The organism is Cognatundibacterium jejuense (assembly GCF_014284255.1).
GTDB classification, from domain to species: domain Bacteria; phylum Pseudomonadota; class Gammaproteobacteria; order Burkholderiales; family Burkholderiaceae_D; genus Undibacterium; species Undibacterium jejuense.
The window spans coordinates 1-43,030 of the sequence record NZ_JACOFV010000022.1 but is presented as its reverse complement, the minus strand read 5'-3'; the positions used below and the strand labels follow the sequence as shown (position 1 = coordinate 43,030).

Below are 43,030 nucleotides of genomic sequence, written 5' to 3'. Positions count from 1 at the left end.
TCGGCACTGTGTCGCCGACGCCGTCTAGGCGTATTGATTCCATCTTCCATCATGTACAAGTGTCCACTTAATAAGTGGACACGATCATCTACGCTTACGCTCTTAACTTCAAGATGACTTCACCGGGAGCTTACGTGTTACTGGCGCTGTTGGTGCTGTTGGTAGCAGATGTGTCAGTTGCTGATGGGCTTGCCGATGTAGTTGATGTAGTGGACGTCGATGAGCTTGCGCTTAGCGATGCCAATGCCTGACTAAATGCGCTGGCAAATTTACTGATGCCACTTTGGCCGCCACCATCTCCATCACCGTCTTGATCTTGGCGTACGCGTTGAGTGCCGCTTGAAAATTGTGTTTGTGTAACCGCAGTCGATGATCCTAAAGATGAAATTGACATGATCTTTCCTTTGAGTTTGAGGTGTTGAGGGCGCTCCAAACAAACTTTCTAGGAGCTAGACTTATTTATACTGTCTTTATCGGCGCTTTAATTCAAGGAATAGAGGTGCTTTGGCGGCTAAGTTGTATGTACGTGTATCTGCGCATCAAAAAGCGCGATGTTTCGAAACATATAGACGTCAATTGGGCGATGTTGTACGGTAATAGTGTTAATTTAAATAATTTTATTGAATATTAAATATTGAATATTAACCACTAGCCGTGAATGCTTTTTCAATAATTTTTGGATGAGTGTGGATTCTAACTATTTGCAAATGCCTTTGCGGTTGCTCTTTTTGTTGTTGGTATTGCGTGGTTGTTTCTTTGAACTTTAATCTTGCTTTGGAGTGCTATTTTTCAGTAAGTGATGTAGTTATTTCACTCATCAGTTTAAGGCTATCGCATCGGTTTTGCGGTTTTGCGCTAGACTTGCGGGCATTGAATGGAGAAATAAATGACACTCACTGTTGAAGATGTAAAACAAGCCTTGTCGCAGGTCATTGACCCGAATACCAACAAAGACCTCGTGACGAGCAAATCGGCTAAAAATATAAAACTTACCGGTGCAGATATCACTCTTGATGTTGAGTTGGGCTATCCGGCGAGAAGTCAATTTGCATTGATCCGCGATCTGGTTATCGCTGCATTGCAAAGCCTGCCAGGTGTAGCAAAGATCGATGTTCATGTTAGTTCAAAAATTGTCGCGCATGAAGTACAGCGCGGTGTTAAGTTGATGCCTAACGTTAAAAATATTATTGCGGTCGCTTCTGGTAAAGGTGGTGTTGGTAAGTCCACCACGGCTGCCAATCTGGCGCTGGCGCTGGCGGCGGAAGGTGCGGCTGTCGGTATTTTGGATGCCGATATTTATGGCCCGTCACAGCCCATGTTGATGGGTATTTCTGGTCGTCCGGAAACTAACGATGGAAAAACAATGGAGCCATTGGAAAACCACGGCCTGCAAGTTTCTTCTATTGGTTTCATGATTGATCCCGATGAGCCTATGGTGTGGCGCGGCCCGATTGTGACGCAGGCGCTGCAACAGTTGCTGACGCAAACCAATTGGCGTGATCTGGACTATCTGATTGTGGATATGCCGCCAGGTACAGGTGATGTGCAATTGACCTTGTCGCAAAAGGTACCAGTAACAGGTGCGGTGATTGTTACGACGCCACAAGATATCGCTTTGCTGGATGCGCGTAAAGGCTTGAAGATGTTTGAAAAAGTCAGCATTCCTATTCTTGGTATTGTTGAGAATATGAGCACGCATATTTGCTCGAATTGCGGTCATGCTGAAGCCATCTTTGGTGAAGGCGGTGGTGAAAAAATGTGTGAGGATTTTGGTATTGATTTCTTGGGCCGTTTGCCGTTGACGATGGCCATTCGCGAACAGGCTGATGCTGGTAAGCCGACGGTGATTGCGGATCCTGAAGGCGCAATTGCGAAGATTTACAAGGATATTGCTCGCAAAGTCGCAGTGCGCGTCGCTGAAAAAGCCAAAGACATGAGCAGTAAGTTCCCGACGATCACTATCCAAAATACCTGAGCATGACGCAGCCAACAATAGCAAAGGAAAATGACCGCCATTTTATGGAAATGGCGATGGAGATGGCTGCGCACGCAACCATAGAGACTTCGCCCAATCCCAAGGTTGGTTGCGTGATTGTGAAAAATGATGTGGTGATAGGGCGCGGCTGGACGCAGGCAGTCGGGCAAGCGCATGCGGAAGTGCAAGCCTTGCGTGATGCGGCAGCTCAAGGGCACGATGTGCGTGGCGCAACTGCCTACGTCACCCTGGAGCCGTGCAGTCATTATGGACGCACACCGCCATGCGCAAATGCCTTGGTTGATGCCGGTATTGCCAGAGTGGTTGCGGCTATCGAAGATGCGAATCCACAAGTTGCTGGTCGAGGTTTTGCTATCTTATGTGCTGCCGGAATTGAAGTGGCATCAGCCAGCGATTTTGCCTGGGCGGATATGGTACTAACAGCCAGAGAAATGAACGTCGGCTTTTTAAAGCGTATGGAAACCGGCAAGCCGTGGGTTCGGATGAAAGTGGCCGGCAGTCTGGATGGTAAAACGGCATTGCCAAGTGGCCAGAGTCAATGGATTACCAGTTCAGCAGCGCGGCAAGATGGCCATGTATGGCGTGCGCGTGCTGATGCCATTTTAACGGGTATTGGTACTGTGCTTGCTGATAATCCGGCGTTGAATGTGCGCGGCATTGCAACGCCACGTCAACCTAAAAAAATTGTGCTCGACTCGCATTTGCGTATCAGTCCCGATGCGAAATTGTTTGATGATGCAGATGTGCTGATTGTCTGTGCGAAAGAGGATGCTTCAAAGCGAGCGCAGATTGAGGAGCGTGGCGCTGAGGTCTTATGTATTGTGGATAGTAGTGGGCGAGTCGATTTGCATTCGCTGATGCTGGAATTAGGACGCAGGCAATTGAATGAAGTGCATGTAGAGGCTGGTGCGATTTTGAATGGCGCGTTGGTCGATGCGAATTGTGTTGATGAATTACTGGTTTATCTCGCGCCGAAATTGCTCGGGAGTGGGGCTGGGTTATTTGCGCTTTCAGAATTGACGCACGTTGATCAGGCGAAGCAATTGATGTTTCATGATGTGTCCCGTGTTGGCGATGATTTGCGGGTGTTGGCACGGTTCAAAAAATAGGTGAAGTAGTCTTTAGAGCCCCTTATTTACTTACTCACTCACTCGCTTGCGGGTGATGGTATTCGCAGCTGTCTTTCATGCGGCTTGCCGTGCAGGTTGCGCCCGTCCTACATGATATTTTTTGTCTTGAAATGAAAAAAAGGATCGTTGAAAAATCAACGATCCTTTTTTTATTTTGGTCGGAGTACAAGGATTCGAACCTTGGACCCCCTGGTCCCAAACCAGGTGCGCTACCGGACTGCGCCACACTCCGAAAAAACTTTTTTGCAATATCCTGAAAATTTTATAAAAAATTATCTCGGTTATTGTTTTCTACTATAATTTTTCATTGCTTTTAAATGGCAATGATTTCAATTCTGGTCGGAGTACAAGGATTCGAACCTTGGACCCCCTGGTCCCAAACCAGGTGCGCTACCGGACTGCGCCACACTCCGAAGACCAACATCATAGCTCGCAGGGGCGGTGATGTCAATAGATTTGTCGGGTGGTCAATCAAATACGGTGCTGTAATTAACGTCTGAGTTGGCTGAAATCTAGCTCGCGCTGGCTGGTAAATGTACGACTTTCGCCACTAATCGGGTCAGTAAACGTAATTGATTTAGCTAATAACTGCAAAGGTGCAGAAAAATCATCCCCTTTGCATGGTAAGGCTACGGGGTAAAAACTGTCGTTGATGATCGGTGCGCCTAAGCTGGACATGTGTAAGCGTAATTGGTGCTTTTTGCCTGTGACAGGGCTTAATTGGTATAAATTGAAATCACCATAGCACTTTGCGATTTCTATGAACGTCTCTGAATTTGCTTCACCTTGTGTTTCTTGCATGACAAAGAAGCTGGCGCCGTCGACCATGCGGCTGCGATAGGTTAGTGGAAGGTCCTCTGCTGGTAAAGCTGGCGCTAAAGCGTGATAGATTTTGCTGATAGTGCGTTGCTGAAACAGCGATTGATACTTACCCCGCGTTTCTGGATTGTGTGAAAAAAGCATTACGCCAGCGGTTTCGCGGTCCAGTCTGTGTATCGGGCTCAGGTGTTGCAGGCCAGTTTGTTTTTTGAGGCGCACCAGCAGGGTTTCTTGCAAAAAACGACCGCCAGGTATGACTGGTAAAAAATGCGGCTTATCGACGACCAGCAAGTGCTCATCCTGATGCAGGATATGCGCTTCAAACGGGATTGGTGTTTCGTCGTCAATTTCTCGATAGTAAAAAATGCACATGCCGCGTTTGGCCGGGCTATTTTTTTGCAGCACATTGCCGTGAATATCTACCACTTCATTTTTGGCAAGGCGCGCTAGCCAGGTGCTTTCTTCAACATCAGAAAAGTGGCTGGTCAAAAATGTCAGTAAATCTGGCCATTGCCCTTCTGGTAGCCAAAGATAGCTCGGAGAAATACCGTCGCGTATCGGTAGTGGTGGATTCAGCGTGGGGGAGGGGGCAGGCATGTACTCTTTGGTGTTTAACTAAATTTGTGTGCATCTTAATGTGTATCTTACCATGCTCTTTATGTCGCTCTGAGAGTTGGTCGTTGCTAGTGTGCGTTGATCGTGCGGGTGCAATACGTCAAATCACAAGGATGAGAAATCCGCGCGGATTGCACTCGCTCTAATGTAATGCCGAACTTGGCTTCGCTTAAAGCTTAGATACCATCCACGCCTGTAAAACGGTAAAATGCTGGTTTTAACTTTATCCGCATACAGATGTTGCTTGTTTGCTTAGGTTTGGCAAGTGACACGCGGTGCAATTCATCCCATGACAGTCCGTACCCGTTTTGCTCCTAGTCCTACCGGCTATCTTCATGTTGGCGGTGCTCGTACCGCTTTGTTTAGCTGGGCGTTTGCTCGTCATCATGGCGGCACGTTTGTGTTGCGTATTGAAGATACTGATCTGGAACGTTCAACGCCAGAAGCGGTGCAAGCGATTTTGGATGGTATGAATTGGCTGGGCTTGCAGCATGACGAAGGCCCGTTTTATCAGATGCAGCGCATGGAACGTTACCGTGCGGTGTTGGCAGAAATGCTGGCAAATGGCACAGCGTATCATTGCTATTCTTCGCCAGAAGAAGTTGAAGCAATGCGCGAGCGTCAACGTGCTGCAGGCGAGAAACCTCGTTACGACGGTACCTGGCGTCCAGAAACAGGCAAGACTTTGCCAGCAATTCCGGCCGATCGTCAGCCTGTGATTCGTTTCAAAAATCCATTAGAAGGTGATGTGAGCTGGAACGATGTCGTGAAAGGTCAGATCACGATCAATAACCGTGAGTTAGATGATTTGGTGATTGCGCGTCCAGACGGCACGCCGACGTACAATTTCTGCGTTGCAGTGGATGACTGGGATATGCAAATTACCCACGTAATTCGCGGTGATGATCATGTTAATAACACGCCACGTCAAATCAATATCCTCAATGCGTTGGGGGTGACTTTGCCACAATATGGTCATGTGCCTATGATTCTGGGTACCGACGGTCAGAAATTATCCAAGCGTCGCGATGCGGTAAGTGTCATGGATTACTTCGACAAAGGTTATTTGCCTGAAGCGATGTTGAACTATCTGGCGCGTCTCGGTTGGAGTCATGGTGATGACGAGATTTTTAGCATGGAGCAAATGTGCAGTTGGTTTGATCTGACGCATTTATCTGGCTCTGCAGCGCAATTTAATCCTGAGAAATTGGCGTGGATTAATAACCATTACATCAAGGCCGCGGACAATCAACGCCTGGCAGATTTGGTGCGCCCACAAATGCTTAAAGATGGCGCTGAGTTTGCTGGTGCGCCAGATTTGGCTGCTGTGATTGCTTTGTTCAAGGAACGTGCAAATACGGCAGTGGAATTAGGTCAGGCCGCAATGCTGTTCTACCGTCAACCAGCCGCCGAGCAAGCCTTGTTGCAACAACATGTGACCGACGCAGTGTTGCCAGCATTGCGTCAATATGCTGAAGCATGCAAAACCGTAGAGTGGAATAAAGTGGCCTTGTCGGTGGCATTAAAACAAGTGTTAGCTGACCATGGTTTGAAAATGCCACAACTGGCAATGCCTTTGCGTTTGTTGCTGACGGGGCAGTTGCAAACCCCTTCGATTGATGCCGTTGTTGAATTATTTGGCCGTGAAGTTGTACTGCAGCGCTTAAATGTGATCGCTGGCTAAGATTTCACTCTGTTTTACCGCAGGGGAGGCTTTACATTAGAGTGATCATCCCCTATAATCTCGCTTCTGTTCTGCAAGGGGGTATAGCTCAGCTGGGAGAGCGCTTGCATGGCATGCAAGAGGTCAGCGGTTCGATCCCGCTTACCTCCACCACGTAAGTGTGGTTGTATCAGAACAGAAAATACTTGCTGTCCCCATCGTCTAGAGGCCTAGGACATCACCCTTTCACGGTGAGTACAGGGGTTCGAATCCCCTTGGGGACGCCAATAAATTTTTATTGTGGACAGCGAGTAGAGCGTAATACAGGTCAGTAACAAGGACAGAATATGTCCCCATCGTCTAGAGGCCTAGGACATCACCCTTTCACGGTGAGTACAGGGGTTCGAATCCCCTTGGGGACGCCAAGTTTAAACCATTTGTATTTTTTATACGAATGTAGGTCAGTAAAACGGACAGAACATGTCCCCATCGTCTAGAGGCCTAGGACATCACCCTTTCACGGTGAGTACAGGGGTTCGAATCCCCTTGGGGACGCCAGGTAGTAGAAATAAAGCCCGCACTAGCGGGCTTTATTTTTTTCCGGAGCAGAGAGGGGCAAAGAGTTTTGCTCCTCGTGTAGGGGATTCGAAGGGGCGAGCTTGCAAGCGAGCCAGCGGCCTGCGCCCGTGTATCAGAGTAAAACTATTTTTTGCCCTGATAAATCTTGTCAAACTCCGCGCCATCATCAAAGTGCTTTTTCTGCGCCTGTTTCCAGCCTCCAAATACTTCATCAATCGTAAATAAACTCACAGGTTTAAAGTTAGCTACATATTTTTTTGCAGCAGCATCAGAACGTGGACGGAAAAAATGTTTCGCAGCGATATCTTGCCCAACATCTGAATACAAGAATTGCAAATAAGCCGTTGCTACTTTGCGTGTGCCTATCTTATCGACAACCTTATCAACGACAGCAACAGGTGATTCAGCGAGGATAGAGAATTTTGGATAAACAATATCGTAATTATCGCCAAATTCTTGTCTGACTAATTGCACCTCATTTTCGAACGTCACTAAGACGTCACCGATTTGTCTTTGAGTGAAAGTGGTTGTAGCACCGCGGCCACCAGCATCTAACACGGGTACATTTTTGAATAAGCGTCCTACTAAATCTCTTGCCTGTGCTTCGGTGCCGCCACTTTTAATGACTGAGCCCCATGCTGCCAGATAGGTGTAGCGACCGTTGCCCGAGGTTTTTGGATTCGGCACGATGACTTGTACGCCTGGCTTAGCCAGATCATCCCAGTTAACGATGCGCTTAGGATTGCCTTTGCGGACCAAAAATACCATTGTTGAATAAAAAGGGGTGGCGTTGTTCGGAAACGCTTTATCCCAATTTGGCGAAATTAACCCCTTGTCAGCAATCGCATCAATATCATTGGCTTGATTCATTGTCACAACAGATGCATTCAGACCATCAATGACGGAACGCGCTTGCTTGCTGGAGCCGCCGTGGGACTGATTGATAGTGATCGATTCGCCGGTTTTTTTCTTCCAGTCTGCGACAAAGGCTGGATTGACCTCTTTGAATAATTCCCGGGTCACATCGTAAGAAGCGTTCAATAGCGGTTCTGCGGCGCGGGCAGCAGATTGGATGCCGACGTAAGCAATCGCTATCGTGGCAAGCATGCCGATTAGCACACGACGTTTATTTGCGGCGTTTGCCGTTTTGGCTGTAACTTTGGAGTTTGTTTTCATAAGTGATGACTACCCTTGGTTCGATAGTAAGTATCTTCTCTAATTCCTGGTGCAAAACAAAGAACATTATTGTTCTATGCATAGATGATTTGAGTATAAATATCGACGCCTGACATCCGGATTTAGAGGATATATGGATAGATGAAAACATTCTATTTTGTTTGAACTGAAAATTTTCATACGAGAAGATAACTTTGTTACACTGTCCGCTTCACTTTGATTACTGAAGTTTTATGAAAATTATTTCTCCTTTTTCAGTTAAATTATTGGCAGGTTTGGTTGCTGCCGTGCTGGCAACTTCAAGCAGCTTTGCGGCGGAATCCATTGCTCCAGATCCGCATGCGGTGCAACCGGGTGGTATAGAGTGGCGCAGGGATAATAATCTGGATGCAGCATTTGCGTTAGCGAAGTCCAGTAATAAGCCTTTGTTTCTTTACTGGGGAGCAGTGTGGTGCCCACCTTGCAATCAGGTGAAGGCAACGATTTTTAATCGTCAGGAATTCATCGAAAAATCTCGCCATTTCATTCCTGTATATCTGGATGGTGATAGCCCGAGTGCGCAAAAATTTGGTGCACAGTTCAAAGTGCGCGGTTATCCAACCATGATCTTATTAAAGCCAGATGGTACCGAGATTACACGTTTGCCAGGTGAGGTTGACTCTGAGCGGTATTTGCAAGTCTTGAGTCTGGCAATGAACACCTCCACGTCTGTCAATGACACGTACAAAGCTGCATTGGCTGGCGCAAAAACGCTGAAAGCCGAAGACTGGAGTTTGTTGGCAGATTATTCCTGGGATGATCCTGATCAAAAGTTAGTTGCTGCTAAAGAAGTACCTGCCACTCTTTTGCGTCTGGCAGAGATTTGCCCACCAGGAGCAGCGGCAACGCGTCTTTATCTGAAAGGTTTGTTTGCACTCGCTACCGCTGAGCCTGCGAAATCCGCGACGATAGATAAAGCAAAGGCGCTCAGCAAACTTTCTAATGCACTGGCTAGTCCTAAGGTGGCACGTGATAATCTGGATTTAGTTGCGGGTCCGGCGGCAGAGGTGACTGGCTATCTGACGACTGCAAAATCGCCGGAGCGTGTAAGACTGGTGACAGCCTGGAATCAGGCATTGGTGAAGTTATCGGATGATGCGACCATTTCTAAGGCCGATAGATTGGGTGCCGTCATTGCACAAGTTGCACTGGCTAAATTGGATAATGCGGCATTAAGCCCATCCTTACAAAAAGACGTTAAAAAGCGTGTAGCCGCCATTGATCATGCAACGACAGATGCCTACGAGCGACAATCCGTTGTGCATTCTGCGGCGGAGGCTTTGGGCAGTGCCGATTTATTGGATGATTCAGATACCTTGTTGAAAGCCGAATTACAACGTTCGCATTCACCGTATTACTTTATGTCCACCCTTGGTAGTAATGCAAAAAAACGTGGTGATAAGGCGGCAGCATTGAGTTGGTATTCTCAGGCTTACGATGCGTCAAAAGGCCCTGCAACACGTTTGCAGTGGGGTGCAAACTACGTCGGTAATCTGGTGGATCTGGCGCCAAGTGATGATGCACGGATCGAGCGTACCGTCACCGGTATTTTTACTGAATTGTCGAAAACAGAAAACGCTTTTTACGAACGTAATCGCGCGTCTCTGGATAAAATGGGTAAGAAATTGATCAGTTGGAATAAAGATGGTCAGCATCAAGCTGTGTTCCAGAAAATCCATGCACAGTTAGACGGCATTTGTGCCAAATTACCAGCGAACGACCCACAAAAAGCAAGCTGCCAGACCGTTTTGACGAAGTCTTGATTGTTGGTACTTCGACAGGTTCTGGATAGGTGAAGACGTAAAAATGCGACCAGGTGGTCGCATTTTTTTGCTTGAGCTGTTAGTGTAGTGTTTTAAATTTTTTAGAAGCTAGTAGAAATGCCTGCATACAAAGTTCGGCGCGCGCCGTATTGTGGGGCACCTACGCCAACCCCAGATCCATCACGCAGTAAGTAGGATTTGTCGAAAATATTCACCAGGGACAGACGTCCTTCAATATCGCCAACTGCTGTTTTTTTCCAGTGATGAACAAATGCTGCATTAAACGTAGTGTAAGAATTGAGTGATGCTGAATTCAGTGCTCCGCCATCAGGTGTTCTGCGCAAGCCACTACCATATAAAAAATCACTGCTGATTTGTGAATCTCCAAAATGGTAATGGACTCCACCGGAAACGGTGTAAGTCTGGTCGTGATCGACATAGACGTAATTATTCGCGATATACGCTAACTTATCCGGCGCAAATAACGATTGACCCGAGACGATGTTTGTTCCCTGCGCTTTTTGAATAGATGTGTTTAAGAACGTACCCCAGTTCTTTTCGCTATACACCACGGATATTTCCAGGCCTTTTGCAAAACCTTTAGCGTAGTTAAACGGTGACAAAATTAATGCCTGCCCAAACTGGCCTTCATCGAGCATATTGCTAATATTTTTATAGTAGGCGTCGACAGTCAGACTGAGTTTGTCGTTCACTTTATGGCTGACCCCGACATCGAAATAATGTGTGCGCTCAGATTTGACGTTGTCCGATGTCGGAATCTGTGGTGCCGCTGTTGTATTTGAATATAAGTTGATACTTGCTTGCGAAGCCAATTCTTGCGGTGGTGGTGTGAAGTAACGTGAGTAACCCGCATGGAAAGCGGTGGCATCGTTCATTTTATATGCCAGATTCAAACGTGGGCTCCACTGCTGTTCTTCCACAAATGCCGACACACGATCAAAGCGCACGCCATAATTCAGTGTCAGTGGGTCAGAAATGTGCCATTCATCTTGTGCGTACAGGCTATAAAGTTGGCCAACTTTGCCGGAATTATCGACGATATATTGCGGTGTGTTGGATGACTGCGCACCATTAGCATCGACAGTAAAAACACCGACGGTATTATTGCTTTCAGTTGATTGGCGTGTGTACGCAAAACCAGTTCTGAACGTGTGTTGCGGATTGATTTTGTAGCTGACATCACCTTGTAGACCTGCCGATGAATTTGAGCGCAAAGTGTCAGTAGATACACCGTTATAGACTAAATCACCGACCCGATCTGGTGTGAAATGAAGTTCAGAATATTGTTTAAATCCGGATAATTGAAAATTCAATGGGCCCAGATTTTTTTGGTAAGACAAAACAACAAAGCGATTTAGTTCGCGCTGACTTTCATCAAGTTGTGATGAAGGTAAGGTGCTGATTCCGCTAGTCATGTCACTAACGCCAGCCAACGAGAAAGCTGGTGCTTGTGAGGGATTATTTGGAATCTGAAATTTGCCGTTGTACGTGCCGAACATCATCCCAAGACGGGTGTCGTCATCCAGAAAGTACGACAAATTGCCAAAGGATTTAGCCTGCTGGGTTTTGTCGTGAATAGCGCTTTTTGCAGAGGTTGGATTTTCTATGCCGAGTTCATTCGACAAATAACTGCCAGATAAATAGTAATTGAAAGCACCAACTGTGCCGAAAAATTCTGCACTAGGATTGTAGTAATTATTTCCTCCGACCAGGATGCCTATACGGCCACCGGGTTTAGTTGAGCCTTCCTTGGTTTGAATGTCCACAATACCAGCCGTACGCAAACCAAACTGCGCTGGTAACGCGCCAGTAATGAAATCGGTAGAGTCTATTTGACGAGTATCGATGGATTGACCAAAACCAGTAATGCTTTCAGGTAATTGCACACCGTTGATGCGGTATTGAACGTTTGCGTGATCATCTCGCACATGCAGCCCGCCAGATGCCTTCGAATCCTGTGCGACACCAGGCAAGCGCAACAAGATTTCATTAAACGGTGTCGAATCACCCTGACTCATCATGTCTACCATATGTTTATCGATGGTATAGACCGTTGTTCCCACCTTTGGTGAAAGTTCTATCCGTGCGCTTTTCAGATGTGCCGAGGTGACTTCTACTGTAGATATCGGCTGATCCGTAATGGGATTTGCGCCTGCACTTGCTGATGTGGCTGCGTCGGAATTGGCATCGTCATTTTCTGCTGCAATGCTATAGCTTGAGGTGGCGACAAATAAGCCAGCTAGCAGCAAAGGAAGTGGGCGTAAGCGGAAAGAGGCGCGAAGAACTTGCGTAGTCATGGTGAACCTTTTATTAATGCGTATTTTAAAAAATGAAGTAGTAACAAGCGAAACGGCGTCACCGCTTAGGGCGCACGAGATCTTGTTCTTGGGGTGTTACTGGAGATGCTTATTTTAGTTATGAAGTGCAGGGCTTCTGTCTTCTATGCGCTCAGCATTTTCGATGCAGACGCGCAGCCATAAGCGAGTTGATGAGGGGTGCTAAGCGCAAAAACGCCCAGCATTACACATTCAACACATCCTGCAAATCAGGAATTAAGCAGCTTGGATCAAGCGAGGGCGGGTGGGCCGCAACTAGGAGGAAGTAATGACGGTGCAGCAAAATCTGACTGATAAGCATCGCCGGTTTGCAGCGTATATGCAAACAATTGCAGTGTGAGCGGCGCTTGCGCGGTCGGTGTGACGTGGTCAAGTTTATCTGATATCGCACTGCAAAGTGAGCAAGCCTGATCTTCGATGGAGTTCGCATGATGATGCGTGGCTGCCGTCGAAATCAGTAAAGCAAAAGTCAGGGCGGTAATTAAAGCAACGCCTGCCTTCCAGCCGCGCACGACGAAAGACTGCACCAAGGCTATGGGTAAGCTTTGTATGGCATGTCTCTGTCGGTACTGCACAGATGGAAGTTTATTGCTCAACATTAAAATGGATATTTTTCAGGTTCAGGTTTGAAGCAAGTACTCAGCAAGTACTCCGCAAGTACTCATTTATTGCCTCAGGTTTTTTTACTGCACAGCACCATATCATAACAAAGAAAATTGAACTTATCATCCTTACATTGAAAGCGATATGTTGCTGACTCAGATGGCGAGTAGAAGAATTAGTTCCACGAAGATCTCGAATTTTATTAGAAGTTGCAAATAATTCGCAAGATAGAATTTCTTGACTAAGCCGGATTTATCAGGTCTGAGCAATTTTTTAATTGACTGTCTTTATATATGAAATTTCATATATGCAAGTGAATTTATATGATTGGAAAGCATTTGAAGCTTTAGGTAAGATCGGCTTCTGTGATTTTTTGGCGTGGTTATCAGTGATACGGATTGAGCAAGTACAGAAGTTTTATCAAGTGGGTCGTGGTGGTGTCGGTGCGCAAGTGCAGGCCTTACGTGACATTAATTTGCAAATAGAACAAGGAAAAATTTTTGGCATCATCGGACGCTCGGGGGCGGGTAAAAGTACGTTACTTCGAACTCTGAATTTATTGGAAAGACCATCGTCAGGCAAGATTCTGATTGATGGTGCTGATATTACGCAATTCGATGCCGAGCAATTGCACGGCTTGCGCCAGCGTATCGGCATGGTGTTTCAACATTTCAATTTGCTTAGTGCAAAAACCATTGCAGAAAATATTGATTTCCCGCTCAAGTTAGCAGGTTCTTACAGCAAAGAACAACGTCGTCAGCGCGTGGATGAATTATTGGATTTGGTCGGTTTAGCCGATCAACGCGATAAATATCCGGCGCAACTCTCGGGTGGTCAAAAGCAGCGTGTTGGTATTGCCCGTGCATTGGCGAATTATCCAACCTTGTTGTTGTGTGATGAAGCGACTTCGGCGCTCGATCCAGAAACCACGCAATCCATTTTGCGTTTGCTGTCAGACATTAATCAGAAGTTGGGTCTGACGATAGTTTTGATTACCCACGAAATGCAGGTCATTCGTACGATCTGTGATCAGGTTGCGGTGATTGATGCAGGTGAAATTGTCGAAACAGGTGATGTCGCTGACGTTTTTCTGCATCCAAAGCACACCGTGACGCAAAGTATGGTGGCAGAAAATCTCGCACTCGATCTCGATGTATTACAAATTCGCAAGGAACGAGAAAACGGATTATTGATCCGACTGACTTACGTCGGTGCTGCTGCCCATGAGCCTATTTTGAGTCGCATCGCAGCGCAAACCCAAGTACAAATGGTGATTTTGCAAGGAACTATTTCCCGCATCAAGAATACGCCATATGGGCAATTGCTAGTCGAGTTGATTGGTTCATCGGATGAGATCAATACGGTATTGGTTTCTTTGCGTGCGGCGGATGTGCGAGCGGATGTGTTGGGTTTGAGTGGGAGTAAGTACTAATGGATTTTTCGAATATTGATTGCGAAGATATTGCCCAGGCAACGCTCGATACGCTGACCATGACAGGTTGTTCGTTGTTTTTTACGGTGTTGCTGGGCTTACCTTTGGGCGTTTTGTTGTTCGTTACCGGCAAAAAACAGTTGTTGGAGCAACGCGGCATTTATGCCTTGTTATCGGTCTTAGTAAATGTATTGCGTTCGGTGCCATTTATTATTTTATTGATCGTTTTAATTCCGTTTACTTTGTTTTTGGTCGGCACGTCTTTGGGGGTAGCAGGAACGATTCCACCTTTAGTGATTGGTACCACGCCATTTTTTGCGCGTTTAGTCGAAAACGTGTTGCGTGATGTGGATCGCGGCATTATCGAGGCGTGCCAGGCGATGGGAGCAAAGACTCATCAGATCATCATTCACGCACTCTTGCCGGAAGCTTTGCCAGGTTTAATTGCTGCAGCAACGGTGACGACGATTGCCTTGGTTTCGTATGCGGCAATGTCTGGTGTGATTGGTGGTGGTGGTCTTGGTGATCTGGCCTTACGTTTTGGCTATCAACGATTCCAGACCGACGTAATGATCGTGACGGTCGCGATTTTGATTTTGTTAGTACAGGTATTGCAGTTCTCTGGCGACAAACTCGTCGCAAGATTTACCCGTAAGTAGTTTGTTTTTCTTTTTTACTTTTTTACTCTTAATAAAAATAAGGATAGGTAATATGAAGCTCTCATTTCAACAAAAAATTAAACATAGTGTGCGTACTGCAGTCGCTGCAAGCTTAACTGTTGCCAGCGTTTTTGCTACTGGCATGGCGCATGCCGCTGATGTGTTGACGATCGCTGCCAGCCCGGTTCCTCACGCAGAAATCCTGGAATTCATTAAGCCTCAATTGGCAAAAGAAGGCGTGGATCTGAAAGTCAAAGTATTTACTGACTATATCCAGCCAGCAGTACAAGTGAATGAAAAGCACTTAGACGGTAATTTCTTTTTGCATCAACCGTATTTGAATGAATTTAAGAAAAGTCACTCAAATGATATCGAAGTGCCTGTTGCTAAAGTTCATGTAGAGCCGTTCGCTGCCTACTCAACAAAATATAAAAAAGTCGCTGATATCCCTAACGGTGCAACAGTGGCGATTCCTAACGATCCATCCAATTCTGGCCGTGCCTTATTGTTACTGGCAAAGCAGGGTTTGTTGACGCTGAAAGATCCAAGCAATATTTCCGCGACCAAGAAAGACATCATCGCCAATCCTAAAAATTTGAAATTTAAGGAGCTGGAAGCTGCAACGCTACCGCGCGTTTTGAATCAGGTTGATCTGGCGTTGATCAATACCAACTACGCGATTGAAGCGAAGCTGAATCCAGTCAAAGATTCTTTGTTCATCGAAGATGCCAATTCACCTTACGCGAATTTATTGGTAGCGCGTGACGATAACAAAAATAGCCCAGCTTTCAAAAAACTGATCGCCGCTTTGCAGTCGCCAGAAGTGAAGAAATTCATCGAAGAAAAATACAAAGGCGCTGTGGTTCCAGCGTTTTAATTTAGTATCAAAAATGGCGTGGCTGAGCTATGTCATTTAGTAGAAATTGTCTCAAGGTGACAAGTTTATACCTCACTTATTTTTGTATGAAAGTAAGTGAGGTTTTTTTACGTTTAATCTCAAGCCTGGCGTTGTAAAACGAGGTGGGTTGCATCCGCCCTACGGAGATTTTAGGGCGAAAAAAAACGCCGCGAATGATGCGGCGTTTTTGTATGCATCTCAATCGAGATGCAATATCTTAGTTACGTACAACGCGTTTGTATTCGTTAGTACGTGTATCGATTTCGATCACGTCGTCCTGGCTCACGAACAGTGGCACTTGAACGATATGGCAATGTGCTTCGATTGCGTTTTCGATTTTTGCTTCTTTCAATACGTTACCGGAAGTGTTGCCTTTAACTGCTGGCTCAGAGTACACAACTTGACGAGCGATCGTTGTTGGCAATTCTACGGAGATAGCTTTACCGTCATAGAATACGGCTTCGCATTCCATGCCATCTTTCAGGTAGTGCAATGCATCACCCAGGTTTTCTTCTTCGATTTCGTACTGGTTGTAATCTGCGTCCATGAATACGAACAATGGGTCAGCGAAGTAAGAGTAGGTCACTGGTTTTTTGTCCAGAACAACAACGTCAAACTTGTCATCGCCACGGAAAACGGATTCTTGTGGGCTGTTAGTCAAAAGATTTTTCATCTTCCACTTGTAGGTGAAGCCCGTGCGGCTTGAACCATTGACGTCAGAGCGCAAAACGATCATAGGCTTGCTATCGACCATAATGATGTTGCCAACACGAATTTCTTTTGCAGGTTTCATAGTAAATATACGTAAAAAGGTGATTGCATAAAAATCATCTGTTGCCTACTGGTAAAAGCCCTGCAAGCCCACGTCCGATTGAATTTGAAAATACGGTAAAAATTAACCGCATATTTTACCCCATTTTTTGCCAGTAATTAAGCAAGTGTCGTAGCAAACTGCAGTAAATTAGTGCTGAAATTGCCATTTTTGAGCATTTCTTGCTCCCATTCGGTGCTCAAAAGTGTAATTTGGGGTAGTTCAGTGAGCAAAGTTTGCCACACATCTGCCCAGTTACCTTGAGGGTCGCTTGCGGTATTCCATGCCAGAGATAGATTATCCAAGGCATCGGTTTTGGCTGTATAGCGATTTAGAAATGCCTTCAGTTTGACGTGGTGGAGGTTTTCATCCTGAGGATAAATATGCCAGACAAAGGGCTTGTTCGCCCATTGTGCCCGCACAAATGAGTCTTCACCACGGACAAAATTCAGGTCACACGCCCATAGCAGGCGATCGTAATCCGATTGCGGTATAAATGGTAGTACACGCACCGTTAATGCGCCTTGTGTCGCATGCGACCCAGCAACGGCGGTTTGCCCGAGGAAATGGGTGATTGCATCACTCGCTACACCTTCTGGAACCAGGCAAGTGATAGCGACCGGGCTGTTTTTCCAGGCCTCAAATAAATCATTCACTGGCGCATGCGGGTAGCAAAACAAAGAGACTTTGAGTGTTTCTTGTTCGGCTGCAGTGACCCCAAGTCGCGACAAAAACTGCACGATAGCTTGGGAATTAGATTGAAATTGCTGGCGCTGTTCGCTTAATTGGGCTTCTTTGATCAAGCCACCAGTTTTATCGGTGAAGCCCGGGAAAAAGAAATACTTGATCAATGAATACTGCGGATGCGGCGATGGCAAGCGATGGCAGCCTTCTACCCATTCTTCAGCGCTTAAACCTTCGAGGTTAAACCAGAGCGGGCGCGGCGTGCATTGCGCCATCGTTGCAATATAGGCAGGTGGAACATCGCAGCCAAAAAATTCAATGACGATATTGGCAATATCATTCAACGTAAAAACACCATTCTGATCACGCCAATGTGTAACCTTGATGCCAGCGACATCTTGCTCGGCTTGATCTGTGTGTACCTCTGGGCAAATACGTTTAAAGCTGATTAAATCATCGACCCATAAATTCACGGCGATTCCATGCTCGTGCGCAAGTTGTCTTGCCAAACGCCAGCAGATACCAATGTCACCATAGTTATCAACGACCTTACAAAATAAGGCGAGCGTTGTTTGAGCATCTTTGTTGTTACTGACTTCGAGCATGGTAATTTGAACCCTGAACCAAAAAATGTCGATATTTTAGAGTGAGATCGCGCTCACGCGAAATTGTTTTTCCATTCGCGTAAGGCATAAAAGTTTGTTGCGTCATCAGCCGACGTATCAATTTTTTGATGTCTGAGCAGGCCAGCAATCACGCTTGGTTCCCGGATGCGCAAAAATGGATTGGTCTGTTTTTCTAATCCAATCTGCGTCGGTACAGTAGGCTGCCCCCGATCGCGTTTTGCTTGCTCGACGGCGATACGTTGTGCAAGTTGTTGGTTGTCGGGTTCAACGGTCGCAGCAAAACGCAAGTTTCCCATTGTGTACTCATGGGCGCAATAGACAGCAGTGTCATCCGGCAGGCGCGCCAGTTTATCGAGGGAAGATAGCATTTGTGCTGGCGTGCCTTCAAATATTCGTCCGCAACCTCCAGCGAACAGGGTGTCGCCACAAAACAGCCAGTGTTCTTGCAATGAAAAATACGCGATATGACCTAAAGTGTGACCCGGAACGTCGATGACTGATAAATCAATACCTGGTTCTGGTAGATGAACCGTATCGCCTTCATGTAAGGGATGCGTAACTGACGAAATGCTATCATTTGCCGGGCCATACACTGGAATCGTAAGATGTGCTCCATTGGACGCTAGCAACTCCTTAACACCGCCAATATGATCAGCATGGTGGTGCGTGAGTAAAATCGCCGATAATATGAGCTTATGTTGTGCCAGTGCATGTAATATGGGCGTTGCGTCACCTGGATCGACGACAATGGCGTGTTTGCCATTGTGTATGATCCACAAATAATTGTCCTGAAATGCAGGCACCGTCAACATCGTCAGAGAATTGTTCATAGACACATGGATTCATTGGAAAAGGACATTATAGACCTCGACGCCTGGTTGCAGTTACCGGCCGGGCGCTATGTGCTCGAATGGGAGCAAGCCTTACTGGCTAAATTGACCGTGGACATCTTTGGCTATAACGCTGTGCAAATTGGCATGCCACAGATAGATGGTTTAGCTGCAAGTCGTATGCCGAATCGGTGGTTGACGAACTCTGTTTTGCGGGAACCTAATATTGTCGAGGGTGAAACAGAACAACGACCCATAGTCTTGCTGCATGACTTCTCAGAGCTACCTTTCGACTCCCAAAGTATAGACCTGATTGTATTGCCACACGTGTTGGAGTTCACCAACGAGCCGCACCAGCTTTTACGTGAAGTTGAACGCGTATTAATCCCCGAAGGCCGCCTGATTATTAGCGGTTTTAATCAGGCGAGCTTGTGGGGCGCAAGGCAGTTTGTCGGACGTTTGAATAAGAATTATTTTTTGCCGCAGCAAGGCGAATTTATCAGCTTTACGCGGATGAAAGACTGGTTGAAATTATTAAATATGGAAGTAGGTGGGCATGAGTTTGGTTGTTATGTGCCACCATGTCGTTCTGAGAATTGGTTGCAGCGCTTTCATTTCATGGAAAACGCTGGTCAAAAATGGTGGCCGTATCTGGGGGCAGTGTACATGGTGCAAGCGGTCAAGCGCGTACGCGGTATGCACCTGATCGGTCCCGCCTGGAAGCAAAAACGCATGGCACGTGGAAATGCGGTTGCCGTCGTTAACAAAGCAAAAAAATAAACCATGGATAAAATTGAAATTTATACGGACGGCGCATGCAAAGGTAACCCCGGCGTTGGTGGTTGGGGGGCGCTACTTGTTGCTGGTGACAAAGAAAAAGAAATGTGTGGCGGTGAAAAAGACACCACCAACAATCGCATGGAATTGATGGCCGTGATTCAAGCGTTGGGTGCCTTAAAGCGTCCATGTCATATCACTTTGCATACCGATAGCCAATATGTGCTCAAGGGTATTACCGAGTGGATTACTGGCTGGAAAGCAAAGGGCTGGAAAACCGCCTCCAAAGCGCCCGTCAAAAATGTCGACCTATGGCAAGCGCTGGATGCAGCGCAGTCCACCCACAAAATCGACTGGCGCTGGGTGCGTGGCCATACCGGACATCACGGTAATGAACGCGCGGATCAACTTGCTAATCGTGGTGTGGAAAAAGTGTTGGCGGGTGAGGCGTAAAGAGCTGGATTTAGCTTTCCTGCAATATAATTCGATGACTTACAGGACCAGATTGGATGAGTTGCTTCATAAATAAAAAGCGGAGTATAACTTTTTCTGAGGTGAATCAGCAGCGTCGCCTGACCTTACTGGCAATGGCGAGCGCTCTTGTTTCACCCGCGCTGGCGGCAAGTGATCCCGAATTGCCGCTATTGATCTGGCAGTTGACGGATCAATTTAACCATCCTTTGCCAACTAAACCGACAATACAAAGGTTGGTCGATTATCTGGGTACAAAAGCGGGGCTGCGCTTTCATTTGCAAGCTTATCCTTGGAATCGCGCTTTGAAATTAGCCAATGAAGGCGTCGCCCCGATTTGGGGCTTGTCGCAAACGCCAGAGAGATTGCAGCGCTTCGTTTTTTCGCATCCCATTTACGAAACTAATGTGTGGATGCTCGTCAATAAAACTCAAACAATGCCATTCACATCACTTGCATCGCTTGCCGGGAAGCGCGTCAGCACCTTCCGCGGCGTATCTTACGGCACCGAATTTGAAGCGGCAAAAAATAATTTATTTACCGTTGAAGAAGATAGCGATAACCTCAATGCAAGATTGGCGAAACTGATCGCCGGGCGTTGTGATGTCATGCTGCACGCGAACCATGCCAGAACCGCAGAGCAGGTTGTTGCTGAGTTAAGTGATTATGGCTATGACGCAAATCAACTGCGCGTAATGGAAAACCCTCTGTTGTCTGAACCCGCTTATATCGCGATTCTCAAAGAAAAAGTCGGTAGTTTCGCTATGGATGAACTCAATCGCGTCATTGATGCCGGGCGACGAAACGGGGATGTGGAGCGATTGTTGCGGGATTGACTTTCCTCGGCGTGGGGTGAGTTGTGCTTTTTGCGGATGGGATTTATTCTCTCGAATGTCTTAGCCAATTCGCATAAATAGCGTTTGCATTTGCTACCGCAGTTTTACTTTCTTCAATGGATAATTGATTTTTGAGTTCACTTAATAATGCGTCACCATACAGGCTTGTTATGCCAATGTGATCATTGATTTGTCGCATCGCACTGGCATAAGTGAACGCTAGCAGAGGATTTTTTTCCGCGACGCCGGTACTCTCGGTATATTCCCTCTCTAAAACGGACAGACTTGAGTAATCTCCGTCATTTGCACGGTTTGCAAGTTGTTCAATTGCTTGCTTTTTCCACTCAAGCACCAATGGATCGTTGGGTCTGGTTTTTAAGGCGGAATTGTCACCAAAAGGACCTGCCTGAAAATAGCTAACGTCGGCCGCGTCAACTTTGTTCTTTGCCGCAAACGTTAAATAGTCGAGACGTGAGGTTCTCATACGTTCGGTTAATCCACGACATAGTTTTTCTTTTTGGTCTATTTCGTCGTCAGTCATTTCCCGTACATGAGGAAAACCAAAGTATGGAACGAATCCGAATTTTTGAAATGTAATACATCCGTCAATGAGTAAAAATGCCGCATACGCATCTTTGGGATCATGAGTTGCAATTAAACGGTCAACTTGATCAGATAAGGAGACAAGCACTAGTCGTGAAGTGGATGTTGTTGATGCAGCATGGGTTTTGTCAAACGGAGAGTGCTTCCACGTTTCAGGCGATTGAGGCTGATGCTGAGATTCAAAATTGCTTGTCGAATTTTTGGTAACAAAAAGAAATGTAGCAGAGCCAGCAATCAATGCAAAAAAGAACAAAAGAGCTGCTTTTGATTGCGCTTTATTCATGGATGATTTGTATTGTGTTGACGATTGTCAGACTTCCGAGCATTGCAATTAGCGTGACGTGAATGCAAGGCAATATGAAAGGGATTGGAAATATGATTATATCAATTTTATTGCTGTAACTGATTATTAAAATATTTATGCCTGCAGAGGGTTTAAGAGCTAACTGCTACCGCATCCTCCGCCACAGCTGGAGCCGCAACTCGATCCGCAGCTAGAACCGCCGCAGTCGCCCGAATGTCCTGGGCTACAGTCGCTGCTTGATCCGCTGTCGATAGAAAAACTACCACAGCTTGAGCCATCACTCGAGGAATGATTCGTTTTTGATGCTGCTCGATTTCTGTTACTCGCCAGGCTTGGTTGAAGAAGTTGTTCGAAAGTGTACTGATTGATTAGTCCGAGGGCGAGTAATTGTGCTGGTTGAAAACTGTGAGGGAAATGCATGCTGCCGGATGCTTTTCCTTTGGAGGTCATGGGCTGAAATCCTAGCCTGTCTGCGATGTGTTGATATGCGTATCCATACGGCATTTTCAGGCGTAGATCTAAGGTGAATAAAGACGGAACTTCGGAACTTACTTCCGATATACCATCTAACCTTCTGGCGGTCACCAGACAAACGGCAAGTGCATTTTCTATCGAGCCCGGCATATCCGAATGTTCTATATGTGGAATGGTGCGGCCAAAATGTTCCATACAAAATTTATCGAGGGAAATGGATGAGAATTTATTCCAGGCATGCCATACAGAGTCGGCTGCCTTCGATGGCAGGGCGCAAGCTTGTTGGCTGCACGTAACGCAGTCGAAAAATTTCATGAGTCCTTCGCTCGCCTGGGCGAAAAAAAAGGCATTCTGTGGAATGCCCGGAAATTCGAATTGCGCTGTTTTTTGCCAGTACATAAAAAGCGATGGCGGCATTGCTAGCAAGAGTGAGCGATAACGAGACTGGCGTATAAACCACGTCGCACGATATTGCGCCAGTTGGTCATTTAGATTTTCTATTAACATTTGATCTCCTTTTTTGTTGTTTTTGTAAAGTCATGGTAGGATAAATTAATGACTTTTCAATGACTTCTGTATCAGGAAAACTACGTATTCTTTTTTCACTGAGTTGCGGCTTATGATTGCAGTTCCATTTCCAAACGCTGTAAAAACTGATGCACGTGATACGCATCCACCAGGCCATGATGGGCAAATGTGCCGACTGGCATCAGCATTTTTCCATGTTTTTGTTCAAATTTTCCCACTGAAATTTTCGGCACACTGTCACGGCCATCGAGTTGGCGTGCATGTGTGATGCCAGTGAATTTAATCCATGGCATCGCAGAGAAATGGATCACATCATCACGTGCGCATTCGTCATTGAAACATAGCCCGACGCTGCCCCTTACTTTTTGCATTGCCAATTGTGCCTCAGCCGCAAATTGTGAAAAATCTGCTTGGAAGTAAATCGGGCAAAAACCAAATGTATGGTCGGCACGACTAATCGTGGCATTGACGTGGATAGTGTCATACACGACCACTTGTTGATCTTCAATCCGATAACGCATGGCTTCGGTGTGATTGATGGCGATCAGGGTTTTGTGCAGGTAATACAGAAAAAATGATTGCTGCTCTTGTTTGCAGAGTGCATACGCCTTACTGCAATCTACATCGGCAATGATGCCGTGAAATGGCTCATCCAATTGCGAAAAAAATTGGTAATGTTCGCGGCGATTCCAGGTGCTAAGGTCGAGAATTTTTTTCATATTCGGTGGTCAGTGCGGCTGAGGGCAATGCGATGGCCATTACCAAAAAAATAGGGATAGTCAGACTATCCCTATTTTGTCATGCTTAGCAAATTTTTTCTTGCGCTAACTCAGTACGAGCGTAGCGATGCCTTAGCGCAAGGGTTTACTTAATGATTAACGCATTGCTGCAATCATTTGCTCTAACTTGACGGTATCAGCACAGAATGCACGTATGCCTTCAGACAGCTTTTCCGTTGCCATGGCATCTTCATTGAGCTGGAAGCGGAAAGCCTTTTCGTTCATGTCGATTTTGCTGACATCCGATGCTTGAGCCAGTTCTGTGCTCAGTTTTTGGGTTACGGTGCTGCTGGAGTCAGCCAATTTTTGCAATAAATCCGGGCTAATGGTCAATAAGTCGCAGCCTGCTAATTCCAGAATTTGTGAAGTATTGCGGAAGCTTGCACCCATGACTTCGGTTTTGTAACCAAACTTGCGGTAGTAGGAATAAATACGTTTAACCGACAGCACGCCCGGGTCATCGGCGCCGAAAATTTCCTGACCGGTTTTTGCTTTATACCAGTCGTAAATGCGACCAACGAACGGTGAAATTAATTGCGCGCCTGCTTCTGCGCATGCAACTGCTTGTGCGAGGCAGAACAGCAAAGTCATGTTGCAACGGATGCCTTCTTTTTCCAGAACTTCTGCAGCGCGGATACCTTCCCAAGTAGAGGCGATCTTGATCAGAATCCGTTCACGTGAAATGCCAGCAGCTTCGTACATGGCGATCAGTTGACGGCCTTTGGCGACAGTTGCTTCAGTGTCAAAAGACAAGCGTGCATCTGTTTCTGTAGAAACGCGGCCCGGGATTTCTTTTAAAATTTCTAAGCCAAAAGCGATCAGCAGATGGTCGATGGTTTCGTCGATCGATTTACCTTTGGTGTCGGTAACTGCTTTTTCCAGCAAATGCTTGTATTCTGGTTTTTGTACCGCTTTTAAAATCAGTGAAGGATTGGTGGTCGCGTCACGCGGAGTGTAGGCCTTGATTGCCTGGAAGTCACCAGTGTCGGCAACGACAGTCGTGTATTGCTTGAGTTGTTCTAATTGATTCATAGTAGGGACAATATCAAAAACATCAGGGGTTGACTTCAACGATAGGTGATCCTGTAACGATATCACCAATCACGGCAGCTTCATAGAAGCCACCCTCACGGAAAATAGCTAAAACTTGTTCTACAGCGCCAGCATCGCACGAGACCAATAGGCCGCCCGAGGTTTGCGGGTCAGTTAATAAGGCTTGCTGTGCCGGGGTGATGTCGGCGTGTAATTTGACGTCGGCACCATAGGCCGCCCAGTTTCTGGCGGAGGCGCCGGTGATAAAGCCATCAGTTGCTAATTGTTCGACTTTATCCAGAAGCGGAATGTGTTGCATCGTCAGATTCGCTTGTACTTTGGCACCGCGACAGACTTCTAATAAATGGCCCAACAGGCCAAAGCCAGTGACATCCGTCATCGCGTTGACGCCAGCAAGTTGCGACAGATGTTGTCCAGGGCGATTTAATTTGGTGGTGCTGGCGATCATGCTTGCATAGCCAGTCTCGTCCAGTGCTTGCTTTTTGAGTGCGGCGGAAAGGATTCCTACGCCCAGGGGTTTGCCCAGGATTAACTTATCGCCAGGTTTGGCGTCGGCATTGCGTTTGACTTTAGATGGATGAATTAAACCCATCACGACCAGACCGTAAATGGGTTCAACTGAATCGATTGTATGGCCGCCAGCAATAGGAATGCCTGCTTCGGCGCAGATGGATTCGCCACCCTGAATGATTTTGCCGATCACATCCAAAGGCAGCTTGTTGATCGGCATACCGACCAGAGCTAATGCCATGATAGGTGTGCCGCCCATCGCGTACACGTCAGAAATTGCGTTGGTGGCAGCGATACGCCCAAAATCAAATGGATCATCGACGATAGGCATGAAAAAATCAGTGGTCGCGATCAGTGCCTGCTCATCATTGAGTTTGTAGACGGCGGCGTCATCGGAGGTTTCTATGCCGACCATGAGCGCGGGCGGGACGGGAAAACCAGTCGACTTTTTGAGAATTTCAGACAAAACGCCTGGTGCAATTTTGCAGCCGCAGCCACCACCGTGGGAAAAAGAGGTTAAACGTACTGGTAACTCGGTATTCGTTGTCATGGCTTTTTCTATTGTGGCGTTCATCAAACATCTGATTATACGCCCGACATTGACGGGTTAGCGGTAACACAATAAAACTTATGGCAAAGAGCCATTGAGCTTGTTAGGTATGATTAGGCCTGATTAGGTCTGATTTTTATCATTTCTCTAAGTATAAAAAAAGCGACCACCGGAGTGATCGCTTTTTGATGATATGGCTTATCTGATAATGACTATGTTGCCCTTATCAGTCTGGCGTATCAGGTATCAATAGTCGCCGAATGAACGACGTGTGCTGCCTTCGTTGGAGCGATTGCCCTTGTAGCCGCCGCTGCCTTCTTTGCGTGGACCTGAGCCAGTGCCGTTACCGGAACCTGCTGGTTTGCTGAAAGAGCGTTGCGCTGGCTTGTTGGCGCCAAAGTTGTTGCCAGTTTTGCGGCTGTCGCCTGGTTTCCAACCAGTTGGCTTACGCGCTGTGGAGGAGCGTGATGGTGCTGCTGTTTTCTTTGGTTCAAAACCTTCGATGACATCGACAGGAATCAATTGCTTTGTGAAACGTTCGATACGCTTGACGTGCATGCTTTCTGCGTGGTTCACCAAAGAAACTGCCAGACCTTTGCGACCAGCACGACCAGTACGACCGATACGGTGTACGTAATCTTCCGGGAACTTAGGCAAATCGTAGTTGAAAACGTGTGTGATGCCTGGTACGTCGATACCACGGGCAGCAACGTCAGTTGCAACCAAAACACGGATCTGACCACGACGCAAGCCGTCTAATGTGCGGTTACGAGCGCCTTGATGCATGTCGCCATGCAAAGCAGCAGCAGCGAAACCAGCGATGTTCAGACGATCTGCGATCGTATCTGCATCACGCTTAGTTGCAGTAAATACCACAGCCTGATCAACAGAAACGTCACGCAACAGGTGGTCGAGGATACGATTTTTATGCGACAAATCATCCACGAAGTGAACTTTTTGCTGAATGTTTTCATGCTTACTTGCAGAACCGGCGATCTGAACGATCAATGGTTCAGTCGTGATGCGTTTTGCCATGTTACCAACAACGCCATCCAATGTTGCAGAGAACAACATGGTTTGACGTGTAGGCGGTGTTGCTGCAACGATTTTTTCGATGTCGTCGATGAAACCCATATCCAACATACGGTCAGCTTCGTCCAGAACCAACATTTGCAGTTCGGAGAAGTCAATCTTGCCAGATTCCATGTGGTCGATCAGACGACCAGGTGTTGCCACCAGAATTTCTGGATTACGGGACAATAATTGCATTTGTTTTGGGTAAGGCATACCACCCAAAATCGATACGGCCTTGATGCGGCGGGAATAAGCACTGTATTTGTCAGTTGCTGTTGTTACTTGCAAAGCCAGTTCACGTGTTGGTGTAAGTACCAACATTTTTGGTTTTGCAGCAACGAAACGTGGACGATCACCACGGGAACGTGCCGATTGACGTTCCTGGTTAGGTGTTTTGCTGTTGTCATAGCTGACAACTTCAGCGGAAATTAATTTATGCAAAGCTGGCAGCATGAATGCTGCTGTTTTACCGGAACCAGTTTGGGAGGAGACCATCAGGTCACGACCTTCAATCGCAGCAGGAATAGCTTGTTCTTGTACCGATGTTGGCTTGGTGTAGCCAGAGTCAGTTAATGCGCGGATCAGGTTAACGTGGAGGCCTAGTGCTTCAAAACTCATGGAATTCTTTCGTAAAAATTTAGCGCGATGCAAACGTAACGCGCGCAAAAATGCAGCGCCAACCAAACGAAATGAACACAGAAAATCCAACTACGGACGACAATGAGATTTCGGCACAAAAGCTTTGCGCCGGGATGATGTCTTTGGTGAAACTAGACATGCTGGGCGGGAGGGCTTTTACATGCTCTATCCAGATGGATGAGCATAGGCTTGCGATGCTACAGTTCTTTTGCTGCGATTTATTGCGGTGCAAAAACAGAATGATACATGATTTTGAAGAATATCGCAGAAGTTTTTGCGCCTAACATGTTGATTATGCTGGTTACACTAGCTTTTTGGCTTGCATACTCCTTGCCAGTCCAGTTCCGCATAACCATTCGCGCGGAAGCGGAAACGCTGATCTAACCAACCCTGGGCGAATAAGGCCAGTACCTGGTCGTAATAGAGATCGGGCTTGATAGGTAATGCTTGCAGACGCAATTGCTGTTGTTGCAATGTTTTGGTATTTTTGCTGGCATGCAAAAAAGGCAGTAAGGCAGCAGAAAAACCGCTACTTCCTACGCTTTTAACGTCGCCAGTCTGGATATCAACAAATTCTGGCGGGTAGCCTTTGCTCTCGGTTAAGTTCGCCATGGGTTGCAGGGTTTTAAGCAAAATAGGCCGATCGCTATCTTTATCGGCCATCATGCCAGCCCACAAATAAACACGGATCGCATTGTAGCCACCGTAACCTTTTTCTGCGCCCTGGCTATCCACCGTAAAACCTTGTTCTGGATTGAACAGTATCCAGTCGGCACTATATCCCTTGGGCGAAGCGCCCAGAATAATTTTGAGTGACGAGGAAATTAATTTTTTCCAGCGCGGATCTTTGTCGCTGTGCTCAAACCAACGCAGTAGTTGCAGTGGGGTATAGCTGGGATTGAGCTTCCACTGATTATTCGCTAATGCAAAACCCTTGGGAGCGGGTAGGAGCGTTAGCCCAAGTTGAGGCAGTTCTGCGGTTTCTTCACTGAGTATGCGCTGCGCAAGCAGTGTTGAAAGGGCCGTGTACCGTTTATCTTTCCAGACTTCACCCGCAATCCCGAGTGCATAGGCGATCCACAAATCGGCGTCAGATGCTGAGTTATTGTCGACCACACCCCAAGTATTGTCTGGCCTTTGTCCCCATTGCCACGCTGGTAAATGGGCCGTCAGGTCGCCACTGGCAAGATTATTTTCGGTCCATGTCAGGAGTGATTGGAAGCTAGCCTTGTCGTTAGCCGCAAGGGCAAAAAACATCGCGTAAGCCTGGCCTTCAGACACTGTGGGTTTGATGCTACCGCTATGATCAACTACACGACCATCGGCGGTGATAAAAGTACGTTTGAATTGCTCCCATTCTGGCCATGTGCCTGAGCAAGTGGCGCTGGCTATTACTGATTGTGAAGTGAAAAGGCTGACGAGTCCGGCAGAGACGGCAATGAGCGCTTTTTTCCATTGCTGGCGCAATGAGTGTCGTAAAAAGTACTTTGGTGGTTTCATAGTTTCGTTGAGTAAAGCAAGTGAGCCTGATACGATGCCTGACATATCAAATACCGATAAACTACAAGTGTTTTTGCTGTCGTCCGACAGTGTAATCTATGGAGGCAAATTTGAGATTCAAAAATCTGATCGTCGGTTCATTGTTTGCATCATTCTCCGCGCTTACTGGCGTGGTGCAGGCTGAAACCCTCTCTGTTGCTGTGGCAGCCAATGTGCAATATGCGTTTGAAGATTTAAAAACTGCGTTTAAGCAAGAAACCGGTAATGATCTGGTTGGTACATTTAATTCATCCGGCAAATTTGTCGCTCAGATTAGTAATGGCGCCCCATTTGATGTGTTTTTATCGGCGGACATGGAGTTCCCAGAAAAATTATACAAAGATGGGTTCGCCACTGCCACACCAAAAGTCTATGCCTATGGCGCTCTGGTATTGTGGACGACAAAAAATATCGATCTGACACAGTGGCAATTGGCGCTGACCAGCAATCAGGTTGCACATATCGCAGTGGCCAATCCTAAGGCTGCACCTTATGGACGCGAAACGATGAAAGTATTAAGTGCCTTGAAGCTGGATCAGGGTCTGCAACCTAAACTGGTGTTTGGTGAAAGTATTTCACAAACCAATCAGTACATCCATTCCGGCGTGGTGGACGTGGGCTTCACTGCAAAATCTGTTGTGCTTTCTCCGGAAATGCAGGGGCAAGGTAAATGGGTCGATGTGCCCAAGTCAACTTACCAGCCGATTGCACAAGGTGCAGTCATCTTAAATTACGGTAAAGAGCATCACGCTAAAACAGCACAGCAGTTTTACGATTTCTTGTATTCCGCCAAAGCGCGCGCGATTTTTGAACGTTTTGGTTATTTGCTGCCATGAATCAATTGACAGGGTTGATCGCAGGGGTTGAAGCACATGGCAGTGTGGCGCTGGTGGATGTGAGCATAGAAGGTGGTTTGCGCTTATCAGCAACTTTGCTGGGACATCCAGATCAGCTCGCAACATGGCGCCTGACTCAGTCAGTCAAGGTCTTGTTTAAAGAAACGGAAGTCGCATTGGCTAAAAATTTGCAAGGCCAGATTAGTTTGCGCAATCGTATACCGGGCGTGATTCTGGCGATAGAAAAAGGCCAGATTTTGACGCGCGTCGTCATTGCCGTTCACGGTCTCAAGGATGTCACCATCAGTTCCGTCATTACTACACGTTCTGCGACGCATTTAAATTTGGCGAACGGCGATACAGTTGAAGCGTTAGTGAAATCGAACGAAATGACGATACAGGCTCTATCTGATACGGAAATTTCATCATGATGGATCTTGATTGGCAACCACTGTGGCTGACATTTAAATTAGCGAGCTGGACGACTTGTTTGCTGATTCTTTGCGGCATCCCACTTGCCTACAAAATTGCCTACACACAAAGTCGTTTTAAACCTGTACTGGAAACCTTGGTCAGCATGCCTTTGGTGTTGCCGCCGTCTGTATTGGGATTTTATTTGTTGTTGGCGTTTAGTCCGCAGCAAGCGTTTGGTCATTGGCTTGAGCACTATCTGCACGTTAAGCTGGTATTTAGTTTTCCAGGATTAGTTATCGGTTCGATGATTTTCAGTTTGCCATTTATGGTGCACCCTATTCAGGCAGGGTTGCAAAATTTACCGCCAAATTTGCTCGAGGCATCACGTACTCTTGGCAAGTCCAATTGGTATAGTTTGCGGCATATTTTGCTGCCAAATATTAAACCTGCGATCTTGACCGGCATCGTTTTAAGTTTTGCCCACACGATAGGTGAATTTGGCGTGGTATTGATGATAGGTGGGAATATTCCTGGCGTTAGCAAAGTGGCGTCGATTGCGATTTATGACGAAGTTGAAAGCCTCAATTATCCGGCGGCACATTTGTACGCGGCCGTTTTGTTTGTGCTCAGTTTTAGCGTGCTGTTAATCGTGTATTTGATTAATCGTCGTCATGCTCATCTGCTGCGGGCAGGGGCGGTGCGCTTATGATCAGAATTGAATGTCGCAAACATCTCGCTAGTGCTACAGGTGGCTTGCAATTAAACGTGCAGATGCATATTGAGCGCAATGCATTCGTCACGTTGTTTGGTCCTTCAGGTGCGGGTAAAAGCACGCTATTGCGCATGTTGGCTGGTCTTGACCATCCTGATAGCGGTGTTATCGAAGTCGCTGGTGAGGTCTGGTTTGATAGCGATAAGAGGATCGCATTGCCACCGCAACAGCGTTCGCTGGGGTTGGTGTTTCAAGACTATGCTTTATTCCCGAACCTGACAGTCGCTGAGAATGTTGCCTATGCACTGACTAAGTCACAGAAACATCAATTGGCTCGATTATTAGAATTGAGTGGCTTGTCTGTGCTTCAAGATCGCTTACCGGCGAATCTGTCTGGTGGACAAAAGCAGCGTGTAGCGCTGGCGCGTGCATTGGCAAGAGTGTTGAGCGGTGCGATTGATGGTAAATCACCATTGCTCTTACTCGACGAGCCTTTGTCTGCTTTAGATGTGAGCTTGCGCGTGCAGTTGCAGGATGAGTTGCTCGCCTTGCACCGTGAGTTTGGACTGACCACGGTCATGGTCAGTCACGATATTGCTGAGGTGTTTAAATTATCACAGCAGGTGTTTGTGATTGAAGTTGGCGCAGTGATTCGTTCTGGCTCGCCATCCGCCGTATTTTTGCAACAGCAATTGCAAGGTCAATTGCAACTGCAAGCGCAGGTGTTGGCGATACGTAAAGAAGATGTGGTGTTTATTTTATCTCTGTTAGTCGGGCAAAATATTGTGGAAATCATCGCTGCGCAGGATGAAGTAGAGAACTTACGTGTTGGAGATACGATTGCGATTGAAGCGAAGGCGTTTAGCCCTATGATTTTTTCCTGAGACGTAGATATAACTTGGCGCCGGAAATAAAAAAAGCTGCGATCACTCGCAGCTTTTTTACTTTGAAATCTTAAGCCAGAAATTATTGGCTGTACGATTCCGCATTCAAGCCCATCACGTGGGAGAAGCCGCCATCAACATAAGTGATTTCGCCAGTGATACCGTTAGCCAGATTAGACAACAAGAAAGCTGCAGTATTGCCGACATCTTCAATTGTTACGTTACGGCGCAGTGGTGCATGTTCTGCCACGAAACCCAATAATTTACCGAAATCTTTAATGCCGCTGGCAGCCAGGGTCTTGATCGGGCCAGCAGAGATGCCGTTGACGCGAATGCCTTTTTTGCCGAGGTTTTCTGCCAGGTAACGGACCGATGCTTCCAGCGATGCTTTCGCCAGACCCATGGTGTTGTAATGCGGGATAGCGCGGATTGCACCCAGATAAGACAAAGTCAGCAACGCGGAATCTTCACGCAACATTGGCAATGCTGCTTTCGCCATTGCTGGGAAGCTGTAAGCCGAGATGTCGTGAGCGATACGGAATGCTTCACGGGAGAAACCGTCGAGGAACTCACCAGCAATCGCTTCGCGCGGTGCGAAGCCGATAGCGTGCACCAGACCATCCAATTGATCCCAGTGTTGGCCGAGGTCTTTGAATACGGCTTCGATTTGTTCATCGCTGGCGACGTCGCAGTCGAAAACCAGTTTGCTGTCAAATTCTGCAGCGAAATCGGTGATTCGGTCTTTGAAGCGTTCACCAACATAAGTGAATGCAAGTTCAGCGCCTTCGCGTTTGCATGCTTGCGCGATGCCGTAAGCGATAGAACGGTTGGACAGCAAACCAGTGATCAGAATTTTTTTGCCTTGCAGAAATGCCATGTTAACTCCAGGTATTTATCGTAATACTGGTAAGGTTTGCAGGGCAAATTGCCTTGCAAACCTGCGCCAATCCTACGCTGTGGTTTTTGCTTAGTTTTTACCTACCCATCTTTTAAAGACGATGGCAGCGCAATCCAAGCTTTACTCATAGGTCTCGCGCACATCTACTTCACATGCAAGCACGCTAGATTTGCGTAAGACCTAACTAATTTTTCAGGATTCATTTTGCCAGCGACACTTTGCCAGCTAAACCTTATTTCTTTTATTCTCAGAATACTCGACAAACGTTTTAGCTGCTTTGGCCGATTTTGCTGCATTAGCTGCACTAGTACATCTATTTATGTACCCGAATATCGAGAATTTGTTGCGTCCGGACAAGCCGTTTCACGACAATAGGTCGGAATTGTAGTTGTTAAGCGCAAATCGGGCAAATACTAAGTTCATGACTTTGAAACAAAGAGTTTCTATTTAACAAGCTTGGCTAACCAATTTCATGCGCTCAGGCCCATCAGTGTTTTTCATCATAAAAAACGTACGACTGTCCGTTTTTTTATCAAAGGACAAAGCGCATCGATTTTAGTAAAGCCCCCGGTAAAATTGCGCCGCCGGTGTGGCGTTCGCCATACGAGCGATCATCCATGATCGTTTCTGTTTCTTTCGTTAATGCGAGCAGATCTTCGCCTAACATGCGGAATAGGGATTCATCAAAACGCATCACATTCAGCGGTGCCTTGATCTCGCCATTCTCCACCCAGAAGCTGGCAAAGCGCGTCATTCCGGTAATCCGACAATTGGCGCGATCAGAAAAATTCAGATACCAGAGATTGCTAATGTAAATACCAGTGCCAAGTTGCTTCAATGCATCCTTCATGGCTAAGTTGCCAGCCTGCATACGCAAAGACTTGGCTGACTCAGCGCCATCTGCGCCATTGCTTTGTACTCCATATTCTTTTGCACTGCGCGGCGAAATCATGCTGCCAACTAATTTGCCCGCGTCGATCAGCTTAATTTGCTCCGGTTTAATAAAACCTTGCGCCTGAAACACGGGTTCCAGGCCTGCCAGACTATCTTCACTGAGATGCACATCCGGATGCAGGCTGACTTCACCCGCTTGTAAGCGGCGCAGGCAGCTTTGGTGGGTGCGCAGTGACTTTTCTGACAAACCACCCCAGTTCAGCATCATCAATAATTCATTGAGAGCCGTCGGTGTCAGATAGGCGCGATAACTACCAGGGGGAATGCTGATGGCTGGTAACGCCAGTAACGCTAATTGCTGCTTTGCTTCGTCAAATTTTTGTTGAAATTGGCTTTTGTCCCAGCTAAAGCCTGCATAGTTCGATTTGACAGCCTTGTCGCCAGCATGAAACAGGCTCCAGTCGAAATTGACGTTTCTGCTTTCAAACCAATTTTGTTGTCCATAGGAATTAGCAAAGCCGCGGTATTGCGTGCCGGTCGTCAAAATCCCAACCATATCAAGGCCTGTTGAGGCCTCCAGAATATCAGCCACCATTTGCTCCGCATCCGGTAATGACGACGACTGAATGTGGCTGCTATTGTTGACGTCAGATGCGATCAATAAATGGGGGTCTGCAGGCAGATCACCGATTTGTTCACGGAGCATGTTTAACGTCTCGCTCAAGCTGTTGCAATCTTGTTCTATTTCACCAGAGAGATTCAGGCTGCTGCTGACATGCGTTTGTCCTTGCAGCAGTTGCAGGCGCATAACGATTTGCACGACATGACCGGGTTGACGGATGACACTACGATTAAAACGGACGAAATCGGTTTTTTCTGCTGACAACCAGCAAGTAAAACGTTCGGAATCCGAGATATGTTGTCGCAGAGTGTGTGTTAATTGTTGAAAATAGGTTTGCATCACGCTTCGCCTCCAAAAACCTCGACCTGATCGAATAAGCAAGCGGGTGATGCGTGACCAACGCGGATCACCTGTGAAGGTTCACCTTTGCCGCAGAAAGGTGTGCCCATAACGGCGTAGGTCGAAGCATCGCCGACCATTTTTAAAGAGCGCCAGAAGCTTTCTGAGATACCGCGGTAATTGGGGTTTTTGACCAGACCTTTGAGTTCGCCATCCTGAATGAGCTGACCATATTCGCAACCAAATTGAAATTTATTACGTGAGTCATCAATAGACCACGAGACATTCGTATTCATCAGTACGCCATTTTCAACGGACGCAATCATGTCGGTTAAACTGCTGCTACCGGCTTCGATATTCAAATTTGCCATGCGATCGATCGGTGGACGGTTCCAGTCGCATGCACGTGAATTGGCAAGTCCGGCCATGCCTGAGCGCGCCTGTGATAGTGCGCTACCGAGGGGCCGCTGCAAAATGCCATCGCGGATCAGCCAGGTTTTTTCAGCTGGTGTGCCGTCGTCATCCCAACGATAGCTGGCAAATTCTTCAGCTCTTTGTGGATCATGTGTAACGTTCAGTAATGCCGATCCGTATTGAAAATGTCCGAACATATCGGGCGTCACAAAACTGGTACCAGCGAAATTACGCTCGTCGCCTAGGATGCGATCAAGCTCCAGAGGGTGGCCAATCGACTCATGAATCTGCAGCATCATTTGTTCTGGCATCAGTAACAAATCCATGCGTCCGGAAGGGCAGTTTTGGGCGCTTAGCAGATCAATGGCTTGTTGTGCAATGCGTTGGCCGGAACCGTAAAAGCCAGCGTGTTGCAAGACCTCCATGCCACCTTGATGGCAGAAACCATTGTATTGCCCACCCAATGTACGGGTCTGAGTTTCTGAACCCTGATTGGCGGTGACGCTGAGATTCGGAATCAGATAATCAAAATGCTGATGGATATCGGCTCCCGTGCTGCTGATGAACCATTGATCCGTGCTGATGCGTGACATGGAGGCGCTCCAGTCAACGACACGGGGATCGATCTGACAGGCCTGCGATTCTTGCATCAGCAGCGCAATGATTTCTTTGCGGTTCCAGCTTTGCGCGCTGGGGCCATAGTGTTCGCCTCGCGCCGCCGATTGCGGAATCGCACTAAAATCAGTGACTGATTTGCCCGCACTCATTGTTGCCCAGTCATGCGCCCGTTGTATTGCCTGCTTTACGCCGCTACGTGACAAATCGCTCGTTGCCGCATAGCCATAACCACCCTGATGAACCACGGTGAACATCGCACCATGGCTGCGCATGCTGTTGAGTGGCTGCAAGATATTTTGTCGTACGTTTAATTCTTCACTGCGTTCATCAACGATGCGCATAGAGCAGAAGTCGACTGCTGGTATCAATTCTTTGAACAAATTTTTTATGGCATCCAAGTCTTGCTCCGTCTTCTGCTATTACACCCTGATTGTGCTTTCACAAGGTGGTAATGTGTAAAATACAATATTGTCTTGATAGTACTATATTTTTCTCGCGATGAAAGCCTTTACTAATTTTCAAATAAATAGCTGTCTATATTTTTCAGCATGCTGCAAACCGCGCGGGATAGCACCTAGCAAGGTCTTGGTATAAGCTTGTTGTGGGTGATGGTATAAATCATCGGCGTTGGCCAGTTCAACCACTTTGCCTTTGTTCATGACCATCACCTGATCAGCGATGTATTTGACCACTGCCAGATCATGAGAAATAAAAATATACGATAAACTAAATTCTTCTTGCAGATCTTGCAGTAGATTTAAAACTTGCGCTTGTACAGACACATCGAGCGCAGACACCGATTCATCGCACACTAACACTTCGGGCTTCATGGTCAGACAGCGCGCTATTGCAATACGCTGGCGCTGGCCGCCAGAAAACTCATGCGGGTAACGCTGAAATGCGGCGACGGGTAATCCAACCTTGTCGAGCAATTGTTTCGCCATGGTCGCACGTTCAATGTCATTGTTGCCTATGCGGTGGATATGCATGGGCTCCATCAGAATTTGACCGATGGTAAAGCGCGGATTCAAAGACGCATAAGGGTTTTGAAAGATAATTTGAATTCTGCGCTTGTATTGCAAAAATTCTTTATTCGGCATCGATAAAATGTCTTTGCCATCAAAAAATGCTTGCCCGCTGGTCGCCTGATGCAGACGTAATAAGCATAGACCAACGGTGGTCTTGCCCGAACCGGATTCACCTACTACGCCCAGCGTTTTTCCGCGGGCGAGTTTGAACGAGACATCGTCGACAGCTTTAAATTCTTTTTTACCGAACAGGCCTTCGCGTGTATAAAAACTTTTACTGAGGTTGTTGACTTCCAACACGATATCTTCGTCCCCACATAAACCACGTTGACGTTCTTTTTGTTCTGGTAAAGTACCTTGATTATTCATAAAGTCAGCAATCACCGGCAGACGCCATGGGCGGCTGTCGAGCGACGGGCGGCAATGCATGAGCGCCTGCGTGTAAGTATCCTGCGGACGCTCAAAGATTTGCTCAACCGAACCCGCTTCACGGATTTCACCATGACGCATCACAATCACGTGACTGGCAATTTCACCAACCAGTGCCAGATCGTGCGTGATAAACAGCACCGACATATTGCGTTTGATACGCAAAGCGTTGATTAAATCGATAATCTGTTTTTGTATGGTGACATCCAGTGCCGTCGTCGGTTCGTCGGCAATCAATAACTTGGGTTCACACGCAATTGCCATCGCGATCATGACGCGTTGCTGCTGGCCGCCTGACATCTGGCTAGGATAGGCGTCGATTTTATTTTTTGGGTCAGGAATACCAACTTCATCAAGCAATTCTATTGCCCGCGCGCGCGCTTGCTTCGCATCCATGCCCATATGTAAGCGTAGTACTTCTGCGATCTGAAACCCGACCGTAAAGACCGGATTGAGCGAGGTCATCGGCTCCTGAAAAATCATCGAGATATCTTTGCCGCATAACTGACGGCGCTGGCTGATACTCAGTTCCAGCAAACTCTTACCTTCAAAAGTAATTTTGCTATCGCCGGAAATGCTGGACGTGTCAGCCGGTAACAGTCCCATGACGGCGAGCGAGCTGACAGATTTGCCGCTACCAGATTCGCCTACCAGGGCAACGGTGGCGTTGTAAGGAATCTCAAACGAAATTCCCTTAACGGTTTCTACGTTTTCTTTTTTATTGACGCGAAAAGAGACGCGTAAATTATCAACTTTGAGCAAGGCTGCTGTTTGAGAGTGGGTATTCATATCGGTCCTTATTTCAGCTTAGGGTCAAGCGCATCACGCAAGGCGTCGGTGAATAAGGAAAAGGCGGTGACCAACACGGCCATTGCCGCCGTTGCTGCCACTAATTGCCACCATTTACCAAGGATCAGTTCATTTTGCGCTTCATTAAGCATACTGCCCCACGATACCGTGCCGACTGGCACGCCAAAACCTAGAAAACTAAGGATGACTTCAGATTTGATAAAACCGACCACCAGAATAGAAACTTGGACCAACGCCACATGACTGACATTCGGGAAGATATGGATAAACATCTTGCGCCAATGTGAGGCACCGATGGCGTCTGCAGCCCATACATATTCACGTGCTTTATGCTTCATGTATTCGGCACGCATTAATCGGAAAGGACCAGTCCAGCCAGTAAAAGCCAGAATCAAAATAATCGTTGAGAGCCCTTTCTGTTGTAGTACCGCTGCTACTGATAAGATCAACAGCAGGTAAGGAATGGATGTGAAAATGCTGTAAAACCAGTTAAACAGATCGTCGATTTTTCCGCCAAAATAGCCAGCCACCGCGCCAAATAGAGTACCCAGCAGCGTTGCCAGAAAGGCGGCGATAATGCCGACGAGGATGGACGTCTCTGCCCCCTTTATGGTTTTTTTGATGATGTCATGCCCCCATTTGTCCGCGCCAAAGGGCAGGGTTGCTGCACGTGTCGCAATTTTCGCTTTGCCTGATTTGGCTAAGGCAGTGCGGATTTCAGACATTTCTGCGCCAATCGGATCTTGAATGCCGTAATCATTGACAATCACCGCGTCGGTGCCAGTCTCGTGTTGGCGCAGGCTTTTGATCACATCACGTATAGGGTCAAGTGGATTATCGGTAACCTCCGCTTGTACTGCGGAATGCTTGCTCGTTGGCGAGTCATGCTGGTTGCTGTCTATACTATCTGTGCTGGAAGTGAAACTTGGAGGTGCATAGGAAACGCCAGTTTCCTGTTCCCAATCGGCGGCAATCAAACCGCTGGATGACAGCGCGATCGTTAGTAAAAATGCGGCGACAATCGTCAGCCCAACCATCGCTACTTTATCCGCGCGTAATCGACGCCATGCCAATGCCCATAGGCCCGGAGAAGTTTGTTTTGGATCATCCATGTTGCCAGAAGCTGTCTGTGAGAGCGTTTGATGCATGTTCATTCCTTATTTCAATTGAACGCGTGGATCAACCGCCTGATACAGCAGATCTGTGAGCAAATTAAATAACATCGTGGCTGCAGCAACGTAAACGGTAATTGCTTTAATCACCGGGAAGTCACTACGTTCAACGGCCAGAATTACTTCTCGACCAATGCCTGGAATTGAGAAAAAACGCTCAATCAAAAATGCACCAATAAGCAAGGCTGGTAAATTGGACATAACGTAGGTGATGATAGGAATCGCTGCGTTGCGTAACACATGTACCCATTTGATGCGATGTTCAGAAACGCCTTTGGCACGGGCTGTGCGGACATAATCCTGATTCACTTCATCCAGCACAAAAGTGCGGAACAAGCGCAGGCTTGGGGCAACGCTGACTGCCAGACTAATCAAAATCGGCAATGCGGAATATTTGAACAGGTTTTCGGTAAAGCTATTGCCCCAGCCTTGTACTGGAAATAAATTTAATTGATAAGCAAAAAAATACTGACCAACAATAATGTAGACCAGAATACTGATAGACATTGCAGTGGTGCAAATCACCATCACTGCGCGATCGGTAAAAGATCCGCGACGAAACGCAACTGCCAAAGCCAGCGCAATCGCGATCATCGTTTCTAAGATGGTTAATGGAACGAGTATCGTCAGCGAAGGACCTAAGCGGGTCAGAATGATGGATGATACCGGTTCGCCCGTGCTCCAGCTATTGCCAAAATTAAAGGTGGCAATTTGTTTGATGAAGATCCATAACTGCACGTAGTAGGGCTGATCTATACCAAGCTGGGTGCGGATGTTAGCGATTTGTGCCGGATTCGACATTTTGCCGGCGAGGATATAGGCAGGGTCGCCACCTACCCAGTTAAACAAGAAAAAAACCAGCAAAATAACACCAAGCATCGTCGGTGCCATTTGCCATAAGCGGCGGAATATATAGGTGATCATGAGAAATTCTTCATTGGCGTTTCTTGATTATTCACGAGTATCTTATTCGCGAGAATTGGTTACATATTTACTCGGTTGCTTCGTTACTTGCTTTTGTCGATGTCGATATACATCCATTCCGTCAACATGACTGGATGCTTTTTGTATCCGATAACTCGCGCTTGCGACAGCATATTGCGATAACGTGCATAACCTATGCGTTGCGCTGCGTAGACTTCCAAGATGCGTGTCATTTTGTGATACAACAAATCGCGTTCAGGACCGGCCGGAAGTTTTTGTGATTCTTCATAGAGTTTGTCGTATTCCGGAATTGCCACGCAACCTGCATTATTGAGATGAATGTTGGCACCGTAAAATAATTGCATGAAATTATCACCATCTGGATAATCAGCAATCCACGGGGAAATACGTTGCGTCAGATGACAGTCTTTTTCCGCTTTTAAAATCTCTGCGAATGGTCGGAAATCCACATTCATGCGTATGCCAACGCTATCATAGGTTTTCTTCCAGACTTCGGCTTGCAAATGCCCACGCGATTCAGTTTGTGAGGTGTAATTGATTTGAAACGGTTTGCCATCAGGCAGATTACGGTAACCATCAGCGCCTTTTTTATAACCGAACTTATCTAACAGCGCGTTGGCAGCAACGGGGTCATATTGAATACTGCTTTTATAATCAGGATCGTGACCCACGACACCCGGCGGAATGGGAAATTCTAAAGCGACAGCTTGACCATTATCCACAATCCGAATCTCATCATCTACATTGTGTGCCATTGCGATGGCACGGCGTAACGCAATTTTTTCCTTAGACAAACCACCGAATACTGGGTCTCTCATATTCCAGTAATAAACGGTCAGTTCCGGATCGACTATGCGTGATAGTTGAATTCCTTTTTGTTGGAATTCCGGTTTTAATTTACCATCGCGCATGGCTTGTGGCGCTAATCCCCCATAAAGCTGAAACAGATCGACTTCATCCTTTTGAAAGGCGAGTAAGCGGGATTGATCTTCCAAAATATCGGTGACGATGATGCGCCCAATTTGAGGAATCCGTTTGCCTTTCATTGCAGCACTTATTTTTTGATCTTCAGCATTGTTACTTCCTTGAAAGTTCCAATAAACGGGACGGTAATCTGGTTTGGCATCCAAAACCATTTTTGAACCACGTACCCATTCCGTGAGTTTGTAGGGGCCGGTGCCGACCGGATTGGCCATAACTAAGCCCTGCAAATCCTGATAATGCTCTACCACTTCTCGCGCTACAGCGGAAGTCGCTACGTAAGCCAAAATCATCGGTAAATTAAAGTCAGGACGGGTCAGATGCAAACGTAAAGTGTATTTATCTGGAGTTTCTATACCTGCAATTTTGGCGTCGTAATCAAATTTTCCAGTCTTTTTTGCTTTAGCTACCAGCTCATCGAGGCCAACGATTTTGCCTTCAAATAACCAACTGTGGCTGGATGCGATACGTGGATCCATCAAACGCTTAATCGAATACACGTAATCGTTCATCGTTAATTCACGGCTTCTTCCTTTGAATGCCTCGTCTTGCGTAAAGTAAATTCCTTTTTTTAATTTTATGGTGTAGGTTTTGCCATCGGCTGAGATGTCAGGTAAACCGTCCGCTGTCTGCGGGATAATTTTTGCCGGAGTTGCCAGATAATCATAGCTATACAGGCGTTCGAAAACAACTTCAACAATGGCGTGAGAATACAAATCTCGAGAGCCAGCCGGGTCAAAACCAGTTTCGGCCACCGGAAAAATGGTACGTAATACTTTGTCTGGATCAGCGAATTCTGTTGTGTTAGCACTGTTGAGCTTAGTTGCTGTCGTTTGTGCGAGTGTCTCTGCAGAGATACCTAATGAAATAATTGGAACACTCGTCATCAAAAATATTCCGGATAAAGTACCGATGACTTTCTTAAGTGTGCCTTCGAGATTCAACCGAGTGTCCCTTTTTGATACGAATTTGCATTTCATACAGCTTTATCTCCCGCTTGTGATTTTTTCAACGAATTGAAGATTCGTTGTATGCCGTTCTTGTTGACGGTCTGTGAAGGTTTGTTAGTGCTTGTTACAACCTGGTTATTGCTTGTAGGCGCGACTCCTTAGGGAAGGGCGCATTTTCATGGCGCCGTAACATTAGCCTATGTTTCAGTGCTTCGGGCACGTAAAATAAAAATTTTTATCAATTTAATTTTTATCCGAAAATGGATTATTCCTTAATTTTTTACTAAAAATGACGTGGCAAACGTTTGCTATGCATCTTTTTTTGCTGTCGTGCATTAAAAATTATTCCTATTTAAACGCAATTTTTATGAGTTTTACGGCTCCCTAGTGTGAAAAAGGAAATTTTATTTGCTTTATATCCGTACCAAGCAAATTTATCGAAGAAATCTTCAAAAATGAGAATTAAGCGCAGTTAATATATGCTGCAAAGCACAAAAAGATGCATTTCCTTTTGTCTCTTTTTTTTGGCAAAATGCGCCATGTTGTATTTCAGTGAAAAACTGTTGTGAAAGTATTGACAGACGGCGTCAAGAAATGGTTTTATGCGCCTTTGGAAAATTTTGGCGTAAAAATTTTCAGAATGTTTTCTTAAAATATACTTTTTTTACCAAAAGTTACAGGTAGTTCATTTTGTGGGTGGAACATCGAGCGATGTGGTGTTAGATTGATTGTCGATTTATGTAAACCAACTTGTATAACTTGCATAGATATAAGCGATTATTGGTTAAGTTCGGTTGTCACAAAAAATAGCAAAAACGAGCAAATAAAATAAAAACCAAGTTTTTGGTATTACATTTCAATTCGGTGAATGTGAATTGAACCGGAGGATATGAGTGGTTTGCAAAATTGTATGAGTCGTTTTCATTGAAAATTACAAATATATTTTGGTCTTTCTGCTCCCAGTTGATTTATAAATGGTTTTATGTGTGACGGTCGAATTAATGCGCCGTATAGTGCCTCGTAACATTTATAATTATTTTTTTGTTTGAGACGTTTTGACTTGGGTCAAATAGTAGAAATAGAACTTGTGGTTCGGGAGGAGTTTTAATGGATTTTTCAGATCGCCAGCAAGAGCCGGGTAAGAAGTTCCTTGGCATGGGGCTGGTATTAGCATTTCACGTAGTGCTGTTGTATGCGCTGCTCAATGGCTTGGGGAACAAGATCGTTCAGATCATCCAAAAGCCCATGGAGACAAAAATAGTGGAAG

36 protein-coding genes and 6 tRNA genes are annotated in these 43,030 nt (G+C 46.5%); 18 read left to right on the top strand and 24 right to left on the bottom strand.

All coding sequences use genetic code 11. The features are described 5' to 3' along the window. Window positions 1-130 precede the first annotated feature (130 nt). Window positions 131-394, bottom strand: a complete 264-nt coding sequence (locus H8K32_RS18650; RefSeq protein WP_186914065.1) for a hypothetical protein — start codon at window positions 392-394, stop codon at window positions 131-133. Between the two features lie 492 nt (window positions 395-886). On the opposite strand from H8K32_RS18650, the gene apbC reads away from it, so the two are divergent. Both apbC and ribD read left to right on the top strand, forming a co-directional pair. Then, window positions 887-1,975, top strand: coding sequence for an iron-sulfur cluster carrier protein ApbC (gene apbC / locus H8K32_RS18645; protein WP_186914064.1), 1,089 nt, complete (start codon window positions 887-889; stop codon window positions 1,973-1,975). 2 nt (window positions 1,976-1,977) lie between these two features. Continuing rightward, window positions 1,978-3,105 carry a bifunctional diaminohydroxyphosphoribosylaminopyrimidine deaminase/5-amino-6-(5-phosphoribosylamino)uracil reductase RibD gene (gene ribD / locus H8K32_RS18640; protein WP_186914063.1) on the top strand — a complete coding sequence of 376 codons (1,128 nt, stop codon included), beginning with the start codon at window positions 1,978-1,980 and terminating at the stop codon, window positions 3,103-3,105. Window positions 3,106-3,281: 176 nt separating this feature from the next. On the opposite strand, the gene H8K32_RS18635 is transcribed toward ribD, so the two are convergent. The 3 genes from H8K32_RS18635 to H8K32_RS18625 form a co-directional block, all read right to left on the bottom strand. Continuing rightward, a tRNA-Pro gene (locus H8K32_RS18635) sits at window positions 3,282-3,358 on the bottom strand. Between the two features lie 104 nt (window positions 3,359-3,462). Beyond that, window positions 3,463-3,539, bottom strand: a tRNA-Pro gene (locus H8K32_RS18630). 76 nt (window positions 3,540-3,615) lie between these two features. Further along, complete coding sequence (locus H8K32_RS18625) at window positions 3,616-4,542, bottom strand: RluA family pseudouridine synthase (RefSeq protein ID WP_186914062.1); 927 nt, start codon at window positions 4,540-4,542, stop codon at window positions 3,616-3,618. 307 nt (window positions 4,543-4,849) lie between these two features. Between H8K32_RS18625 and gltX the strand changes: the two genes are divergently transcribed. The 5 genes from gltX (at window position 4,850) to H8K32_RS18600 (ending at window position 6,781) form a co-directional block, all read left to right on the top strand. Next, window positions 4,850-6,244, top strand: coding sequence for a glutamate--tRNA ligase (gltX, locus tag H8K32_RS18620; protein WP_186914061.1), 1,395 nt, complete (start codon window positions 4,850-4,852; stop codon window positions 6,242-6,244). Between the two features lie 77 nt (window positions 6,245-6,321). Beyond that, a tRNA-Ala gene (locus tag H8K32_RS18615) sits at window positions 6,322-6,397 on the top strand. Between the two features lie 37 nt (window positions 6,398-6,434). Continuing rightward, window positions 6,435-6,510 (top strand) — tRNA-Glu (locus tag H8K32_RS18610). A 62-nt stretch (window positions 6,511-6,572) separates the two neighbouring features. Beyond that, window positions 6,573-6,648, top strand: a tRNA-Glu gene (locus tag H8K32_RS18605). 57 nt (window positions 6,649-6,705) lie between these two features. Beyond that, a tRNA-Glu gene (locus H8K32_RS18600) sits at window positions 6,706-6,781 on the top strand. A gap of 144 nt (window positions 6,782-6,925) precedes the next feature. Here the strand turns inward: H8K32_RS18600 and H8K32_RS18595 are convergent. After that, a complete protein-coding gene (locus H8K32_RS18595) occupies window positions 6,926-7,909 on the bottom strand; it encodes a sulfate ABC transporter substrate-binding protein (protein WP_186914071.1) in 984 nt (327 codons plus the stop codon). Between the two features lie 302 nt (window positions 7,910-8,211). Here H8K32_RS18595 and H8K32_RS18590 point away from each other — a divergent pair, with 302 nt between their 5' ends. Next, window positions 8,212-9,780, top strand: coding sequence for a thioredoxin family protein (locus tag H8K32_RS18590; protein WP_186914060.1), 1,569 nt, complete (start codon window positions 8,212-8,214; stop codon window positions 9,778-9,780). A 101-nt stretch (window positions 9,781-9,881) separates the two neighbouring features. Here the strand turns inward: H8K32_RS18590 and H8K32_RS18585 are convergent, their stop codons facing one another. Next, window positions 9,882-12,098: a TonB-dependent receptor gene (locus H8K32_RS18585; protein ID WP_186914059.1), complete on the bottom strand. Its 2,217-nt coding sequence runs from the start codon at window positions 12,096-12,098 to the stop codon at window positions 9,882-9,884. A gap of 269 nt (window positions 12,099-12,367) precedes the next feature. After that, window positions 12,368-12,736 carry a hypothetical protein gene (locus tag H8K32_RS18580; RefSeq protein ID WP_222613194.1) on the bottom strand — a complete coding sequence of 123 codons (369 nt, stop codon included), beginning with the start codon at window positions 12,734-12,736 and terminating at the stop codon, window positions 12,368-12,370. Window positions 12,737-13,128: 392 nt separating this feature from the next. Here H8K32_RS18580 and H8K32_RS18575 point away from each other — a divergent pair, with 392 nt between their 5' ends. The 3 genes from H8K32_RS18575 to H8K32_RS18565 are packed head-to-tail and all read left to right on the top strand — an operon-like array spanning window position 13,129 to window position 15,708. Then, window positions 13,129-14,172: an ATP-binding cassette domain-containing protein gene (locus tag H8K32_RS18575; RefSeq protein WP_186914070.1), complete on the top strand. Its 1,044-nt coding sequence runs from the start codon at window positions 13,129-13,131 to the stop codon at window positions 14,170-14,172. Beyond that, a complete protein-coding gene (locus H8K32_RS18570) occupies window positions 14,172-14,831 on the top strand; it encodes a methionine ABC transporter permease (RefSeq protein ID WP_186914057.1) in 660 nt (219 codons plus the stop codon). The genes H8K32_RS18575 and H8K32_RS18570 overlap by 1 nt, the downstream gene beginning before the upstream one ends. Window positions 14,832-14,883: 52 nt before the next feature. Beyond that, complete coding sequence (locus H8K32_RS18565) at window positions 14,884-15,708, top strand: MetQ/NlpA family ABC transporter substrate-binding protein (protein WP_186914056.1); 825 nt, start codon at window positions 14,884-14,886, stop codon at window positions 15,706-15,708. A 238-nt stretch (window positions 15,709-15,946) separates the two neighbouring features. Here H8K32_RS18565 and H8K32_RS18560 read toward each other — a convergent pair whose 3' ends face one another. The 3 genes from H8K32_RS18560 to gloB form a co-directional block, all read right to left on the bottom strand. Next, window positions 15,947-16,522: an elongation factor P gene (locus tag H8K32_RS18560; RefSeq protein ID WP_186914055.1), complete on the bottom strand. Its 576-nt coding sequence runs from the start codon at window positions 16,520-16,522 to the stop codon at window positions 15,947-15,949. A 137-nt stretch (window positions 16,523-16,659) separates the two neighbouring features. Continuing rightward, the gene (gene earP / locus H8K32_RS18555) at window positions 16,660-17,829 is read right to left on the bottom strand and encodes an elongation factor P maturation arginine rhamnosyltransferase EarP (protein WP_186914054.1); all 1,170 of its coding nucleotides are present in this window, start codon (window positions 17,827-17,829) and stop codon (window positions 16,660-16,662) included. 53 nt (window positions 17,830-17,882) lie between these two features. Beyond that, entirely contained in the window at window positions 17,883-18,680 is a 798-nt protein-coding gene (gene gloB / locus H8K32_RS18550) for a hydroxyacylglutathione hydrolase (protein WP_186914053.1), read from the bottom strand. Window positions 18,681-18,686: 6 nt separating this feature from the next. Here gloB and H8K32_RS18545 point away from each other — a divergent pair, with 6 nt between their 5' ends. From H8K32_RS18545 to H8K32_RS18535, 3 genes are read left to right on the top strand one after another with little or no spacing between them, the layout of a single operon-like run. Next, complete coding sequence (locus H8K32_RS18545; protein ID WP_186914052.1) at window positions 18,687-19,460, top strand: class I SAM-dependent methyltransferase; 774 nt, start codon at window positions 18,687-18,689, stop codon at window positions 19,458-19,460. A gap of 3 nt (window positions 19,461-19,463) precedes the next feature. Then, window positions 19,464-19,910, top strand: coding sequence for a ribonuclease HI (gene rnhA / locus H8K32_RS18540; RefSeq protein ID WP_186914051.1), 447 nt, complete (start codon window positions 19,464-19,466; stop codon window positions 19,908-19,910). Window positions 19,911-19,966: 56 nt separating this feature from the next. Next, window positions 19,967-20,764, top strand: a complete 798-nt coding sequence (locus H8K32_RS18535; RefSeq protein WP_222613192.1) for a substrate-binding periplasmic protein — start codon at window positions 19,967-19,969, stop codon at window positions 20,762-20,764. A 43-nt stretch (window positions 20,765-20,807) separates the two neighbouring features. On the opposite strand, the gene H8K32_RS20205 is transcribed toward H8K32_RS18535, so the two are convergent. The 7 genes from H8K32_RS20205 to bcsZ form a co-directional block, all read right to left on the bottom strand. Continuing rightward, window positions 20,808-21,305, bottom strand: a complete 498-nt coding sequence (locus H8K32_RS20205; protein ID WP_222613191.1) for a hypothetical protein — start codon at window positions 21,303-21,305, stop codon at window positions 20,808-20,810. Between the two features lie 504 nt (window positions 21,306-21,809). Further along, window positions 21,810-22,652: a glycine-rich domain-containing protein gene (locus H8K32_RS18525; protein ID WP_186914048.1), complete on the bottom strand. Its 843-nt coding sequence runs from the start codon at window positions 22,650-22,652 to the stop codon at window positions 21,810-21,812. Between the two features lie 110 nt (window positions 22,653-22,762). Continuing rightward, entirely contained in the window at window positions 22,763-23,392 is a 630-nt protein-coding gene (locus H8K32_RS18520; protein WP_186914047.1) for a CatA-like O-acetyltransferase, read from the bottom strand. A gap of 156 nt (window positions 23,393-23,548) precedes the next feature. Beyond that, window positions 23,549-24,484, bottom strand: a complete 936-nt coding sequence (gene tal, locus H8K32_RS18515) for a transaldolase (RefSeq protein ID WP_186914046.1) — start codon at window positions 24,482-24,484, stop codon at window positions 23,549-23,551. A 22-nt stretch (window positions 24,485-24,506) separates the two neighbouring features. Further along, a complete protein-coding gene (selD, locus tag H8K32_RS18510) occupies window positions 24,507-25,565 on the bottom strand; it encodes a selenide, water dikinase SelD (protein WP_186914045.1) in 1,059 nt (352 codons plus the stop codon). Window positions 25,566-25,811: 246 nt separating this feature from the next. Next, window positions 25,812-27,257, bottom strand: a complete 1,446-nt coding sequence (locus H8K32_RS18505; protein ID WP_186914044.1) for a DEAD/DEAH box helicase — start codon at window positions 27,255-27,257, stop codon at window positions 25,812-25,814. Window positions 27,258-27,584: 327 nt separating this feature from the next. Further along, the gene (gene bcsZ / locus H8K32_RS18500) at window positions 27,585-28,823 is read right to left on the bottom strand and encodes a cellulose synthase complex periplasmic endoglucanase BcsZ (protein WP_246447484.1); all 1,239 of its coding nucleotides are present in this window, start codon (window positions 28,821-28,823) and stop codon (window positions 27,585-27,587) included. A gap of 65 nt (window positions 28,824-28,888) precedes the next feature. Here bcsZ and modA point away from each other — a divergent pair, with 65 nt between their 5' ends. The 4 genes from modA to H8K32_RS18480 are packed head-to-tail and all read left to right on the top strand — an operon-like array spanning window position 28,889 to window position 31,663. After that, complete coding sequence (gene modA / locus H8K32_RS18495) at window positions 28,889-29,653, top strand: molybdate ABC transporter substrate-binding protein (RefSeq protein ID WP_246447483.1); 765 nt, start codon at window positions 28,889-28,891, stop codon at window positions 29,651-29,653. Then, on the top strand, window positions 29,650-30,084 hold the full coding sequence (locus H8K32_RS18490) for a TOBE domain-containing protein (protein ID WP_186914042.1): 435 nt from the start codon (window positions 29,650-29,652) through the stop codon (window positions 30,082-30,084). Before modA ends, H8K32_RS18490 begins: the two co-directional genes overlap by 4 nt. After that, window positions 30,081-30,776: a molybdate ABC transporter permease subunit gene (gene modB / locus H8K32_RS18485; protein ID WP_246447482.1), complete on the top strand. Its 696-nt coding sequence runs from the start codon at window positions 30,081-30,083 to the stop codon at window positions 30,774-30,776. Before H8K32_RS18490 ends, modB begins: the two co-directional genes overlap by 4 nt. Then, window positions 30,773-31,663: an ABC transporter ATP-binding protein gene (locus H8K32_RS18480; RefSeq protein ID WP_186914041.1), complete on the top strand. Its 891-nt coding sequence runs from the start codon at window positions 30,773-30,775 to the stop codon at window positions 31,661-31,663. The genes modB and H8K32_RS18480 overlap by 4 nt, the downstream gene beginning before the upstream one ends. A gap of 82 nt (window positions 31,664-31,745) precedes the next feature. Here H8K32_RS18480 and fabI read toward each other — a convergent pair whose 3' ends face one another. From fabI to H8K32_RS18445, 7 genes are all read right to left on the bottom strand, one after another. Beyond that, window positions 31,746-32,540, bottom strand: a complete 795-nt coding sequence (gene fabI / locus H8K32_RS18475) for an enoyl-ACP reductase FabI (RefSeq protein WP_186914040.1) — start codon at window positions 32,538-32,540, stop codon at window positions 31,746-31,748. Window positions 32,541-33,093: 553 nt separating this feature from the next. Next, window positions 33,094-34,416, bottom strand: coding sequence for a TldD/PmbA family protein (locus tag H8K32_RS18470; protein ID WP_186914039.1), 1,323 nt, complete (start codon window positions 34,414-34,416; stop codon window positions 33,094-33,096). Further along, entirely contained in the window at window positions 34,416-35,789 is a 1,374-nt protein-coding gene (locus H8K32_RS18465) for a TldD/PmbA family protein (protein ID WP_186914067.1), read from the bottom strand. The genes H8K32_RS18470 and H8K32_RS18465 overlap by 1 nt, the downstream gene beginning before the upstream one ends. Window positions 35,790-35,966: 177 nt before the next feature. Further along, window positions 35,967-37,694, bottom strand: coding sequence for an ABC transporter ATP-binding protein (locus H8K32_RS18460; RefSeq protein WP_186914038.1), 1,728 nt, complete (start codon window positions 37,692-37,694; stop codon window positions 35,967-35,969). A gap of 8 nt (window positions 37,695-37,702) precedes the next feature. Next, complete coding sequence (locus H8K32_RS18455) at window positions 37,703-38,863, bottom strand: ABC transporter permease (RefSeq protein WP_246447481.1); 1,161 nt, start codon at window positions 38,861-38,863, stop codon at window positions 37,703-37,705. 9 nt (window positions 38,864-38,872) lie between these two features. After that, window positions 38,873-39,811: an ABC transporter permease gene (locus H8K32_RS18450; RefSeq protein WP_186914037.1), complete on the bottom strand. Its 939-nt coding sequence runs from the start codon at window positions 39,809-39,811 to the stop codon at window positions 38,873-38,875. Between the two features lie 83 nt (window positions 39,812-39,894). Then, window positions 39,895-41,700: an ABC transporter substrate-binding protein gene (locus H8K32_RS18445; RefSeq protein WP_186914036.1), complete on the bottom strand. Its 1,806-nt coding sequence runs from the start codon at window positions 41,698-41,700 to the stop codon at window positions 39,895-39,897. Between the last annotated feature and the right edge of the window lie 1,330 nt (window positions 41,701-43,030).

Coding starts and splice junctions, on each gene's coding strand:
- H8K32_RS18650 (WP_186914065.1), bottom strand. CDS start 394: ATGTCAATTTCATCTTTAGGATCATCGACTGCGGTTACACAAACACAA.
- apbC (WP_186914064.1), top strand. CDS start 887: ATGACACTCACTGTTGAAGATGTAAAACAAGCCTTGTCGCAGGTCATT.
- ribD (WP_186914063.1), top strand. CDS start 1,978: ATGACGCAGCCAACAATAGCAAAGGAAAATGACCGCCATTTTATGGAA.
- H8K32_RS18625 (WP_186914062.1), bottom strand. CDS start 4,542: ATGCCTGCCCCCTCCCCCACGCTGAATCCACCACTACCGATACGCGAC.
- gltX (WP_186914061.1), top strand. CDS start 4,850: ATGACAGTCCGTACCCGTTTTGCTCCTAGTCCTACCGGCTATCTTCAT.
- H8K32_RS18595 (WP_186914071.1), bottom strand. CDS start 7,909: ATGCTTGCCACGATAGCGATTGCTTACGTCGGCATCCAATCTGCTGCC.
- H8K32_RS18590 (WP_186914060.1), top strand. CDS start 8,212: ATGAAAATTATTTCTCCTTTTTCAGTTAAATTATTGGCAGGTTTGGTT.
- H8K32_RS18585 (WP_186914059.1), bottom strand. CDS start 12,098: ATGACTACGCAAGTTCTTCGCGCCTCTTTCCGCTTACGCCCACTTCCT.
- H8K32_RS18580 (WP_222613194.1), bottom strand. CDS start 12,736: ATGTTGAGCAATAAACTTCCATCTGTGCAGTACCGACAGAGACATGCC.
- H8K32_RS18570 (WP_186914057.1), top strand. CDS start 14,172: ATGGATTTTTCGAATATTGATTGCGAAGATATTGCCCAGGCAACGCTC.
- H8K32_RS18565 (WP_186914056.1), top strand. CDS start 14,884: ATGAAGCTCTCATTTCAACAAAAAATTAAACATAGTGTGCGTACTGCA.
- H8K32_RS18560 (WP_186914055.1), bottom strand. CDS start 16,522: ATGAAACCTGCAAAAGAAATTCGTGTTGGCAACATCATTATGGTCGAT.
- earP (WP_186914054.1), bottom strand. CDS start 17,829: ATGCTCGAAGTCAGTAACAACAAAGATGCTCAAACAACGCTCGCCTTA.
- gloB (WP_186914053.1), bottom strand. CDS start 18,680: ATGAACAATTCTCTGACGATGTTGACGGTGCCTGCATTTCAGGACAAT.
- H8K32_RS18545 (WP_186914052.1), top strand. CDS start 18,687: ATGGATTCATTGGAAAAGGACATTATAGACCTCGACGCCTGGTTGCAG.
- rnhA (WP_186914051.1), top strand. CDS start 19,464: ATGGATAAAATTGAAATTTATACGGACGGCGCATGCAAAGGTAACCCC.
- H8K32_RS18535 (WP_222613192.1), top strand. CDS start 19,967: ATGAGTTGCTTCATAAATAAAAAGCGGAGTATAACTTTTTCTGAGGTG.
- H8K32_RS20205 (WP_222613191.1), bottom strand. CDS start 21,305: ATGACTGACGACGAAATAGACCAAAAAGAAAAACTATGTCGTGGATTA.
- H8K32_RS18525 (WP_186914048.1), bottom strand. CDS start 22,652: ATGTTAATAGAAAATCTAAATGACCAACTGGCGCAATATCGTGCGACG.
- H8K32_RS18520 (WP_186914047.1), bottom strand. CDS start 23,392: ATGAAAAAAATTCTCGACCTTAGCACCTGGAATCGCCGCGAACATTAC.
- tal (WP_186914046.1), bottom strand. CDS start 24,484: ATGAATCAATTAGAACAACTCAAGCAATACACGACTGTCGTTGCCGAC.
- selD (WP_186914045.1), bottom strand. CDS start 25,565: ATGACAACGAATACCGAGTTACCAGTACGTTTAACCTCTTTTTCCCAC.
- H8K32_RS18505 (WP_186914044.1), bottom strand. CDS start 27,257: ATGAGTTTTGAAGCACTAGGCCTCCACGTTAACCTGATCCGCGCATTA.
- bcsZ (WP_246447484.1), bottom strand. CDS start 28,823: ATGTCAGGCATCGTATCAGGCTCACTTGCTTTACTCAACGAAACTATG.
- H8K32_RS18490 (WP_186914042.1), top strand. CDS start 29,650: ATGAATCAATTGACAGGGTTGATCGCAGGGGTTGAAGCACATGGCAGT.
- modB (WP_246447482.1), top strand. CDS start 30,081: ATGATGGATCTTGATTGGCAACCACTGTGGCTGACATTTAAATTAGCG.
- H8K32_RS18480 (WP_186914041.1), top strand. CDS start 30,773: ATGATCAGAATTGAATGTCGCAAACATCTCGCTAGTGCTACAGGTGGC.
- fabI (WP_186914040.1), bottom strand. CDS start 32,540: ATGGCATTTCTGCAAGGCAAAAAAATTCTGATCACTGGTTTGCTGTCC.
- H8K32_RS18470 (WP_186914039.1), bottom strand. CDS start 34,416: ATGCAAACCTATTTTCAACAATTAACACACACTCTGCGACAACATATC.
- H8K32_RS18465 (WP_186914067.1), bottom strand. CDS start 35,789: ATGCGCATCGTTGATGAACGCAGTGAAGAATTAAACGTACGACAAAAT.
- H8K32_RS18460 (WP_186914038.1), bottom strand. CDS start 37,694: ATGAATACCCACTCTCAAACAGCAGCCTTGCTCAAAGTTGATAATTTA.
- H8K32_RS18455 (WP_246447481.1), bottom strand. CDS start 38,863: ATGCATCAAACGCTCTCACAGACAGCTTCTGGCAACATGGATGATCCA.
- H8K32_RS18450 (WP_186914037.1), bottom strand. CDS start 39,811: ATGATCACCTATATATTCCGCCGCTTATGGCAAATGGCACCGACGATG.
- H8K32_RS18445 (WP_186914036.1), bottom strand. CDS start 41,700: ATGACGAGTGTTCCAATTATTTCATTAGGTATCTCTGCAGAGACACTC.